Below are 57369 nucleotides of genomic sequence, written 5' to 3'. Positions count from 1 at the left end.
TCCGGAACCCTATTCAGGACCGGCAGGGCATAGCTCTTCAGGACTGCCAGTTCATAGGGAATCGACGAGTTGAACATCGCGTCCGCCCGCTTCTGGTAGGGAAAGATGTATTCCATCGCACCCCTGATGACCTTCGGCCAGAGCGCGAGCGTCGTTTCCGCCGAATGCCCCCGGCTTCTCGCATCCCGGACGAGACGCCGCAGAAGGCGGTTGTCGGTCGTGCTCGTTCGATTGTGCCAGTCGAGACAGATCCCGGTGAGCGGCGACACAAAGACGCCATAGCGCGCTTCGTCGGGAATCGGTGCGGTGATCGCATCGTTGAGTCCGTGGATTCCTTCGATGATCAGGATATCCCGCGCCCCCAGACGAAGTTTCGATCCAGTCTTCCTGCACCCCTCGCGGAAATCGAACACCGGAAGCGAGACCTCGTCGCCCGCGACGAGCTTTCTGAGCTGTTCGTCGAGAAGCGGCAGATCCAGCGCCTCGAGGATCTCGAAATCGAAGTTGCCGTCCGCGTCGCGGGGGGTCCGGTCCCTGTCGAGGAAATAATTGTCGAGCGAAACGACGACGGGATTCTTCCCGCACACCTGGAGCTGGATCTTCAGACGCTCCGCAAACGTCGTCTTGCCCGACCCCGACGGTCCCGCGATCGCAACGACCTTGACGCTCTCCCGTTTCGCGATATCCTCGGCGATGCCCGCAAGCTTCTGGGCATGAAGCGCCTCCGATATCAGGATGAGTTCGTTCCCCTTGCCGTCGGCGACCATTCTGTGAAGGCTGTCCATCGTCCCCACGCCGAGGACATTGAGCCATCGCGCGTAATCGAGGAAGACCTCCGAGAGCTTTCGGGACGCCTGGAAGGGAGGCAAGCCGTCCGGATACCCGACGGTAGGAAACCTGAGCACCATGCCCGGAGAAAACGGCGCGAGATCGTATGAACCGAGGTACCCCGTGGAAGGCGCTAACGGGGCGTAATAGAAACCATACCGGTCGCCGCACTTGTACAGTTCGACGGGATCCTCGCCCGCCCACGCGAAGAGTCTCGCACCTTCCGGACTCCCCTGACGTTCGAAGATGCGCTTCGCCTTGTCGAGCGGCACGACCCGGCGCGTTATCGGAAGGTCCTGACGGATCAGCTCGTCCATGGTGGCTTTGATCGCACGGATGTCTTCCTCCGAAATGGTCCCCCTCGGAAATTCCCAGTAGTATCCTTCGCTGATGGAGTGGCGGACGATCACATCCCTGCTGAGTGCGCGGCTGCACGCAATGACCAGCAGGAAACTCAGCGAGCGGCGATAGACCTCCATTCCTTCGAAGGAACTCGTGTCGACGAAGGTCACCTCCGCATCCTCGTCGAGAACCCAGTCGAGGGAACGAAGATACCCGTTCACGCGCCACGCGACGATCCCGGCTCCGGAGCGGGCGACGGTCCGGCACGGTTCGCATTCTGCCAGCACCGATTTCCCGGCCATCGGAACTTCGCTGCAGAGATATGGTCCATCGGTAACACGTATCGTGATCGACATCTTTCCCCGCCTCCTTTCGATATTCGTTCCACGCATTCACTTTACTACAGCCCGAAAGTTTTCGCATTGGGTTTTCTTGCCTGAAGAGCCCGGATGTTCTATGCTGCTCTGTGCCGAAACGCAGAAAGCCGGAAAGGAATGAACGCCGAATGGAATCGACACGCGGAACACCGCTGAAAGTCTACGAACGAGTCGCGGAAGACCTCAAGACCATGATCGCCTCCGGGGAGCTTTCTCCCGGAACGCCGCTCCCCGCGGAACGCCAGCTTATCGACCGTTTTTCGATCAGCAGGACGACTCTCCGCCAGGCATACAGAATTCTCGAAAACGTCGGTCTCATCGAGTGCCTTCCGGGAAAGGGGCGATTCGTGCGCAAGTCCAGAATCGACCGCACGTCGTCAGGCGGCGTCCCGCTTCAGGACGAGTCGATCCTCGAACTCGTCGAGGCGCGCATGATCTTCGAACCCGCCATCGCCGCCGAAGCCGCAAAGCATGCATCCCCGTCGGACCTGACGAAAATCCGCCGGATCCTCACGAAGACGAGCAAGGACGTCGAATCGCTCGCGCACCGCGCGGAATGCGACTACGACTTTCACCTTCTCATGGCCGAAGCCACCCATAACTTCATCTTCGTCAACATTATGAAGATGATGTTCAATCTCGTGATGGTGACGCACGAACGCATCTACGGCCTGCTCGCCGACAAGGAGATCTTCCTCCGGGAGCACGACGCCATCTATAACGCGGTTCTCGGGCGCGACATCAGGAAGGCGTCGAAACTCATGACCGATCACGTCTGGCGCGTTTACCGAACCCTGCAGGACGGAATCGCGCTCGAAGGAATCCGGTCGTCCGACATGACGGCGGAGGCACCGAGAGAGCAATGAGCGTGATGAGGACGGGCGGGCCGATCATGTGGGTCATCGCTGCGCTGTCGGTCGTCGGGCTCGCGGTGATTCTCGAACGTCTCCTGTTCTTCCGCCGGGCGTCGACGGATCCGGAATCCCTCGAAAAGGCCCTTGGAGAGGCGCTCTATTCCCTCGACAGGGATCGCGCGTCCAGCGTCGCCAGGTCGGGCGAGTCGTCGCTCCACCGTCTCTTCCGGGCAGGAGTCGGTCATTTCGGCATCGAAACGGAAGCGATGCGGATTCTCATGGAACAGCAGGTCCGCCGCGAAGTCTATCGCTGGGAACGCGGACTTTCGCTGCTTTCCACGATCGCGCGCGTCGCGCCGCTTCTGGGTCTTCTCGGAACCGTCGTCGGACTCGTGGACATCTTTCGCGAACTTCCGTCCGCCACGGACGCACCGATGGCATCGATTTCGGGAGGGCTCTGGAAGGCGCTCTTCACGACCGTCGCGGGGCTGACCGTGGCCATCCCGGCGATCCTGTGCCATTCGTTCCTCTCTTCGCGTATCGACAACGAGGAAGAGACGCTGAACCGGGGCGCGGACTACATCATCTGGGAGAACATCGCCTTCCTGCGCCGGACGACGCCGCGAAACGCCGCGGACACGGACGCTCCGCGAAAGGAATGACGGCATCATGCGATCGTCGAGGCGACGCGCCTCCCCCGACGTCGATCTCACCCCGCTCGTGGATATCCTCTTTTCATTTATCCTTTTTTTCGTGCTGACCACGTCGTTCACGCAGAGACATGTCCCCGTCGACCTCCCCTCCGGCCGGGGAGAAGCCGGCGCTTCGCAGGGAATCGTCATTACAGTCGACAGAAACGGGACGATCTTCGTCGATGGCGTACCGGTCACGGCCCAGGCCCTCGCGGATTCGTCCGACATCGCGCTGCCCCCCGGGAAGGTCGTCTTCGTCAAGGGCGATGCGAACGTTCCCTACGGTACCGTCGCAGGAGTTCTCGATCTCCTGCGGCAGAGGGGGATCTCGTCGGCAGGACTCGTGCTCGCACCCGGAGGCTCCCCCGGGCGGAACGCGCCGTGAAAACCCGTCTTTTCGTTCTCGCAGCGAGCCTTTTCATCCACGCATGTATCCTCACGGCCCTGCCCGGGTGGAATTCCACGGCATTCCGGCAATTGCCGGACGCGAAGAAAACTATCCGCGTCACGCTGTTCGCCCCGGAGACTCCGGCAACGTCGCAAACGACGGGCGGTCACCTCGCAGGAGCCGAGGAGAGGATTCCCACGACGACAATCCCAAAACCATCCGGGAGCACGACGACCGCCGAGGAGTCAGCCGAGGTTCTTCCGCCTCGAACGGAAGCCGGGAAAGTTGCGGCCACGCCTGTTCCGGCTCCGAAAAAACCGTCGCGTCCGAAGCCGGAACGGAGACACCCCGCATCCCGGATTCCCGCCCCGCGACCGGTCTCCGATCTCCCTGAAGTCGCGTCCGTCCTTCAGGATGCGGCTGGCGACGCGCGTCGGGGAGAAAGCGCGCCGAAGATGGGCGGAGCACATGCTTCACTCCCCGGGGAGAAAATCCGCGACGAAATACTTTCTGTCGCCGACGTCACCGTCACCCGGAAAGTCGCGCCGGTCTATCCGCTTTCGTCCCGCTCGAACGAAGAACAGGGGACCGTCGTCCTGATCGCGGATATCGGAGAGGGGCGTGTCGTCTCGGTCGAGATCGAAACATCGAGCGGATACAAACGTCTCGACGCGGCGGCCATCCATGCGATCCAACGCTGGGCTTTCGCGTCGGAGGGGCGCATTCGCGTCCGGATTCCCGTTTCGTTCAGACTCTCGGCCGCGGACTGAACGAACGGAGTCCCGTTTCAGGATCCGGGCGCGGAGAATCGCCTGCGAAGCTCCGTGGCAACTTCCTCCAGAGATCCGAAGCCGTTCGCCCCGCCCGGCCCCGTGATCGTCCACTTTCTTCCCGGTTCCGACGGGCACTCGAGCGATATTCCCGCGTCGCGCGAATCGGTCGGAATGCCCCCGGCACGCTTCACGACTCGGTCGGCGAGATGACGGAACATTCCGTCGCCGCCGAAAACGCGAACCGGTATGGAGACACCCTCCCGCAACCCGAAAGATCCCGCGAACGGGTCGTATCGTACCGTATCCGACGAGAAGACGCGCCCGACGCTTCCCGTCAGGAGAATATCTTCGGGCGCTCCGACAAGGATCCGCGGAGGCGCGTTGCGCGAGTCGAAGAGCCAGATGCGGTCCGCGAACGTCATCGCGAGATCGAGGTCGTGAAGCGCCGCTACGACCGCCCGGCCGTCTTTCCACGCCGTGTCGCGAAGAACCCCGAGAATCTCGGCGCGGTGCGTGAGATCGAGAAAGGTGGTCGGCTCGTCGAGGAGCAGGATGTCGGTCCGCTGCGCGAGAGCCCGCGCGATCGCCGCGCGCTGGCGTTCTCCGTCGCTGAGTTCGGAGAGCCGTCGGTCCTCCCACCCCTCGAGGTCCATGATGGCAAGAGCCGCTGCGACAATCGCCGCGTCCTCCCCCGAAAAGCGCCCGGTCCAGTCGGTGAACGGGTGCCGTCCGAGACGGACGAGCTCGCCGACCGTCATTCCCGGAATCGCGAGGGAATCCGTCAATACCACCGCGACGCGGCGCGAGATCTCGGACCGTGAAAGCCGCCGTAGATTCCGCCCGTCGAGAAGAACATCGCCCGAAAGAAGCCGCGAAAGTCCCGCGAATACCCTGAGAAGGGTCGACTTCCCGGCGCCGTTCGGTCCGAGCAGACAGATGAATTCTCCGGGATGGACGCGAAGATCCAGACCGGCGACAAGGGGAACTGATCCGTATCCGATCGCGCCGCAGCGGATTTCGAGGAGGGGATTCACCGGCGTCCGCGCCTCCCTCCGGCGAGGATGAGCCAGATGACGAACGGCGCGCCGATAAGCGACGTCACGACGTTCAGCGGGATCACCGTAACGCCCCCGAGACGGGTGCCGAGATCCGCGAGAAGCGCGACGACGCCTCCTGCGACGATCCCGAGCGGGAGGATGGTCCTGTGATCGGTCGACGCGGCGATCATCCGGCACATGTGCGGCGCCGCGACGCCTATGAACGCCACGGGGCCGCTCAGCGCCGTGGTCAGTCCCGCAAGAACCGACGCCACGCAGATGACCGCAAACCGGACGAAACGGACATTCACCCCGAGACTCGCGGCATACGTCTCGCCGAGGAGGAACGCGTTGCACGGCTTCATCAGGAGGATCGACGCGGCCAGCGCGACGAGCATGACCGCTCCGAGCCACCGGACGCGTTCCCAGCCCGACGAAGCGAAACTGCCGAACCCCCATGCGACGTACCGCTGCACCTGGTCCGGGAGAGCCCAGTTCAGGAGAACGCTCACGAAGGCGCTGACGGCAAACCCGAACATGACTCCGAACACGAGAAGTCCCGTGCCGTCATCGACGTGCCGCGACGCCGCAAGAACGATTCCCGTCGATACGAGCGCACCGAGAACGGCCGCCCCGCCGAGCCCGAGATGTTGAAACGACGATATCCCGAATCCCGCAAACGTCTTCGCGCCGAGAATCCAGAGGGCGACTCCGAGGCTCGCGCCCGAAGTGACCCCGAGGACATCCGGTCCAGCAAGCGGATTCCGGAAGAGTGTCTGCATCAGGATGCCGCTTACCGAAAGCGCCGCGCCGCAGAGTAACGCGGACACCGCGCGGGGCAGGCGCACGTCGAGAACGATCCGGGCCGTCCCGGACTCTGACGGGATGCCCCCCGTCAGGGCGGCGACGACATCCCCGAACGGAATGACCGACGTTCCCCAAGCGAGTTCGAGAATGAACAGACCGACCGCCGCAACGAGGAAGAAGAACGAGGGATTGCTCCTTGCGCGCATCACCGCGCTCCTGACTTCCATTCGAGCTTCCTGTAGTAATACAGGCGGTGAGCGGGGAGAAGGTTCGGGTGGAGGATCGCGATCAGGTCCGCGAGAATCAGATCCGGGCGGAGCGCCCCGCTCTCGTGGAAATCCGATCCTCCCGCCGGAGTCGTCCGCGCGTTGTTGTTGTAGACGTTTCCTTCCCGAAATGGACGAAACGAGCGATACCTCGGATCCTGAAGGACTCCGTCATCGAGGGTTTTCCACACGCCGGGATTCAGCCAGAAATCCGCCTTCGCTGCGATCGCGGCGATCGTTTCGAAGTCGACCGGAGCGCTCCAGGTCCGGTCGGTCGTATCGAGAAGATAATCGCCGCCCGCATCCCGGATCAGAATGGCGGGCCAGCTCATCCCCCCCGGGACGTACCAGACACCGTTGAAGGAATCGTTCACGAGGACGCCCGGTCTCGCGGACAGCGCGGCCGCGCGGGAGGCAAGCGACTCGTACGAGGTTCTGATACTCCGGTAGAGTTCTTCGGCCTCCCCGGTCCTGCCGAACAGGAGGCCGAAGACGCGGATCCATTCGGCGCGCCCAAGCGGATGTTCCTCCGCAAATTCCGTAACCGACATGACCGAGAGGCCCAACGACTCGAGCCTGCGTATTGTTTCGAGTTCGTCGGGAGTGCTCGCGTACGCGAATACGATTTCCGGGGCCAGGGATAGGATCCGTTCCGGGTCGGGCGCGTTTCCGGGGCCGAGATCCGCGACGACTGCCGCGTCGAGGGCTTTCGTGAAAACGTACGCGCGTCCCCCCTGCCCGCGAAGTCCGCGAAGGCCGTCCATCGCCTCGAGGAACGGAATGAGTGTCGTGGACATGTTGCAGTACGTTCTCACGGGAACGCGAATCACGCGCCCGGACGGGATATCGGGAGGAAGCGGAACATCCCGCGAAACGAGGATATAGACGTTCTCCTCGGAAGCGCCAGGAATCGGATTGCGGACCCGAAGCCGCGTCCACGAGCCGCCCTTTTCGATCCCGACGTTCCGGGCTTTCGCAAGCGGTACGGCACGACATTCTGTACGTGCCGCCTCCGGAAGACAGACAGTGAGAGAGAATACACACGCCAGCAAGAAGATGATCCTTTTCCGGTTCATGCGGTCTCCTTCGGTATGCATCCGTCGGATTGACGGGGCGTCGGTAAAACGGATAGAATACGAAAAGAATATCATACGCGTGTCCGGTGCTCGGGAATCCAGTGAAACGCTGGAGCGGCCCCGCCACTGTATCCGGGACGAATCCGCATAACGTCACCGACTTCGGTCGGGAAGGCGCGGAGGAGGCGGAACGGAAGCCAGGAGACCGGCCGGACATGGGAGTCTGTACTGCGCGCGAGGGCGCGACGGCAGCGTGGAACCCGTTGTATATGGGATGTCCATATAGAGGGGGGGAGCCTGTTGCATGCAGGCTTCCCCCCTGTCATTTTCCAGGGAGGGAGTTTCATATGAACCAGCGTCTGTCTTTTTTCACGTTCGCGGCGTTCCTGTCCGTATTCGCCGCATGTCCCGCACTTTCTGCGGCCCCGGGCGTCGTGTCGCTCCCCGAAGTCGTCGTCACGGGAAGCAGGATCGCGGGGTCGATCGACGAGATCGCGAGTCCGGTCTACGTCATCACGAGCGCCGATATCGCGGCTACGGGCGCGCGAACTGTCGCCGACATCCTCGTCTCGCGGGTTCCGGGAATCAACCAGTCGAACCGGATGGGGTGGGCGCAGGACGCAGAGGTGACGGTGCGGGGGCTCACGACCCAGATGCTCGTTCTCGTCGACGGTATTCCCTTCTACCGCTCTTCGCACATCGCGGGTGGAGCGGCGATCGACCTCCACTCAATATCCGCCGAAAGCGTCGAACGCATCGAAGTCGTCAAGGGGGCCTCCTCCGCGATGTACGGTTCCCTCGCGGCCGCAGGGGTCATCAACGTCATCACGCAAAAGGGAGACTCGCGCGGCGGCCGCGTCACCATCGAGGCGGGGCCCGACGGTCTCAGACGGTACGCGGCGACCGCCGCCGCATCGAACGACCTGTTCCGCCTCAACGCCTACGCGGAAAGGACCGAGGAGGGACGCCGCCGGATCTACAGGACAACCGACGAGGGCGGCAAACTCTACTATTCGGACAGTTACGAGGGCGACGCCGGCGGCATCACGATTTCGCGAGGAGCGTGGTCCTTCAGGGCCGAGGCCGGAAGCTACACGAACATCTTCGAGGACGCGTCTTCGCCGACCTACACCCCTCCCTACACCGCAGTCGTCAACAAAGAGGAAAAGACGTACTCGCGCTATGCCCTCTCCTACTCGGGCGAACGCATTCACGCGCTGCTCGGGTACGATACCCAGAAACGGGAATACCCTCATATCGCCGGATGCTCGTATGACGACCGGAGCCTGACGACCGACATCTACGCTCCGTTCATGATAGGCCGGGCCCGTGCCGTCGGAGGTCTTTTCTACAGAAAGGAGTGGACGACCTTCCGCGAAGAGCTCGCCGAGAACGAAAAGGACCATTCGCGCAGCAACGTCGCTCCCTACCTCGAGGTGTCGCTTCCCGCGGGGGACATCCTCGTCAACGCGGGAGTGCGATACGAATACTGGGACCAGGAGGATGCGGAAAACCACAGAGAGCTGATGCCGAAGCTCAGTGTCGAGTACCAGACACCTGGCGGACAGACGTGGTACCTGTCCGCGGGACGCTTCTTCGCGATGCCGAGCTTCTACGAGCTCTACACGACGAACACGATGTGGCTCGTGAAGGGCAACCCCAATCTGAAACCCGAAAAGGGCTGGAGTTACGACGCCGGCGTCCGGGGCAAGGACGGGCTCGGAAGCTGGCAGATCGGAGTCTTCGCGATGTTCATGGACGACAAGATCGTTTTCGTGTCGGACCCAGTGACATACGAAGGTACGTACGCCAACATCGCGGAATTCCGGTCCTTCGGAATCGAGACGGAACGTTCATGGACACTCGACGGCCCATTTTCGGCGCGCCTTTCCGGAACGTGGATGCGCGCCGAGGAACGGAGCAGTTCCGGCGCGGAGTGGCGTCGTTCGCTGCGTACGCCGGAGTGGACGATGCAGGGATCGCTGCGGTACGACCGGAATCCCTGGTCCGCGGAACTCGCCGTGCGCTACATCGACGACCGCCCGTACAGCACGACCGGCGACGACGGTTCATCCTTCCTCACCGATCTGTATGTCGAATGGACATCGCCGCGGAACAAAGCCGGAAACAACTACAGGGTCAGACTGTCATGTCTCAATCTTTTCGACGAACCGTACGAGTTCACTTCCCTCAACCGGGTCTATCTCTCCCCGGAGAGAAGCTTCGTCCTGTCGGTATCGATGGCGTTCTGAGGATCTCTAGAGGAGATTTTGAATCGTAAGGAGAGCGCGGAACTCCGGCGGAAAGGTCTTCTGAAGCAGCGCCTCCCAGTTCGAGACAACATGAAGCGGCGGAAGACTCCCGCCGCTTTCCCTTCTGATTGTATCCAGAAAGGCGCAGGGGGTCTTGTCGCGCAGGAGTTTTTCCATCCGCCCCCTGAGATTCGCGATCGACGTCACGCCGAAACAGATGACCTCCGGGGACTTCCTGAGATCGACGGCCCGACCGAGAAGTTCCTCCCCGCTTTCGACGAACGATGCCAGGATGAGGCAGACCGGCTTGTCTTTCATCGTACGGTCCTCCTCGATCACAGCGGCGAGAATCCCGCTCCCGAGGGCCAGAATGCTCCCCGACGGATAGGAGACGGCGACATCTCCCATCAGATTCGCAAGTCCGGGGTCGAACATGGTTCCGGCGCCATCCCTGACGATTCTCACCGCCTCCGCCGGGAGGTATGCTTCGCGGTACGGACGATTGCTCACCATTGCGTCGTAGCTGTCAGCGATCGACACGACCCTGACGAGTGCGGGGATGCGCTCCCCCATGATCCTCCTTCCCTCGTATCCGCCGTATCCTTTCCCGTCCCAGTGCTGATGGTGGTTCAGAACGATCGCCCGCGACATCGGACGGAACGTGTCGAACTGACGGACGATGCGGAGCCCTTCGAGAGGATGTCTGCGGATCAGTTCCCATTCCCTCGGGTCCAGCGGAGTTCGCTTGTTGAGGACTTCGAGCGAAAGCATCATCTTTCCGATGTCGTGAAAGAGTGCCCCAGCTCCGAGATTGCGGTAATCGATTTCGTCGAGAAGAAGAATCTCGCGTTCGACGGCGCGCTTCGCCAGCACGAGCGATGCCACCATGACGCCGACCGAATGCTCGAGCGTGTAGTGGTCGTGTTCCGCGATCGATCCGATACCACAGAGAACCGCGTTCGGATCGGAACAGACATCGTCGATGATTTCCTGGATCAATTCCTGAATCTCCTGGATCGCCGTTCTCCGGATCGCGCGATTCGAGGCGACGGCATCGAAGATGTTCCGCATCTTCTCCCGGATCTGTTCGAGGGATTCCGTAACGGGAAGAGAGACTTCCGGGAAAATCGGCTCTCCGTCGAGAGCGATGAAACAGGCTTCGATCCCCCTTCGGGCGAGCTTTCTGATCGTCTTGTCGTCGAGAACCGTTCCGGCGGAAAGCAATACCTGAACACCGCTCCCTATGAGAGGACGCGCAAGAACCATTCCGGGTTTGAGGTTATCGATAGTCACGATCATCGGCATTCGTCATCCATCTCCGGCACGATCTCTCCGTCGGTGTCGTATCGGATGCGTTTTGAAAGGTCCATGCACGTTCCCATTTGTATATTAAAACATATTTCCATCATTCCGACACCCGGAAGTCGCGGAAGCCTCCGTTCCGTAGTCCCGGAACGACTGTCCGGGAACTCCTTCTCAGGCCGAAATACCGAGCGTCAGTATCCAGAGCGGAATCGTGAACACGGAGCAGAGCGTGCTCATCGCGATGAGTCGTCCCGCGTATCCGTCATCCATTCCCATCCCCTGCGCGAGGATAAAGGTGTTGACGGCAATCGGCATCGCCGTCAGCAGGATAACCGTATCCATGACGATAGCAGTCGTCGGCCAGACACGGAAGCACAGCAGCATCAGCGCGGGACAGCCGACGAGTTTGTAGAACAGGTCCATCCGCATCTCAGCCATGGAACCGAAGAGTCTCCCGAACTGCAGCGACGCCCCGAGCGAGAGGAGCGCAAGTCCGGTGCCCATATCCGCGAGAATTCTGACGGGTTCGTCGAGCCAGCGCGGGAACGTGTGGACACCCGTGATCGAAAGCGCGATGCCCACGACGCAGGCCTGGATGAACGGACTCCTGAGAAGACGCTCCACCACGCGCGCGAGGGAACGAAACGACAGTCCCCCGGAGAGCGCGAGCTGTCCGTAGGAGATCGACAGAATCTGATACCCGATGAAGCTGAGCGCGAAAAAAACCGAAACGACCTCGACTCCGGGAGCTCCGAGAGCCAATGCAACGGCCGGAACTCCCATGAAGACGTTGTTCGAGCGGATTGATCCCAACGCCGAAACCGCGAGGCGCCGTCTGTCCGCCGTCAGCAGGCGGGCGAGGCCCCATCCGATGGGAGGAGCGATGAGGAAAAAGACATGGGTCGCGACGATCAGGTTCACGTCCGCGAACATCGAGGGTTCGGCCTTCATCGTCAGGCGCACGAGCAGCGCCGGGATCGCCACCCAGTAGACGAGTCGGTTGACCGCGATCACGGCACGGTCATCGAGAAAGCCGGCCCGCCTGAGTACGGCGCCGACGCCGATGACGAGCGCTATCGGGAGGATGATCAGAAACGAGTGCATGGACAGCACCTCCGAAACCCCTTAAGATACGTAATTGACGTATCATACCAGCCCGACAGGGGCGGGAACAGGGAGGAAGCCATGTCTTTACCCGACAACATCTTCAGGGAATACGACATCAGAGGCATCGCGGACACCGACCTCTCGGACGGGAACGTCGAACTGATCGGCGCCGCATTCGGCGCCCATCTCGCGAAAAACGGCGTCGGAAGCATATCGCTCGGCGGCGACGTACGCTTCTCGACGGAACGGATCAGGAAGTCCGTCACGCGAGGTCTCGTCAGATCGGGAATCTCCGTGATCGATCTCGGCGTCGTCACGACGCCGATCCTCTACTGGAGCCTCTTCGACCTGAACCTCGACGGCGCGGTCATGATCACCGGGAGCCATAACCCAAAGGATATGAACGGACTCAAGCTCGCGCTCGGCAAGACGACGATCTACGGCGACGAGATACAGGAAGTTCTGCGTCTCGCGCGCGGTCCCCTTCCCGCGTCACCGACCCCGGGCCGGGTATCGCGCAGATCGGTGGGAGACGCGTACGTATCCATGCTCCTGTCCCGCGTTTCGCTCGGGAGCCGGAAGCTCAGGGTCGTCGCGGACGCGGGAAACGGCACCGCAGGGCTGTTTGTCCGACAATACCTCGAAGGGCTCGGGTGCGAGGTCGTTCCGCTCTTCTGCGATCCCGACGGGGCCTTCCCGAACCATCACCCCGACCCTCAGAGGCGCGAAAATCTCTTGACGCTCTCGGAAACGGTGAGACGGGCGGGCGCGGATGTCGGACTCGCGTTCGACGGCGACGCGGATCGCCTCGGAGTCGTCGACGAACGCGGAGATATCGTCTGGGGAGACATCCTGATGGCTCTCTACTGGAGGGAAATCCTGCCGTCCCACCCCGGAACCACCGTTCTCATCGAAGTCAAGTGTTCCCAGGCGCTCGAAGAGGAAGCCCGAAAGCTCGGCGGGTCTCCTGAGTACTGCAGAGCGGGACATTCGCTTATCAAGGCCCGGATGAAAGAAGTGAACGCGCTCTTCGCCGGAGAACTGTCCGGACACATGTTCTTCGCCGATGAATACTTCGGGTTCGACGATTCGTTCTATGCCGCCGGACGACTCCTCAGGATTCTTTCGCACGGGAGGCAGACTCTTTCGGAGCTCCTCTCGGACATCCCGAAATACCCGAGCACCGACGAGGTCCGGATCGACTGTCCCGACGACAGGAAATTCGATGTCATCGGCAGAATCCGGGACGCCGCGCTCAGGGACCACGACGCGATCACCGTCGACGGTGTCCGCATTCTCTATTCCGAGGGATGGGCGCTCGCCCGAGCCTCGAACACGCAACCCGTCATCGTCGCCCGCTGCGAGGGAAAAACGCGAGAAGCCCTCTCCGCCATCGCCGCGGACATGAAACGCCGGATGCTCGAAGAGGGGCTTCCTTCGTTCGAGTGGGGTCACTGAGACCTTTCCCAGAGCAGCCTCCCTCCTTCGACGCGAGGCGCGATCCGTCCATGGGACGCGAGGTGCGCCAGATGCGCGGCGAGCGCCGCTCTCGACAGGACGAACTGCTGCGGCGTCATTTCGAGTCCCCACGACTCGAAAACGATGGCGAGAATCTCTTCTTCGCTCCTCGCCGCCTCAATGACATCGAAGATCCGTTCGGAAAGGCTCAGAATTCCCCTCCGCGTCGCGTCCGCGTGCGCGGAAATATCCGTCCCCGCCTCCGCGTGACAGGGGACGAAAAACGACGCACCGTCTCCCTCGAGCGCATCGAGCGTCGCAAGCGCGGCCGCGACGTCGAGCGTCACGATGAAACGGTATTTCTCAACGATCTCAGCGGAAAAGACGGCGTCCGCGGCGTAGAGTACCCCTTCCGGCGTGCGGACGCCCACCATGTCGAGGAAATGTCCGGGAAGCGGGACCGCCCTGAGCGGCGTCCCGGGGATCGTTCCGTCGTCTCCGATAATCCGGTCGACCTTCGACGGGCACGCCTCGAGGAACTTGTTCCTCAGCTCCGCAAACGGCGCCGCTCCCCACAGGAAGGTCGGCTCGAGATGCGGCCGTTCGATGAACACGCTTTCGATTCGCGTCGCCGCGATCCAGCATCCGGTTTTCTTCTGCAGAAACGCGTTCCCTCCGATATGATCGGCGTTCGAATGAGTATTCACGATTCCTTCGAGCGTCCACCCCTTCGCCGTGATCGCCCGGTAAAACTGGCGTCCCGCGTTTTCATCCCCCCCGCTGTCGATGAGGATCGCCCTGTCGCCATCGACCCATATCCCGACATTGACTCTGCCGGGAACGTAGTACGACGTTCCGGCGATCGGACGTATCTCAATATCCATGGAAACCCCTCCCAGAAACAGAGAAAATGTACTCAAGAACATTTATTCACTATTCGGCGTTTTCTTCTATAAGAATGCTATACTCTCCTCATCTATGGTACGTACCATAAATCAGAAATGATTTCATTGGTACGGATTTTCAGACCTTTTCAGGAGGTGTCGACGGCATGGACAAGGACAACCAAGCTCGCTGTGTCATATCCACTGAGGAGCGGCAGGGACTCGAGGATTTCAACGCCGTCATGGCGGATCTGAACCAGGAAATGGTCCGGGCTCCGTTCGACAACTGATACTTCTGCTCCGTCTGTCGCGTTGCGTGCCGGCCCGGGCCCCCGGTGCCGGCATTTTTATTGTACACCTTTTCTTCCTTTTCCCTCCCTTTGTGAATTCCTTTGTCAGTAACTTTCAGTTGAGCTATAATTCTTGTGCTAAACAGGAGGTGACTCTATTGCAGAAGGCGATCGAGGTTCGACACCTCTGCAAGTCCTTCGATCAGCTGGAGGTCCTCAGAGACGTCTCAATGTCGGTTGACGAAGGCGAGGTTGTATCCGTCATAGGCCCGAGCGGATCGGGCAAGAGTACGCTTGCGCGCTGCATTTGCAGACTCGAGCCGATCAACGGCGGCGAAATATATCTCTACGGCGACCGTGTCGATACGGGGAAACATCCGCATTGCGAACTCGCGCGGTATGTCGGCATGATCTTCCAGCAGTTCAACCTGTTCCCGCATCTCTCGGTGCTGGACAACATCACGCTGTCTCCGGTAAAGATCCTCGGCATGGGACGGGAAGAGGCGGAGAGCGTCGCCGTGAATCTCCTGAAGCGCGTCGGCCTCGAAGACAAGATGCGCTCGTGGCCGAACGAGCTTTCGGGCGGGCAGCGCCAGCGTGTGGCCATCGCCCGCGCGCTTGCGGTCAACCCGAAGATCATGCTTTTCGACGAGCCGACGAGCGCACTCGATCCGGAACTCGTCGGCGAAGTTCTCGACGTGATCGCGAGTCTCGCGGACAGCGGGATGACGATGCTGATCATCACTCACGAGATGTTCTTCGCCCGCGAAGTCTCGGACCGCGTGGTGTTCATGGCCGACGGGGGAATCGTCGAACAGGGAAACCCAGCGGACGTCCTCATGCATCCGCAGATGGCGCGAACGCAGATCTTTCTCCAGCGGATCCTCGCGCATTTCGGCGAAGGACTCTCCCACCCCGCCCGGATGGAGGCGACTCCCCATGGTGCTTGATTTTTCCGCGATCACGCCATACCTTCACATGCTTCTCGCGGGAGCGCTGATCACCCTCAAGGGTTCCGCTCTCGCGGTCGTCTTCGGGGCGCTGCTCGGGATTTTCGTCGGAGCGCTCCGCGTTTTGCCGTACGCCCCGATCAGGATGATCGCCGCCGTCTATATCTATATCATCCGCGGGACACCACTCCTGATACAGCTCTTCCTGATCTATTTCGGGCTCCCGTCGCTCGGCGTCAACCTTCCGGCGTTCACGTCGGGCGTGATCGGCTTGTCGATCAACTCGGCGGGATACGTCGGCGAGATCGTCCGGGGCGGCATCGAGGCCGTTCCGAAGGGACAGTGGGAAGCCGCCCAGGTACTCGGCCTGTCCTATTTCCGGACGATGCGGCACATCATCCTGCCCCAGGCCATCCGGAACATGCTTCCCGCCTTCGGCAACGAGTTCGTCACGCTGATCAAGGAATCCTCCCTGCTCTCGACGCTCGCGATCTCCGAACTCACGATGGTCGGACAACAGGTCCGGAGCGTGACCTACGCCTCGTTCGAGACGTTCATCGTCGTCGGCGTCATCTACCTGATTCTGACGAGCGGCACGAGTCTGATCCTGCAGTTCGTCGAAAGGAAGTGGCGGGTCGGATAGCGCGCGTGCGCTGTCGTCTCTCCGACGAATCGTCTTCCGCATTTCCCGCGACGAACTCCTGAAAGATGCCAGCGTAAGTTATCCGCATAATGAAAAAAGCAGAAGCCCGCTTTCACGTGGCTTCTGCTTTTTTTGTCGCGGCGTTACCCGTCTTCGTCTGATCTCGCTCCGCCGAACGAGACGGAGCGTCAGGAGCGCATGACCGCCCCTTCGGCGCCGGACGTGACGAATTCCCTGTAACGATCGAGAAACTCGCTCTTCGTGGACGATACGACCGGCTTCCATTCCTTTCGTCGCCGCTGGAGCTCCTCGTCGGAGACCTTCACGTCGAGTCTTCTCGCAGGGATGTCGATCTCGACGATGTCGCCCTCGCGAATGAGAGCGATCGCACCTCCGGCCGCCGCTTCCGGCGACACGTGCCCGATCGACGCGCCGCGCGACGCGCCCGAGAAACGTCCGTCGGTGATGAGCGCCACGGACGACGCAAGCCCCATGCCTGCGAGAGTCGCCGTGGGGCCGAGCATCTCGCGCATCCCGGGACCGCCCTTGGGCCCCTCGTACCGGATGACGACGACATCGCCGTCGACGATCTTCTTCGCGCGGATCGCCGCAATCGCGGCATCCTCGGAATCGAAGACGCGCGCCGGGCCGGAGTGACGCATCATCTCCGGAGCCACGGCGGCCTGCTTGACGACGGCCCCAGCCGGAGCGATATTCCCCTTGAGGATCGCGATGCCGCCTTCGGCGTGATATGGGGTATCGAGCGTCCTGATGACCGTCGCGTCGCGGACCGCGACCCCGCGGAGATTCTCGGCGACGGTGCTTCCCGTCGCGGTCAGTGCGGAACCTTTCAGGAGCCCGCTTTCGAGAAGCCTCGACATGACCGCCTGGACTCCTCCCGCCCGGTAGAGATCCTGGATATGGTGGTGTCCCGCAGGACTCATGCTGCAGATATGCGGGGTCTTTCTGCTGATCTCGTCCATCATCTCGAGCGTCAACGTCACTCCGGCCGCATGCGCTATGGCGGGCAGATGGAGCGCCGTGTTCGTCGATCCGCCGAGCGCCATATCGACGGCGACCGCGTTTTCGAAGGCCGTCTTCGTGAGAATCTTGTCGGGGGTGATGTTCTTCTCGACGAGCGTCATGATCATTCGCCCCGCTTCCTTCGCGAGACGTTCGCGCGCCGAAAGAACCGCCGGAATCGTTCCGTTGCCCGGCAACGCAAGCCCCAGGGCCTCAACCATGCAGTTCATCGTGTTGGCCGTGAACATCCCTGAACACGACCCGCACGTCGGACACGCGGCATCTTCGAGTTCCTCGAGTTCCGCCTCCGTCATGTCACCCGTCAGTCGTTTGCCCACGGCCTCGAAGACCGTGTTCAGATCGACGTCGCGTCCGCCGAGGTTCCCCGCGAGCATCGCTCCTCCGCTGACGACGATCGCCGGAATGTTCAGCGACGCCGCAGCCATCGCCATCCCCGGGATGATCTTGTCGCAGTTCGGAATCAGCACCAGCGCGTCGAGCGCATGCGATCGCACCATGACCTCGATCGAATCCATGATGAGTTCCCTGCTCGGCAACGAGAACTTCATCCCTTCGTGGTTCATCGCAATTCCGTCACAGACGCCGATGACGGGAAATTCGAGCGGCAGCCCTCCCCACGCATAGACCGCGGATTTGACGGCGTCCGCGATCCGCCGCAGATGCACGTGTCCCGGAATCAGCGCGTTGTACGAATTCACGACGCCAATCCACGGACGTTCGATCTCCCAGCGCGTATATCCGCTCGCGAACATCAGCGACCGGTGCGGCGCCCGTTCAGTTCCCTTCTTGGCACAATCGCTTCGCATTCAGTTTCCCCCTCCGTTTTTGTCGGTTCGGTTGCCGGAATCCTTCCGGACTACACTCCCGACGCGCCCCAGACGAGCTTCGGGAGCAAGAGCACGATTTCGGGAACATAGACGACGAGAAAAAATACGACGATGAGAACGATGACCATCGGAACGATCGGACGGCTGATCTCCTCGAGGGAGAGCCCCGTTATGGCGCTCGCGACGTAGATGTCGATCGCCACGGGGGGCGTCGCCATTCCGATCGCAAGTCCGACCGTGATCATGAGGCCGAAGTGCACGAGATTTCCTCCCGCCCGGATGATCGCCGGCAGAAAGAGCGGCGTCAGGATGATCAGGGCAGAGGCCGTCTCCATGAACATCCCTGAGATGAGGAGGATGATCGCGATCATGAGGTAGATGAGAAACGTGTTGCCGCCAGCGAGTCCGAGGAGAAAGCCCGCGACGGCCTCGGGAATCTGGTAGAACGCGAGCCCCCATCCGAACACCTTCGCGGTCGCGATGATGAACATGATGAGCGCCGACGTGACGCCCGCTCCGACGACCAGTTCATAGAGCTGCCGGAACGTGATGGTCCTGTAAATGAAGAAGGCGACGAAAAGCGAGTAGATCACGGCGACCGCAGCAGCCTCCGACGGCGTGAAAAACCCCGAGAAAATGCCTCCGAGAATGATGACCGGCGTCATAAGCCCCCAGAGCGCGTCGACAAAGAGATTCCACTTCTCGCGGCCACTCCGGACTCCGGCGGCAGGGTAGCCCCTCCTGTTGGCGATGACGATCGCGTAGACGATCAGCCCCGCTCCCATGAGAAATCCCGGGAGAAAGCCCGCCATGAACAGCTTCGCGACCGAGATCCCGGCGATGACGGCATAGAGAACCATCGGGACGCTCGGCGGAATGACGACGCCGATCGTCCCCGCGGCGGCGATCAGAGCCGCGGAAAAATCGATATCGTATCCCTTCTTCTTGAGCTGCGGCAGGAGGGCGGAGCCCACCGCCGCCGTCGTTGCGGCACCGGAACCCGAGATCGCGGCGATGAACATCGAAGCGATCGTCGAGACGATCGAAAGCCCGCCGCGGATACGACCAAGCATCGCTTCGGCGAAAGCGACGATGCGTTCCGATATTCCTCCCTTCGAGAGGATATCCCCGGCGAGAATGAAGAACGGGACGGCGACGAGCGCGAACGAATTGTTTCCGGAAAACATCGTCTGCGGGATCATCTCGAGCGGGAGGTCGCTCGCGACGATCACGAGCAGCGCCGCAACGCCGATGGAAAGACCTATGGGCATTCCGAGAAGCATGAGAAGAATGAAACCACCGGCGAGCAGAAGTCCCATTCCCGTCACCTCCTGAACGTCTCGTGCAGGTGTGCGGCGAGATGCACGAGCGTAATGGTTCCGATGACCGGATACATGAGGTAGATCCAGCTCATCGAGATCCCGAGGGCAGGGGTCGTCTGGAAGGATTCGCTCTTCGTGAGAACTCCGCCATACCATGCCACGACGACGAAAAAGCCGATACCGACAAGCTGGACGCAGACGGAAACGACCTTCTGCAATCCGACCGGAAGTTTCTCCACAAGCGAGGTCACCGCAATGTGCGTTCCCCGCTTGAAGGCCACCGCGGCGCCGAGAAGGGACGCCGCGACAAGCAGGAAGCAGACGATCTCTTCCGACCAGATCAGCGCGTCGAAGAAAAACCGGCAGACGATCTGGAGCGTCGTAATCACGATCATGGCCATCATCATGACGAAGAGGGCGAGTTCGCTCACCCTGTTCAGAAGATCGCTCAATCCGAGAAGAGGCGAGCGGATCCGCCCGCCTCCGTTTCGTGTCGTTTCCATGAAGCCCCTACTTCGTCTCCAGGATGGCCTTGATGAGATCCTTGCCGAACTGGGCTTCGTACTTCCGATATACGGGCTCGACCGCCTTGCGGAACGCGGCGATGTCCGGCTCGGTCACCTGCATGCCCTTGTCCTTCAGGAGCTGGAGCCACTGGGCGGCGTTGTCGTTGTCGAGCTTCCGGTTGTACTCGGCGGCCGCCTGCGCCGACTCCTGGAGAAGCTTTTGCTGCTCGGGCGTGAACTTGTTCCAGACCTTCATGCTCATCATAATGACGTTCGGCGCGTAGGCATGTCTCGTAATCGAGAGATACTTCTGGGATTCGAAAAGATTGAATGCCACGATGACGTTGAGCGGATTTTCCTGGCCGTCGATGGTCCCCTGCTGAAGCGCCGTCAGGGCTTCGGTCCACGCCATCGGTACCGCGTTCGCTCCGAGCGCCTTGAAGGAATCGACGTACACGGGGTTCTGCATGAGCCGGATCTTGAGCCCCTTCATGTCCTCGGGAGTCGCAACCGGTCTCTTGCTGTTCGTCAGGTTCCGGAATCCGCGTTCGCCGTACGCGAGGCCCTTGCAGCCGAACTTCTCCATTCCGGCAAGGAGCTTTCTGCCGATCTCGCCGTCGAGAACCTTGTACGCCTGTTCTGGGGATGAAAAGAGGAAGGGAAGATCGAAAACGCCGAATTCGGGCAGGAAGTTGATGATCGGGCCTCCCGTGAGAATGGCGGAGTCCACGACACCCATCCGCATGCTTTCGATGAGCTGCCGTTCGTCGCCGAGCGTCGCGTTCGGGAAGATCGCGATCTGCAGTTCGCCCTTGCTCCCGGCCTCGACGAGTTCCTTGAATTTGAGCGCGCAGGCGTGGAAGGCGTCCTTTTCGTTGACGACATGGGCTACCTTGATGGTCGTCGCTGCCGAGGCCGCGGCCGAAAACGATATAACAGCAAAAAGACACAGAACCAGAGCGCAGAACCGTTTACTCACTTTCCTTCCCCCTTCCGGATTTTTGGTAGTGCCAAGGTACTACCAATATGCGTTCAAGTATTGTATCATAACCGCCGCGCCTGAACGTTTTTTCGTCGCATTCATTGTGGAGAGGAAGTATCCGGCCGATGGAAGGATCGAAACGAAAGCGCCTCGTCAACGATATACTCGCGAGCGTCCGCGACGGCAGTCTGCGTGATCGTCTGCCCGCCGAACGCGACCTCGCGGCGCGTTTCGGCGTCAGCAGAAACATTCTTCGGGAAGCCCTCGTCGAACTCGAATGTACGGGGGTTCTGGAAAGTCGGGGACGGGAGGGGTTCTTCACGCGGACTCCGGATTTCGGCCTTCTCGCCCGAACCCTCGAAACTCTTCAGATCTGGCCGAAGGACACGATGCGGCAGATCATGGAAATGCGGACGCTCACCGAAGTGCCCGCAGCGGGACTCGCGGCGCGGCGTCGCACGGAAGAACACGTGGCCCTGCTGCGGGAATGCGCGGACAATCTCAGCCGGATCCATATCTCGGGAGAATCATGGGAAGGAGAAGGCGCGCACTGGGACTCGCTGCTCCACATGACAGTCGTGAGGGCCGCCGGAAACGAACTTCTCGTTCGCGTGTACGAAGGGCTCTCGGTGCTGATCGAGCGCTACATCGGGACGAGCCGCAAGAGTCTCTTCGCGCTCATGGAGTGGCCGGAACTCATTCTCGGCCAGCATCTCGGCATCGTACGCGCCGTCACTGACGGCGACGCCGCCGGAGCCGAACGGATCTCGCGCGAGCACATCGAGCGCGCGGTCGAGGAACACACGCGTCTCGGCGTCTATTCGCAACCGTCGTTTCCGACGATGCCCTAGAAGGAGACCTCCATGAGCTTCATGAGCCACGGATATACGGCCTTGATGTGGAAGGGGTTCATGCTGAAGATAACGACTGCTCCCATGGCCATGATCGTGTGGAAAACCGAGAGAAAACCGTCGTACTGTTCCGCCCGTCCCACGATGGCGAGCGCGAATTCCGCAAGGACCGCCCCTCCGACCATGTAGTGCCACCGCGTCACGTCGGACGCCGCCGCGTAGGAGACCGCGCGCAGGACGCAGTAGGCGGACCATGTCCCGAGGACGTACATCTGCGAGAGCGACAGCGCGACGCGGATGACGTACGCAGTGGCGACGGCGAAGAATCCGCCGCCGTACGCTCCCTGTCGGAGGCCGGTTACGGCCTTTCCGAGCGACGCGATCCGGGGAATGACGAAACGCGCATATATGCTCGACAACGCCCACCCCCAGAGAAAAATGGGCATCATGAATTCGAGATACCGCACCGATACACTCCCCTTCACCACGACTCGAAACGGGAACATTATACCAGCACTTCCGGTTCAATATGGGAAGGGATACGGCCGAAACAATAAGGAGTGGGATGCTCGCGGAGGTGATTCGATGGATGCCATGAACGCGGTCGATATGATGGGTCTCGCGGGAGCGCAGGCCGGGCAGGAAGTCCAGCTCGCGGTGCAGATGAACGTGGCGAAGAAAGCCATGGATGTCCAGACGGAAATGGTGGCGCAGCTCTTTCAAAGTATGGGCCTCGGCCAGAATCTCAACATACAGGCGTAACGAACCGGAAGAAATACCCGATGCACGACGCGCATCCCACGGGGGAGCGGAACGGAGCGACGCTCCGGGCCGCTCCCCCGCTTTTCGTCGCTCTACTTCCGCACGCTTTCGCCGAGAAACCGGACGAGATCGTCCCTGAGCTTCCGCTTCGCTTCGGGGTTGAGGTACATCATGTGCCCTCCCTCGTACCACTTCGTGACGATGTCCTTCTTCCGGACGCCCGGGATATCCATCTTTCCGAGGCTGTGGAGGACCGAATCGGGAGGGCAGACGAGGTCGTATCTTCCGAGCGCCGCGAAGACGCGCAATCCCGAGTCCCGGCGCATCGCGGTCGCGAGGTCTCCGACGACGTTCGTGGGCCCGTTCCCCTCCCACTCCGCCCCCGATTGGTAGTCCCACTGGCGGGACAACGATTTGTTGAGACTCCGGTACTCCCGGTCGGTGGAGAAATGGAGCGTCTCCGTCAGGTAGCGCAGAAAGGCCGAGACGAACGGACCTCCGCAGAGGACCATCGCAGGATCCTCGCCGAAGACGTATCCGTTTCCCGGAGCGACGAGACGGGCGTCGTAGAGGCTCGTGAACAGGCCGCGTTCCCTGAGAAGCTCTCCGGCGAATACCTCGGGATCGATCCGGAGCGACGCGGCGCGAACCGTCGTCTCTGAGAGTCCCGTCAGTTCGGAGAGACGCCGGACTCCCTCGGAGAAATCCCGGGACGTCACGCCAGTTCCCTTCCAGAGAAGCCTGAGATATCCGTCCGAGGCCCATTCGGTCGCCTCGCGCACGGCATCTTCCGGTTTCTCCCGAAGGCGGGGCGCGATCGTTCCGTGGTAGCACGCGGCGGCGGCCATCGTCGGCAGGGTCAGAACGTACGGCCGGTCGTTCGTGCTGTCCGGGACGATATCCCCGTAGCTCAGAACGGGCGAGACGAGAATCACTCCCGCGGGGACCATCCCTTTGTCCTGCAGCAGTTTTGCGAGCGCTCCCGCGCGGACGCCGCCGTAGCTCTCTCCGGCTATGAACAGAGGACTTCCCGAACGCCGGCGCCCCGCAAGCCAGAGACGGATGAATTCGGCGACAGATGCCGCGTCCTGCCTGACGCCGAGATAGGACTTGATGTCCTTCCGGTCGATAGCACGGCTGAAGCCGGTCTCCACCGGATCGATGAAGACGAGGTCCGTGACGTCGATGAGACTGGACGGATTGTCACGGAGGTCGAACGGGGGTCCGGGACGCCGGCTCCCTCCGTCGCCGAATTCGAGGGTCTTCGGACCGAACGCGCCGAGGTGGAGCAGGAGCGCCGCTGAGCCGGGGCCGCCGTTGAACGCGAACGTGACGGGGCGCGAGGCCGAAGATCCGGAGGAATCCTTTCTCTCGTACGACACGTAGAAGACGCTCGCATTTTCCTTTTCGTCGTCGCCGAAAAGGGGCATGAAGCCCACCGTCGCCTCGTACGTGACGATATTTTCTCCGATATCGGAACTCAGAAGGACGCGGGATTCCTGCTGGGGAACGGAAACGAGAGACGGTGCCCGGCGTGCCTGGGGCTTCGCATCTTCCGAAGCGACGCTCCCGTCGGCGCAGAACGACGGAAGCGCGGCAACAAGAAACGCGCAGACCAGCGCGGCTTGAAGGAGAATTTTTCTCGAACGCGAGACCGTCATCGTTTGATTTCCCTGATCGGTTCCGCGTAAGCCACTTCGGAGTCCCACGGGAAGAGGATCCACGTGTCCTGGCTCACTTCGGTGATGAACGTATCGACGAACGGACGCCCTTCGGGCTTCGCGTAGACGGTCGCGAAGTGCGCCTTCGGGAGCATCTGCCGGACGAAGCGCGCCGTCTTTCCGGTGTCGACGAGATCGTCGACGATAAGCCAGTCCTCGGTGGCGCCTTCGGCTTTCATCTCCTTCAGGAGGCAGAGTTCCCCCTGATTCCGGACGTTGTAGCTCGAGACGCACACGGTATCCACGAGACGGATCTCGAGTTCCCTCGCGATGATCGCGGCCGGGACGAGCCCTCCGCGCGTTACGGCAACGATCCGGCTCCACGGTCGCATTTCGACGAGCCTCCATGCGAGCGCCTTGCTGTCGCGGTGCACCTGATCCCAGGTCACCGGATACGTCCGGCGGAAACGTTCGTTCGTGTTTGCGGCAGCCATTGTACCTTCCTCCTCGAGAGCATCGATTGCGTTTCTTTTCCCCGGAATCCCACACATTTCGTCTGGGGTTATGTATAATTATAGCCAGACTTTACGGCGTTTTGCCGGGCGCATTTTTCATAATTCCTGAAGGGGGTCGGCAGAGTGAGGAAAAGAGCGGTGTTTCTCGCATTGGCGGCGGTTCTGGTAGTGTGCGGCGCAGGATTCGCGTTCGACGCGATCCCTGCGGACAAGATCAAACCAGGGTTCGTCTATATCGGACCCGTCGGAGACGGCGGATGGACCTTCATGCACGACAAGGGGCGCGTGGAAATGGAAAAGGCGTTCCCCGGCGTTGCGTCGAGCTTCGTCGAGTCGGTTCCGGAAGGTCCGGACTCGCTGCGCGTCATGGAGACATTCATCCGCAACGGTTCGAAGGTCATCTTCGCGACATCGTTCGGATACATGGATTTCGTCCAGGAAGCCGCGAAGAAGCATCCCGACGTCATATTCCTCCATTGCTCCGGCTACAAGCAGGCTGCAAACGTCGGCACCTATTTCGGACGCATGTATCAGGCCCGGTACCTTTCCGGCCTCGTGGCCGGCAGGATGACGAAGAAGAACGTCATCGGGTACGTGGCGGCTCACCCGATTCCCGAAGTCATCCGCATGATCAACGCGTTCACGCTCGGCGTGAAGAAGGTCAACCCGAAGGCCGAAGTGCGCGTGGTCTGGCTCTTCTCGTGGTTCGATCCGGGCAAGGAAAAGGAAGCGACGAAGGCGCTCATCGATTCCGGCGCCGACCTGATCGCGATGCACGCCGACACGGGCGCGGCGCCGCAGGCCGCCGAGGAGTCGGGCGTCTACGTCATCGGCTATAACAATGACATGAGCAAATTCGCCCCCACGAAGCACCTTACCGCCCCGGTCTGGGACTGGGGAATGTTCTACAAGCATTACATCGATCAGATCACCAAGGGAACGTGGAAAACCGGAGACATCTGGTGGGGCCTGAAGGAAGGCGTCGTCGGACTCGCCCCGTACGGCAAGGACGTCCCCGAAGACGTGAAGAAGCTCATCGAGACCGAAAAGACGAAAATCATCTCGGGCTCGTGGGATGTCTTCGCGGGGCCGGTCAAAGACCAGAAGGGCGTCGTGAAGATCCCGCAGGGAAAGACTGCGACGGATGCCGAAATGCTTTCCATGAACTGGTTCGTCGAAGGCGTCAAGGGGGATATTCCCAAATAAACAGTGAGTCTGTATCATAAGAGAACGGATTTCCTCGGACGGGCGGGGGGATATCCCCCCGCCCGTCCGTTTTTTCCTTTTCGGGAAGGGGCATGTCATGACGGACACGGAAACACCCCTGATTTCAATGAAAGGCATCACGAAACGTTTCACCGGGGTCGTCGCGAATCAGGACGTCGATTTCGACGTCCGCAGGGGTGAGGTGCACGCCCTGCTCGGCGAGAACGGGGCCGGAAAATCCACTCTCATGAACATCCTGTACGGCCTGTATCGTCCCGACTCCGGGGCGATCACCGTCGGCGGCGTCGGACGGACGTTCGCCTCGCCGAGGGATGCCATAGCCGCCGGGATCGGCATGGTCCACCAGCACTTCATGCTCATTCAGAGCCAGAAAGTCTGGGAGAACATGATTCTCGGCCTGGAGAGCCTTCCGGAGATTCTTCCGCGTCGCGATATCATCCGCCGCATCGCGGATCTTTCGGCGCAGTACGGTCTCGAGGTGGACCCGATGGCGAACGTCTGGCAACTCTCGGTCGGCGAGCAACAGCGCGTCGCGATCCTGCAGATGCTCTACAGAAAGGCGAACGTCCTCATCCTCGACGAGCCCACCGCCGTCCTCACGCCCCAGGAAGCGGAGCGTCTCTTCGAGACGATTCGCCAGATGACATCCGAAGGGCATGGGGTCGTCTTCATTTCGCACAAGCTCGACGAGGTCATGCGGATCACGAACCGCGTAACGATCCTCCGCAGGGGACGCGTCGCGGGAAGTGTCGATACTGCCGCGACATCAAAGGAACAGCTCGCCGAAATGATGATGGGCGAGAAGATTCCGTTTTCCGTATCCAAGCCGCCGATGCGGCCGGGAGAACGAATCCTCGAGGCCGAGGGGATCACCGTCCTCGGTGATCGGGGTTTTCCCTCCCTCAGCGATGTGACGCTCGAGGTCCGCGCGAACGAAATCCTCGGTGTCGCGGGCGTCGCGGGCAATGGACAGCAGGAACTCTGCGAGGCTCTCGCGGGTCTCAGGAAACTCGAATCCGGACGAATCCTCCTCTCGGGAACGAACATCTCCGGCATGTCTTCGCGGACATTCATCGACCTGGGAATTCGCTACATTCCGGCAGACCGAAAGGGGACCGGGCTCGTCCCGAACATGAACGTCGAGGAGAACTCGATCCTCAAGAAGTACTGGTCACGTCCCGTCGCACGCGGAATGATGATCGACTGGAAGCGCGTCTTCGAATTCGCACGATCCCTCGTCAGCCGGTACAGCGTGAGCACGCCTTCGCTCGCGACACCGGTCAGGAACCTCTCCGGAGGAAACCTCCAGAAACTCATGCTCGGCCGCGAGCTCAGCGATTCGCCTCAGGTCGTGATCGCCATGCACCCGACGTGGGGGCTCGACGTCTCCGCGACCCGTTTCGTCCGTGAACAGCTCCTCGAAGAACGAAAGAACGGCGCGGCGGTCCTCCTCGTCTCGGAGGATCTCGACGAATTGCAGGCGCTCAGCGACCGCCTCGCGGTTCTCTGCAAGGGCGAACTCATGGGGATTATCGACAATCCGGCGGACGTCTCCCGGGAATCGGTCGGACTGATGATGGCGGGAACCCCGCTCGAATCCGTCGCACTCTGCACCGGAGGGGCCTAACGATGCGAATAGGGTCAGGTTCCGGAAAAAAACTCACACTGACGATCGAAAAACGTCTCGAATCCCCAGGGGCGCTTCGATTCGTCATTCCGTCCGTATCGCTTCTCGCGGCGCTGGCGACCGGAGCTGTTTTCCTCTTCCTCATGGGCGTCTCCCCGTTTGAAGCGTATTCCGCGATGTTCCGCGCCGCGTTCGGAGACGGCTACGGCATCAGCGAAACGATCGTCAAGTCGATCCCGATTTCGATGGCGGCCGTCGCCGTCATGCTCACCTTCACGATGCTCATCTACAATATCGGCGCGGAGGGACAGATCTTCATGGGCGCAATCGCGAGCGCCGCCGTGGTCCGTTACTGCTTCGTCGACAGCGCCCCCGCGATGCTCCTCATGATGATCGCGGCCGCTGGAACGGCCGGAGGACTCTGGGCCGCGCTCGCAGGATATCTCAAGGCACGCTGGAACGTGAACGAGATCATCTCCACGCTCATGCTGAACTATGTCGCGATCCATCTGATGGACTACTTCGTCTACGGTCCGTGGCGGGATCCCGCAAGTCTCGGATTCCCGATGACTGCCCCGTTTCCCGGCGTCGCGAGACTCCCGCTCCTCTTCGGGACGCGGATCCACATGGGGCTGTTCGTCGCGGTTTTCCTCGCCCTGCTCTTCTTCGTGCTGATCCGGCATACACGATGGGGTTACGAGATTCGCGTGATCGGGGAAAACCCGCGCGCCGCGGGATTTGCGGGGATGAATTACGTCCGGAACGTCATCCTCGTGATGTTCATCTCGGGCGCCATCGCAGGTATCGCGGGAATGTGCGAGGTTTCCGGGCTTCAGGGTCGCCTGCAGCACGGTTTCTCGGCCGGGTACGGTTATACGGCGATTATCGTCGCATGGCTTTCGCAGCTCCATCCGATCGCCATTCTCTTCGTCTCGTTTCTCATCGGAGCGCTTCTCGTCGGCGGCGAGACGCTCCAGATCGTCATGCGTCTCCCTCTCTCGAGTACGCTGATCCTCCAGGGGCTGATCCTGTTCTTCGTCCTCGGAGGAGAAATCTTCAAGACATACCGCATCCGTTTCCAAAGGGAGGACGCGTAGCCATGGAAATGCTCATTCCGATCCTTGCCGCTGCCGTCAGGAGCGGGACGCCGATTCTCTATGCGACGCTCGGCGAGATTCTGACCGAGAAGTCAGGAATTTCCAACCTCGGACTCGAGGGGATCATGCTCGTCGGCGCATTCACAGGTTTCTCCGTGTCGCTCTCGACAGGCTGTCCCGCGTTCGGCCTCGCGGGAGCGTTCGTCGCAGGCGTTCTCATGTCGCTCATCCACGCGTTCGTCTGCGTCACGCTCAAGGGAAACCAGGTCGTCAGCGGACTCGCTCTCACCATGTTCGGTACCGGTGCGAGCTCCCTCCTCGGACGAAGCTATATCGGCGTGACGATCCCAGGGCTCGCGAAGTATCCGATTCCGGTCCTGAGCGAGATACCGTACGTCGGGCCGATCCTCTTCAACCACGATATCCTCATCTACGCGTCCTACGTTCTCGTCGCCTTTCTCTGCTGGTTCTTCGTCGCCACCCGGACGGGACTGAATCTTCGCGCTGCGGGAGACAATCCCCGGGCAGCCGATGCGATGGGTCTGGACGTATCGCGGATCCGCTACGCCGCGACGCTTATCGGAGGGGGCATCGTCGCGCTCGGCGGCGCCTATATGTCGATCGTCTACAACAAGATGTGGGCCGAGGCGATGAGCGCAGGCCGCGGATGGATCGCCGTCGCGCTCGTGATCTTCGCGATCTGGAACCCGGCCCGCGCGATGCTCGGCGCGTACCTCTTCGGCGGCGTCGAGGCATTCCAGCTCCGGCTTCAGGCAGCGGGCACGAGCATTCCGGCGCCTCTCCTGATGATGCTCCCGTACATCACGACGATTCTGGTTCTCTTCGTCATTTCCGTGAAGAAGGGACGCGGTCTGATATTCGGGGCTCCGGCGTCGCTCGGGGTCCCCTTCTTCCGCGAAGAACGCGACTGACGGGACGGCTGCCGGAAGTCAATCTTCAGGGATGGATATGACCGAGGGGCTCCCGAACGTGCCGGTGAGCCCCTCGGTCATATCCTACTCTCGTGCGGGAGTACCGGTTGTCGCGTCAGTCCTGAACGTCCGGATTCCTCCACGCGAATCTCGGGGTCACCGGACCGTAGAACGCGTTCGCCGCTCCCGAGAGCAACGCCCAGTTCTGGTTGCCGAAGTCGAAATGCCACCATTCGTCGGGATAGTTCGTGAACCCGGCCTGGCGCATGACGGCGTGGAGCAACCTCCGGTTGCGCATCATCGACCGCTCCCGCTCGGAAAGGGCTTTTCCCGCTTCGAGGCGATCCTCGAACCAGCGGGATGCAGACCGCTCGGACGTTTCGTCGAAATCCGATCCCATATCGAGCATGACGCCGTCAGGATCGGCGATGCTGCAATCGACCGCGCCGCCGGTCAGGTGCGGCGACGGACTTGCGGCATCGTTCGACGGAAGCGCGACGAACTTCGACGCCATCACGCGGAGCTCCTCTTCGTCTGCGTTCGGACATTTGTCCATGAGTCTCCCGAGATACGCGTTGAAGAGCCCTTGTTGAAGACGCACGGGGCGCCAGCCGTCGAGGAGGACCATTCTGTATCCCGTCGGCAGGCATCGGGCCGCCGAAACGAGCCTCCGGAAACTTCCCTCGCGAAGATATGCCTCGGGAAGGGCTCCGTCGATACCTTCGAGATAGTATTGCCGGAGGACCACGACGCATTCCGGGCAGAGGTGCGCAGGAACGACCGGTTCGCCGTTTTCGACGATCGGCACGGACTGCGAGCGTTTCCACGAGAAATCGTAACGCGCTACGGGTTCGTCGTACACCATCTTTCCCCTCCTACAGACCGAGAACTCTCGGAATGAAGGTCGAAAGGGGCGGAAAGAAGATGATGACGAGAAGCGCCAGCATAGCCACTCCGATGAACGGCCAGATATGGATGAAAACGTCCGACAGCTTGACTTTGCCGACAGCCGCGACGATGTAGTTGCAGGCCCCCATCGGAGGCGTGATCAGCGCGATCGTAACGTTGAGCGTCATCACGATTCCGAATTGCAGGGGATCGATTCCCGCCTTCACTGCGAGCGGAAAAAAGATCGGTGTCAGAAGCGTCAGCGTCGAAACCTCTTCCATAAACATCCCTATCGGGAAGATGATGGCCGAAAGCACAAGCATGAGCATGAGCGGACTCTGGACGACGCCGCTCTGCGTGAGCAGCATCGCGAAACGCTGCGGCACCTGATCCCACTTGAGAAGCCAGCCGATAACCGTCGCCGCGCCCATGATGAGGAATATCGAACTCGTGAGACGGATCGTTTCGTAGATCGACTCCCAGAGAGCCCTGACCGTCAGCTCCCGCGTGAAGAAAAGTCCGGCGGCGAGGCAATAGGCGCAGGCGAGCGCCCCCGACTCGGTCGGCGTCACGACGCCGGTGATGATGCCGCCGATGATGATGAGCGGAGCGAAGAGCGCGCTCGCCGACTTTTTGACGATCTCTCCGGCATGAGCGCGGACCATTTTCGAATCGAGGACGGGCATGTGATGCTTCAGGGAATAGAAGTAATTCATCACCATGAACGCGCCTCCGAGGACGAACCCGGGAATGATCCCTGCCGCGAAGAGGCCGCCTATTGACGTGTTCGTCATCGAGGCGTAGATGATCATGAAGATGCTCGGTGGGATGATCGGTCCGATCAGGGAGCTGCTCGCCGTCAGTCCGGCGGAATAGGACGGGGAAAAGCCGTCCTTGACCATGGCTGGAATGAGGATCGATCCGAGCGCCGACGCGTCGGCCGCCGCGGAACCGTTGACGCCGGCGAGGATGATTCCGGCGACGACGTTGACGTAGCCGAGGCCGCCACGGACCGATCCGACGAGGAGACGGCTGAAGTCCATGAGGCGGTCCGTGAGTCCGGCGCGGTTCATGAGGATTCCGGTGAGGATGAAAAACGGGATCGCCATCAGCGAGAAGACGTCCATCCCGCCGTAGAACTGCTGTGCGAGAACCCGGACCAGGGACCAGTCCCCGAGCGCCGCGATCCCGATGAGGGCAGTCGAGAGAAGAGACAGGTAGAGCGGAAGTCCGAGGAACATGAGGATGAAGAAAGAAATGAGCATTATTTGACCCATCTCAGGCTGAGGCCTCCTTCCGGTCGGCGGCGCGCGAAGACGCCGAGGGAAGATGCGTCAGGACGACGGCCGCGAACAAAAGAATCAGTCCGACGGGAACGGAAAGCAACGGGAACGTCTTCGGGATGTTGAGCGCCATCGTCTTCATGTGCCACATGCTCAGGGCGTTCGTGAGACCGAGGGAGATCATGAGTCCGAGCATTCCCGCCGATATGAGCAGGCGGACGAGCGAGGCAAGTTTTTGCAGCGGGACGGGCATCTTCTTGATGACGAAGTCGATTGCCATGTGGTCGCCCCGGAGAAAGGCCCCCGTCGCTCCGAGCATCACGAGCCAGAGAAGGGAGAAGCGCGCGACCTCTTCGGACCAGATCATCGAACTTCCGAGAAAATAACGCTGAAAGACTCCTAAAAGAATATCCGCGATCGTAAGAACGAGGAACGCCCCGGCGCTCCAGGCGCTGAGGCGTTCCAGTCTTGCGGTCCAGACGGATATCCGGGATTTTCCGGAGGGATCCGTCATGAGCGCTATTTTCCCTTCGCCTTTTCGTTCGCGGTCCTGGCGCTCTCGAGGGCGAGGTCGAGCCATTCCTTGGACATCTTGCTCTTGAGCCACTCGACGTACGCGGGCTGGCCGACCTTCCGGAAGGATTCCATCTCCTCGGGGTTCGGGGCGTAGGCCTTCATGCCCTTGTCGACGAGGTACTTCACGTCCGAGGCGTCCTGCTTCTCCATCGCTTCGCGGTTCAGGGCGTTCGCCTTCTTCGCGGCATCGGCGATGGTCTTTTTCATCTCCGGCGAGAAACCGTTCCACATGTCGCCGTTCGCGACGAGGAACTGGTCGGAGTACTGGATGTTCGCCAGGGTCAGGTAGTTCTGTACTTCGAAGAGGCTTCCCATCTTGATGTACATCGCGGGGTTCATCTGGCCGTTCACGACGCCGGTCTTGAGCGCCATATAGAGTTCGGTCCAGGGGATCGGCGTGCCGCTCGCGCCGAACGCCTTGTACAGGGTGACCTGTCCCTCGTCCATTCCGCGGAACTTCAAGCCCTTGAAGTCATCGGCTTTCCTGATTTCCCGCACGTTGTTCGTGAACGCCAGGAATCCACCCTCCTCGATCGCTTCGAGCAGGACGACGCTGCTCCTCTTCTGGAACTCTTCCTTCGCCTTCGCCCAGTAGGTCCCCTCATCGAAAAAGAAATGCGCGGCCTTGTAGCTGTCGAACATGAACGGAACCGCAGAGGCGTAGATTTCCGGGAAGACCGGCGCGACGCCCGCGAACGAAGCGAGGTTGAAAATCGGCTGGTTCATGCCCTTCTTCGACATGAGTTCCATGCGTTCCTCTTCGTTCCCGAGCTGGCTGTCGGGGAAGAGCTTGAGCGTGATTTCGCCCTTCGTCGCTTCCTCGACGAGCTTCTTGAAGTTCATGGCGTACAGGTGCAACGCGTTGTTTTCGGCATCCGCGGGGCCGGTATAGGCCATCTTGATCTCGGTCGCCGCGAAAGCCGCCCCACAGGTAACCATAACGACGCAAAGTACGAGCAGGAAAAGACGTTTCACACCCACCACTCCTTCACAAATAAAATTAAACCCGTTACGGAATCATAACATGAGGAAAGATTTTCCCTCAAGGTTAGCCTCTTCGGATCTGTCCGTTTCCGTAAATGACGTACTTGTTCGACGTGAGCTGCCGAACGCCCATCGGACCGCGGGTATGAAGCTTTTGCGTGCTGATGCCGATCTCGGCCCCGAAGCCGAAGACTCCGCCGTCCGTGAAGCGCGTCGACGCGTTGACGTACACGGCCGCCGCGTCGACCCCCGTCAGGAAGATCTGCGCGTTCTCGTAGCTCTCGGTCAGGATCGCCTCGCTGTGCCCGCTCCCGTGCGCCGCGATATGATCCATCGCCTCGCGTATCCCGGGAACGACGCGAACGCCGAGGATGAGGTCGAGATATTCGGTGTCCCAATCCTCGGAAGTTGCCGGAACCATGTCGGGAACGATCCGCCGGGCAGCCTCGTCGCCGCGGAGTTCGACGCCCTTTTCGCGGAGCGCCGCCGTCACCGCCGGAAGAAATCGCTCCGCGACCACCTCGTGAACGAGGATTTTTTCGATCGCGTTGCAGACCGAGGGGCGCTGGACCTTCGCGTTCAGGACGATCTGCACGGCCCTGCCAAGATCCGCGGACGCGTCGACGAAGATATGGCAGTTCCCCATGCCCGTCATGATGTACGGCACCTTCGCGTTTTCCTGGACAGCCTTCTTGAGCCCCTTGCCGCCGCGCGGAATCAGCACGTCGAGGTACTCCGTCATCCGCATCAATATCCGCGTCGCCTCGCGGTCAGAGCTGTCGAGGAGCTGTATCGTCCCCTCCGGAAGTCCCGCCGAAACAGCCGCCCCGGAGATCCTCCGGGCGATCTCGCGGTTGCTGTGCAGCGCCTCGCTCCCACCTCGGAGGATCACCGCGTTTCCGGCCTTGAGACAGAGTCCGGCCGAGTCAGCCGTCACATTCGGACGCGACTCGTAGATGACGCCGATGACACCGAGCGGGACGCGGACACACCCGATGCGAAGCCCCTGCTCGACCGTCCACATTCCCGTCATCTCGCCGACCGGATCGACGAACGACGCGACGTCCTCGAGTCCCCGCGCCATCCCCTCGATTCGGACGTCGTTCAGCATCAGCCGCTCGAGAAGCGCGGGCTTCAATCCCGCGCGCTCCCCGGCCCCGATGTCCTCCGCATTCGCCGCGAGAATTGCCCCTCTTCCGTTCCGCAGCGCTTCCGCCATCGCGAGAAGCGCCGCGTTCTTCGTCTCGGCCGTCGCCGTCGCGAGAACCCGGGCCGCTTCCTTCGCCCGCCGTCCCAGTCCGCGGACATATTCCTCGAGCATGAGTCCCGACCTCCTAAAGCACCGCCATATTGTTCCTGTGGATGACGACGTCGTAGTCCTTGCTCCCCAGGATCCTGCCGATTTCGTCCGTGTGACGCCCCGCGATCCGGGACACGTCTTCGGACGAATAACACGCGATTCCGCGCGCGATCTCGCGGCCGTCCTCCGTCACAACCGACACGACCGCCCCGCGGTCGAAGAGTCCCTCCGCGCGGACGACCCCCGAAGGGAGCAGGCTCTTGCCGCGGATACGGAGCGCTTCCGCGGCGCCTTCATCCACGATCAGCCTTCCGGTCGGGTTGCTCTCGAACGCGATCCAGTGCTTCCGGGCGTTCCTGAGCCCCTGACACCGCCCGTCTCCCGAGTCCCGGGCCGGCAGAAATAACGTTCCGAGAGGTTCGCCGCACGCGATCCGGCGGATGACGTCCCGTTCGTCGTTCTTCGCGATCACCATCGGAATTCCGGCGGCCATACAGATCTTCGCGGCCAAAAGTTTCGTGTACATTCCACCGCTCGCGTTGCGGCTGCCCCGTCCGTGCGAGCAATCGAACATCGCGTCCGTGATCTCCGCGACCTCGGGGATGATCGTCGCGTCCGGGTTCGTACGCGGATTGTCGTCGTAAAGTCCGTCGATATCGGAGAGAATCAGAGTGAGGTCCGCGTCCGTGAGGGATGCGACCATCGCGGAAAGCGTGTCGTTGTCGCCGAACCTGAGCTCTTCGACGGCGACCGTGTCGTTCTCGTTGATGACCGGGATGACGCCCCATTCGAGGAGCGTGAGGATCGTATTGCGTGCGTTCAGGAACCTGAGGCGGTCGGAGAAGACATCGCGCGTCAGGAGCACCTGCGCGACGGTGTTCCCATACTCGGAAAAAAATTTTTCGTACATGTGCATGAGGCGTCCCTGGCCGATCGACGCCATCGCCTGCTTTTCCGGCAGAGTGCGGGGGCGTTCCGCGCGGTTCAGCTTTCCGAGTCCGGCGCCGACGGCGCCGGACGAGATCAGGACGATCTCGCGCCCCATGCTTGCGAGATCCGAGATTTCCCGGGCGAGACGTTCCATGCGATGGAGGTTGATCTTGCCCGTCGCGTGCGTGACGGTGCTCGTCCCGACCTTGACGACGATTCGCTTGCATTTCGAAATGGCACTGCGTTCCACGAGAGAACTCCTCCGTATTCGTGCGGGAATCCCGGCAGTCATTCGATCCGGATGTCGAGAAGTCCGGCGAGGTCTTCAGTTTCCTTCGTCTTCGGGTGGCGGCCGATGAACCGGAAGAAAGCGTTCTGAACGTTCCAGAGATTCACGGGCCAACCGGCGGAACGAACGAAAGCCGCCATACGCCCGATCATCTCGACGGCATCCTCCTCCCGTCCCGGCTGGTCGAACATCGCCGCGAACTCGTCCATCCTCCCGACGAGGATATGGGTCAGTCCGGGGACATCGATTTCGACACGCCACTTTCTTGCGTTCCGGCACAGGCGAAGCAGCCGCTCCGTATTCGGCACGGGACGCTCGATCTCGAGGCGGATATCGGCGTTGCATATCACCTCCGCGGCGCTCCGGACGGCTTCGGGAACCGGCACGGATACCACGGAAAGAAACTCGAGGAGTCCTTCGTAGTTCCGGACGACATCCCTGAGGATCCGTTCGATGTCATGCGCGTCGTCCGCGATGATCCGCCGCGTTATCCTGCGCAACTCGTCGCGGAAGAGATGACGCAGCGAGAACGTGTCGTGTCCGAACATCCTCACGATGCCGCGCTCGTCGCCCGAAAGGAGAGAGGGCAACAGCTTCGAACGATTTCGTTCGTATTCTTCGTCCGTTCCGCAGTACCCCGCGCCGCAGACGAGATCCTTCCCTCCGCGCGAAAGAATGGCGTAGCACACATCGTAACGCGCCTGCAGACGGATGTCGAGTATGGAGATCAGGCCGATGCCGTACGTCTTTCCTTCCGTCCCTCCGGTTTCACGCTTCCTGATCTCCGGGCGGAACGCCGGTATGTCCGGGGGACGGTCGTTCCCGGGCAACGTTCCGTTTCGGACCGGGAAAAACGACGAAACGGCGATATTCGCCCCCACGCGAAGAGGTTCCGCCCGCTCGGGCTCGACGAAGACGTTGAAAATCCGCGCCCCGTCGAGAAGCTCCGGGATATTGCTCGGGGCCTTCTCGAGCTCGCGAAGAAATCCTCCGGCGATGTCGCGGAGCCGGAATTCCGGGGACAAGGTCTCCGCGAGATCCATCGCTCGCGCGGCATACCGTAGGATCTGGATGCTTTCGATGCCCGAGATGTCGTCGAAGAACCACCCGCAGCTCGTGAACATGAGAAGGCGGCAGCGCTGCATCTCGAGCAGCGTGAGCGCGCGAGTCCGTTCTTCCGGCGTCGGCTTCCTTCCGATGTGCTTTTCGAGGAAACGGTCGACGGAATCGGCACGAACGTCGTCCCTGTACTGTTGAATGTCGGCGATATCGACGTATGCGTTCCGGACTGTCCACGGATCCGCGAAAAGTTCCCGTCCTCCGGTTTCGAACAGTCCGTCGAGCGATTCCCCGAGAAAGTCGAGTCCCTGCCTGAGCGGTCCCCTCCATGTCTGTCGCCATCCCGGATGCATTCCGGTGCAGCAGCCGCAATCGGCCCTCCATCGCTCGACTCCGTGTGCGCAGCTCCACGAGGAATTCTCGACGATCCGGACTTCCCTCTTCGGGGGAAAGCGGTCGAGATACTCTCCGAAGACGGTGAGCGTCGCGTCCCGTCCCGTTTCGACGAGATCGAGGCAGTACGCGAGCGCCATGTCTCCGTACGTGTGGTGATGCCCGAACGTCTCTCCGTCCAGTGCGACGATCTCCAGAGCCGCTTCCGCAGCTCCGTCCGTCCGCAGCGAACGCCCCGCCTCGATCAGTCGCTGCGCGAGCTCGCCTCCGTTGCGAAGCAGCGGGCCGAAGGCGATATCCCGGGAAAGGGGTCCGTCGTAGAAGAAAAGGACCAGGGATTTGCCGGACGGCAGAGAGCAGATATACGGCACCCCCCTTTCGATCCGCTCTCCCCCGACATCCGTCCACCGCTCGCTCCCGTCGGAGGACGCGAGCCGAACTTCCGACGCCTGCCGCGGGGCCAGAATCGTGAACCTGATTCCCTCGGCCGCGAGCGCCTCGAGCGTCGGCGTGTCGGCCGCGGTCTCCGGAAGCCACATTCCTTCCGGGAAACGACCGAAACGCCGCTCGAAGTCGCGGATGCCCCAGACGATCTGCGTCCTCCGGTCCCGTTCCGGAGCAAGCGGCAGGATCGCGTGGCCGTATGCCTGGGCGATCGCGGGGCCGTGGCCGGAAAACCGTTCCGCGCCTTCCGCGTCGGCGTCGATGATCGCCCCGTAGACATCCGGTTTGGCGCGTTCCATCCACGTCAGAAGCGTCGGCCCCATGTTGAAGCTCATCCGCGCGTAGTTCTTCCGGATCGCGATTATTTTGCCGTCCTCTCCGAGAATCCGGGCCGCGGCGTTCGGCGCATAGCATTCGGCCGTGATGCGTTCGTTCCAGTCGTGCCACGGCGAGGCGGAATCCTGCGATTCGACAGCATCGAGCCATGGGTTTTCCCTGGGAGGCTGATAGAAATGCCCGTGAATGCAGATGCAGGGTTTCATGAGTGTTTCTCCTCCCCGCCGTCTCCCCCGACGGGAAGAAACACGACAGCTGCGAGCGGAGGAAGCGTCAGCGACACGGAATGTCCCCGGCCGTGAAAGGGGATCTCTTCCGCCACGACTCCGCCCATGTTTCCCATACCGCTCCCGCCGTAGGCCCCCGCGTCGGTGTTCAGGACCTCACGCCAGAATCCCCCCGACGGAACACCGACACGATATCCGATTCTCGGTTCGGGCGTGAAGTTGAGCACCGCGAGCGCGACCTCCCGGTCGTCTTCCGTCTTCCTGAGGTACGACAGAACGCTCTGGTCCGTGTCCGAGCAGTCGATCCACTCGAACCCCCAGGGGTGGCAGTCGCCGCGGTGCAACGCCGGAAGGGACGCGTAGAGTCTGTTGAGATCCGAGACGAGCGTCCGCACGCCTTCGTGCGGGGCGTATTTCAGAAGATCCCACTGGAGCTGTGCGTCGTGGTTCCACTCTGCGCGCTGCGCGAACTCTCCTCCCATGAACAGGAGCTTTTTACCGGGCTGCGTATACTGGTACGCCAGGAGAAGCCGCAGGTTGGCGAACTTCCGCCATTCGTCGCCGGGCATCTTCCCGAGAAGCGATCCCTTGCAGTGGACGACCTCGTCGTGCGACAACGGCAGACAGAAATTCTCCGCGAACGCGTACCAGATGCCGAAGGTCAGCTCGTTGTGGTGAAAGCGGCGATGTACCGGATCCCGGGCCATATAGGCCAGCGTATCGTGCATCCACCCCATGTTCCACTTGTACCGGAATCCGAGTCCGCCGACCGAGGCCGGACGAGTCACCATCGGCCATGCGGTCGATTCCTCGGCGAAGAGGGCGACATCCGGAAACCGGATGGCGATCGTATTGGAAAGCGTCCGCAGAAACGAAATCGCTTCGAGATTCTCGCGGCCTCCATACCGGTTCGGGATCCACGCGTCCGGGCGCCTCGAAAAGTCACGGTACAGCATCGACGCGACGGCGTCGACACGGATCCCATCGACGTGGAAACGGTCGCACCAGAAGCACGCGCTGCTGACGAGGAACTCCCGGACTTCGTTGCGCCCGTAGTTGAAGATTGAGCTCTTCCAGTCCGGATGAAACCCTTCCCTCGGATCTCCGTACTCGTAGAGACACGTTCCGTCGAACTGCGAGAGCCCGTGGGGATCGACCGGAAAGTGCGACGGGACCCAGTCGAGGATGACCGCGATCCCCGCACAGTGGAGCGCATCGACGAGGTACATGAAGTCCTCCGGTGTTCCGTAGCGACCCGATGGGGCGAAATATCCGAGCGTCTGATATCCCCAGGAACCGTAGAAGGGGTGTTCCATGACGGGCAGGAATTCCACTGCCGTGAAGCCGTTCGCAACGACATATTCCGTCAGCCGGGGGGCCATCTCGCGATAGGAAAGCGATCGGTTCCCTTCGTCAGAAACGCGCCGCCAGGATCCGATATGCACCTCATATACGGAGAGGGGAGCCTCCAGCGAGGTCCTCGACGCGCGCGACGTCATCCATCCGTCGTCGCGCCATTCGTGGACGTGTTCGTGAACCACGCTTGCGGTCCTTGGCGGAACCTCGCACCTGAACGCGAACGGATCGGCCTTGTCACGCGCGGATCCATGCTTCGCGACGACCCGGTACTTGTAGAGCGCACCGGGGCGGACTCCTCCGACGGCTCCCTCCCAGACACCGCTCTGATCCCACCGGGGAGCGAGGGGCATCGCGCGGGGATCCCAGCCGTTGAAATCGCCGACGACCGAGACCGACTGCGCGTTCGGGGCCCAGACGGCGAAACGGACTCCGCTGAACGAATCGTCGCGGATAACGTGCGATCCGAGTTTGTCGTACAGAGTGAAATGGTTCCCGGCCCTGAAAAGGAAAATATCGTACTGGCTGAAGGCCGGGATATCGTGACGGACGGAAGGATGCATGATCGCGTTCCCCCCTTCTGGTTTCTCTGCCTATTTCGAAAGATTATACCAATTGGTCCGTTCGGACGTGTATAATTCATCTGTTTCCGCGGGATCTCCTTTCCGGAATTTTCCGGACGCGCAGGGTATCCGTCCGTACGGAACCCGACAACGTTCTGAAGCCCGACTCTTCGAGGAGGAGCCTTCCATGAGCCGTTCGAGCGGCATTCTCCTTCCCGTTTTTTCGCTCCCTTCCCCGTGGGGAATCGGCGACATGGGGGAAGGCGCCGACCGTTTCCTGTCATTCCTCGTAAGAACCCGCCAGCGTACGTGGCAGGTTCTTCCGGTCACGGCGACGGACGGAGGTCTCGGACATTCCCCGTACAGCGCTCCGTCGGCGTTCGCGGGAAATCCGCTCCTGATATGTCCCGAACTGCTGCCGGACGCACCTCTTTGCGATCGCGCGCACGCCGCCGGCATGGCCTCGCTCTCTCAGGACTCCGTTTCGTACGAGGCCGCTTTCGTCCTGAAGGACGCCCTTCTCCGGGAGGCCTTTTCGCGGAACGCTCAACGCCTCGGAAACGAACTGGAGTCTTTCAGGAAAACGCATGCGGCGTGGATCGAGGACTACGCGCTCTTCCGCGCGATCCGGCACACCTCGGGCGGCCTGCCGTGGTGGAAATGGCCCGAACCGCTCCGGACGCGCGACAGCCAGGCGCTCGAGAACTTCCGGGACGCCCGCGCGGACGAGATCGAATTCGTCGTCTTCGAGCAGTGGTGCTTCGACGAGCAGTGGCGACATCTGAAAGAGCGGTGCCGCAACGCGGGAGTCTCGATCCTCGGCGACCTGCCGATCTACGTGATGGGCGACAGCGCCGACGTCTGGAGCCACCCGGAGCTGTTCGACCTCGACGCATCGCTCCGCCCCGTCCGCGTCGCGGGCGTCCCCCCCGACTACTTCAGCAGGGACGGGCAGCGATGGGGCAACCCCGTCTACGCCTGGGAACGCCACGAGGCGACCGGCTTCGACTGGTGGATCTCGCGTCTTTCCCGTGCCCTGTCGCTGTACGACAGGGTGCGGATCGACCACTTCCGCGGACTCGTCGCGTTCTGGGGCGTCCCGAGAGACGAAAAGACCGCCCGGAACGGTTCGTGGTTCCCCGTCCCGACAGAGGTGTTCTTCCGCCGCGTCAGGGAGGTTTTTCCGACCATGCCCTTTCTCGCCGAAAACCTCGGCGTCATAACATCCGATGTCACGAAGACGATGAACGAGAACGCGCTCCCCGGGATGCTCGTCCTCCATTTCGCCTTCGGCGATGGAATCGCGGCAAATCCCTACGCGCCCCACAATCACACGAAGGCGAATATCGTCTATACGGGAACGCACGACAACAACACGACGCTCGGCTGGTTTCTCTCCGACTCCACGCCGGAGGAACGCCGGAACCTTTCGGAATATGTCGGGCGCGACGTCACGCACCGGACCGTCTGCGCCGACATGGTCCGCCTCGCCATGTCGTCCGTCGCCGACGAATGCGTCATTCCCCTCCAGGACATCCTCTGTCTCGGCGCCGACGCCCGGATGAACACGCCGTCGACAAGATCTGGGAACTGGACGTGGCGTTTCCGTTCCGAAACACTCGATGCCGCTGATTCGGCCGCCCTCGCCCGGATGACGTCGCTTTTCGGGAGGGAATGATGCCAGATCGTCCGGATGTGGGATAATGATCCTGAAGACGAGAGAACGGGAGGGACAAGGCCGATGACCCAGATTCACGCGCGGATGACTGCTGGAGGCAACATGCGGAGCATTATGGAGTACGATCCATCGTTCCGGACTGTCGCCTACTTTTCCATGGAAGTCGGCATCAAGAAGTCGATCCCCACGTATTCCGGAGGCCTGGGGCTCCTCGCGGGAGACATCCTGAAGAGCGCGGCCGATCTCGGGATACCGATGGTTTGCATCACGCTCCTCTACAGGAAGGGATACTTCGAGCAGACCTTCAATTCGGAACACTGGCAAATCGAAAAACCCGTTCTTTGGCATCCGGAGCAGGAACTGACCCAGCTTCCGAACGAAGTGTCGGTGATGATCCAGGGACGCGAGGTGCGCGTCCGGAGCTGGGTGTACGAGATCATCGGGCATACGGGATACTCGATCCCGGTCTACTTCCTCGACACGGACGTCGACGGCAACAGCCCCGACGACCGCAAGCTCTGCTGGAGCCTCTACGGAGGCGACCAGCTCACGCGGATCTGTCAGGAGATCATCCTCGGCGTCGGAGGACTCAGGATGCTCCGCGACCTCGGCTATACGAACACCAGTACGTTTCACCTCAACGAGGGACACGCCGGATTCCTCACGCTCGAACTCATGCGGGAACTCGGGTATTACGACGAGCAGAAGATCCGCGATCAGGTCGTCTTCACGACCCACACGCCGGTGCCGGCGGGGCATGATTTCTTCAGGTTCGATCTCGTCGAGCGCGTGATGGCGCCGGAACCGCTCTCGACGTTGAAGCGGATGCTGCCGAACGCCGAAGGGGTCTCGATGACGGAACTCGGGCTCAGATTCAGCCGGTACACGAACGCGGTCTCCAAGCGCCACGCGGATGTGAGCCGCAGGATGTTCAACGACGAGACGGTCGACAGCATCACGAACGGGGTTCACCCGTCGACGTGGGTCAGCCCGGGGATGGGGAAACTCTTCACGCGGCATATTCCCGGATGGGAAAACGATCCCGGGCGCCTCGTCCAGGCGCTTCAGCTTCCGGACGACGACCTCTGGGCCGCGCATCAGGCCGCGAAGATGCGCCTGTTCGCGCGGATTCTCGAGACGACCGGACGACAGCTCGACCCGGACATCCTCACGATCGGCTTCGCACGGCGGGCCGCGCAGTACAAGCGCGCCGAGCTGCTCCTCTCAAACGTCAAGAAACTGACGGAAGTCGGCGCCAGGAAAATCCAGTGCATCTTCGCCGGCAAGGCCCATCCCCGCGACGACGGAGGCAAGGCGCTGATTCAGAGACTGTTCAACTCGGCACAGAAGATCGAGGAAATGATCCCCATCATCTTTCTCGAGAACTACGACATGGAACTCGGCGCGCTCCTGACGCAGGGGGTCGATCTGTGGCTCAACACGCCGCAGCGGCCGATGGAGGCTTCGGGGACGAGCGGCATGAAGTGCACGCTGAACGGGATCATGAACTTTTCGGTGCTCGACGGCTGGTGGATCGAAGGGTGGATCGAGGGAGTGACCGGGTGGTCCATCGGGCCGGAACCGAGCGAATCCGATCTCATCCACTACGACGAATCGCTCGACGCGATCGATCTGTACGCGAAGCTCGAAACGGCGATCATCCCGAGATACTACGAGGATCGTCCCGGATGGATCCGGATGATGAAACACGCGATCGCGCTCAACGCCAGCTTCTTCAACACGCACAGAGTCGTCCGGGAGTATTGCGAAAAGGCGTACCACATCGGTCTCCGGGGGGTGTAATCAATGTCACGGAGGAGCCGGAACGTCCGAACGAAGGAGGGGCCGGTACAGCCGAAAGTCCTGCACGTCACTTCGGAGATGGCGCCGCTCGTCAAGGTCGGCGGGCTCGGCGACGTCGTCGGCTCCCTGCCCGCGAGCCTGAACGCGATGGATACGGACGCCCGCGTCCTGATTCCCGCATACGCAGGCGTTCTCGACCGGGTTTCAGACGAGGGGTTCCGCCTCACGAGGCTGACACGCACGGTGGAAACCGCGCTCCGCTGGAGCGTGATCCGCTCGCGCATCTGGCGCGCGCTCGTGAACGGCGTTCCCGTATACCTTCTCGAGAACGACGCGCTCTACGGTTCTCCCGCTCCATATCCCGACGTCCTGACCCCCGACAGCGTCGTTCCCTTCGCGTTCCTCTCGCTGGCCGCGCTCGACCTTCACGCGGCCGTGAGATGGAAACCGGACATCATCCACTGTCACGACTGGCCGACATCGCTCGCATCGATCGCGCTCAGATGGCACCGGCACTACAGGACCATCCCTCGGAAGCCGTTCTCGGTCCTCACGATTCACAATCTCGCCCATCAGGGGATTCTTCCCAGGAAGGTCCTCGACGAGTGGGGCATCGCGGAAGACGCTTTCGCGATGGACGGGATCGAATTCTACGGGGACGTCAATCTTCTGAAGGGAGCCATCGTCGCGAGCGATCGCGTCACGACCGTGAGCCCGCGATACGCCGCCGAGATCCTCACGGAAGAGGGCGGGCGCGGACTCTCGGGAGTTCTCGGCGAACATTCCGGGAAGCTCTCCGGAATCCTGAACGGACTCGACACGACCCTCTGGAACCCCGAGAGGGATTCCGCGATCTCCTGCCGTTTCGGAGCGTCACGCCCCGAAGGGCGCCTCGAATGCCGGAAGGCGTTTCTCGAGGATATCGGATGGGACGACGACGGCTCCCCGCTGTGCATCGTGGTTTCCCGCCTCGTCCGGCAGAAGGGGCTCGATATCCTCATCCCGGCGATTCCGCGCATTCTTTCGCTCGGCGCGAAAGTCGTCATCATCGGGAAGGGGGAATCCGCATTCGAGGAACGCCTCGCCGCGATGGATCCGACGTTTCCCGGCAGGGTCCGGACGATCCTGACATACGACGAACGTCTCGCGCACGCGGCCTACGCAGGGGGAGACATCTTCCTGATGCCGTCGAACTTCGAGCCGTGCGGCCTCTCGCAGCTCATCTCCCTGCGATACGGCGCCGTTCCGGTGGTCCGCGCCGTCGGCGGTCTGGCGGATACGATCAGCGACGCCGACGCATCCCCGAACGGATACGGGTTCACGTTCGACGCCTATGACGCGGACGCCCTCGTCGGGGCGGTCTCCCGCGCGCTCGACGCCTACCGCGACACGAAACGATGGAACGAGATCCGAAGACGCGGCATGAAGACCGACTTCGGATGGAAACGGTCCGCTTCCGCATACAAGGCGCTCTATCTGTCGCTCCTCTCGCAGAAGCCGTAATCACCCGGGCGGACCCTCGCTCCGGGATCTTTCGATGAAGGGGGATGGTTCCATGGTGTCGGGCCAGTTCGGACGCGTTCTGGGCATGGTCCTGGCCGGAGGGAAAGGGGAACGTCTCATGCCCCTGACCCGGTATCGGGCAAAACCTGCCGTGCATTTCGCCGCAAAGTACAGGATCGTCGATTTCGCACTCTCGAATCTGGTCAACAGCGGCATCTTTTCGGTATACGTTCTCGTCCAATTCAAGAGCCAATCCCTGAACGAACATATCGAACGAGGCTGGCACTTCGGCGGCGCACTGCGCGGCCGCGACTATTTCATCACGCTCGCTCCGGCGCAGATGTGGAGCGGAGAACACTGGTTCCAGGGGACGGCCGACGCCGTCTACCAGAACCTCCACCTGATCACGCTCTACGACGCCGACCGGATCTGCATCTTCGCCGCCGATCACATCTACAAGATGGACGTCACCCAGATGCTGGAATACCACATGGACCGGAAGGCCGACATCACCGTCGCCGCCAATGTCGTCCCGAGCAGCGAGGCGCATCAGTTCGGCTGCATCCGGGTCGATCCGCGCGGGATGATCACCGGATTCGTCGAAAAGCCTCCCACCCCGCCCGAGATCCCGGGACACCCCGGCTTCAGTTTCGTGTCCATGGGGAACTACATCTTCGAGCGCGAGGTCCTCGAAGAATGTCTGATCGAAGACGCGAAGGACGAATCCTCGTCGCACGATTTCGGGAAAAACATCCTCCCGAAACTCGTCTCCCGGTGCTGCGTGTTCGCATATGACTTTTCGACCAACCATCTCCCGGGAACAGGACATCCGTACTGGCGCCTCGACAAACCGTACTGGCGTGATGTCGGCACGATAAAGGCGTACTGGGAAGCACACATGGACCTTCTGGACATCGACTCCGAAATGACATTCTATAATCCCCAGTGGCCCGTACGGACGGTTTCCTATGCAGACCCGCCCTCCTACTCCTACCCGGCGGGAGGATTCCCCTGCCGCGTCGACAGCGTCCTCGCCGCGGAAGGCAGCCGCATCCTCGGGGCAAGCGTCAAAAGGTCGGTTCTTTCCCGGAACTGTCTGGTCCTTCCCGGAGCCGAAATCGACGAGTGCATCATCGGGCAGGGGGTCGTCGTCGGAGAAAACTGCCGTCTCAAGCGCGTCATCGTCGACGCGCACAATCAGATTCAGCCCGGTTCGGCCATCGGATTCGACCCCGAACGGGACGCCTCGGCCTACACCGTCGACCCCGCCGGCGGCATCGTCGTGGTCGGAATGCCTCGGATACAGCTCAGGAAAAACATCGAGGCTCCCACAAGCCGGTTCGAGTGGGACACATCCTTCAGCTGAAGCATCCGTTCAGAAAAACAGCCCCCGGTTCGCTCCCGGGGGCTGTTTTATCGTCCGCTACTTCTTTTTCGGCGCGACGACGTCGAGAAGCGTATTCAGGAGCTTCTCCTCCGGCGACTTCGCCGGGGGCGGAGTCGGCGTCGCCTTCGCAGCCTGCGGCGCGGCACCGGGAGTCGGACTCTGAATTTCCTGTTTCGCGCCGGCGACGCTGAAGTCCGAAGCGGTGGGGGCATCGACCTTTCCGCCGACTCTGAAAGAGACGTCCCGGTAGTCGCGTTCTCCGAGGCCGCTTTTCACGCTCCCGAGCACCCCGGAAATCATCTCCGACACGTTCCCGGCCGTCCCGGCGGCGACACCGCCTCCGATGACCGCCGAAAGCAGCGCCACATTCGCCGAGGCGACGCATTTGAGATCGAGTTTGCCGGCAAACGTCACCGCTCCCTCGGCATCGAGTTTCCTGTAGATCGGATCGTTCTCCGGGGCGACGACCCGGCTTCCCTGAAGCAGCCGGATGCGGTCGCTTTCGACGACGAATGGCGCCTTTACCGAGGCGAACCTGATTCCCGGCTGCCCGGTCAGGGGGGAGAGAAGTCCGGCGAGCGGGATTCCCTCGACGAGCCCCTCTCCGGCCGCCAGTTCTCCCCTTCCCGAAAGCGACATCTTCCTGCCGTCGACGATTCCGGTCAGTGCCAGATCGAGATTGCCGCGCCCGGAAAGCATCCGCTTCTTCTCTCCGGAACCGCGGAACGCCTGAACGACCTCGCCGAGATCCACCCCGGACGCGAAGAGTTTTTTGGAGAACCGCAGCGTCCTGAGATCGAACGTCCCGTCGGCGGCGACTTTTCCTCCCGCGATCTCCGCGCGTGCCCCCTTCGTCTCGAGGATCGCCCCCGAAAGCCTCAGCGGAATGGAGACGCCCGAAACAGGAATTCCGTACAGAGTCACGGATTGCGACGAAATGGTTCCATCGCCGTTCCCTTCGATCCCCCTGAAACGCCCCGTAAAGGAGACGTCGAGCGTTCCGGACGGCTTCAGCTCCTTCGAAAGCGCGGCAAGCAGAACCGCCGCGTCGAGCTTCTTTCCCGATAGTGAAATCGTCCCGGAAGGCACCGCTCCAGGAACGAACGTCCCTTTCCCCTCGAGCCTGCCTCCTCCGGCCTCCGCCGCGAATTTCTCGATCGTCACGAGCGACGGGTTTCCGGAGACGGATACATCGGCGTTTTCCGCCGCGAATCCCGCCGCGGCGATCTTCTGCGACTTCAGCGCCGCCGTGACCTCGGGTTTCGAAAGCTTTCCGGAGACGGACACGGCGCCGTCGACCCGTCCGGAGACGGGAAGGGCGATGCCGCCGCTCTGCGCCAGAGGATGCAGGTCGGCGCCCGCCAGCCTGAACGAAAGCTTCATCTCGGGTTCCCCGCCCGCGACGCCGGGGAGTGTAACCGTCCCCCCCCCTTCGATGAGTCCCTCTCCGCTCCTCGCGTGAAGCGTCGAGATCGTCACGGTCTCCTTTTCCTTTTTGACGGACAGCGAAAGATTTTTCAGCTGAGCGGCCGACTCCGCCGAAAGCTCGATCGCAAGCGGGACGTCCCTTCCCGGAATTCCGATTCCCTTCGATGTCACAGGAAGTTCGAATCCCGTCGACGCGGAAACGCCTCCGAACGCGATTCCCTTCGCCGAAAGCGACTTCGAGCGCGCCGTCACTGACAGTCTGGGTTTCTGCGTCGTTCCGGCGATCTTCACGGTCACGTTCGCCGTTCCCTGCCCCCCCCAGGACGGGAAGTCGGGAAAGAACGACGTCACGAATCCCGCACCGACCGACGCGGAAATATTCAGGTCGAGTGTCGGCGTTCCTTTCAGATTTCCAACCGTCCCGGAACCCCCGATATCGGCCCCGCGCCAGCGTCCCTTTACGGTCCCGAGCGACAGCGCGTTTCCGTCCCAAGCAAATGAGACGCCGGGAGTCTCCACCGCCTCGCCTTCCGTCGCGAGGCGGTCGGACCAGATGGCCCCCGAGATCTTCGGAGCGTCGAGCCCTCCGGAGAAACGGAGATCCCCGTTGAGAACCCCCGCGAGTGTGCCCCATCCTGCGGGCAGAAACGAGCGGATGACCTCCGCGTTGAGGGAACGGCACGTCAGCGCCAGGTCGATCTTCGGTTTCGGCGCGTTGACCCGGAGCGTTCCTTTCGCCGTCACCGGCGCTCCTTCGAATTCGGCCTTTCCCGATATCGCGGCGGAACCGTCCTTCGCGAACTTCACGTCGACCGCGACGTCGCGCATCTTTCTTCCGAACGCCCCGAGTTCGGACGCGCGGAGGCCGACCGTCCCGCCGGGAGCAGCCGTCGTCCCCTGAACGGACACCGACACGCGTTCCATGGTTCCCGTCATGGCGGGAATCTTCGGGAAGGCCTTCGCGATCTCGGCGGCCGGGACCGGACCTCCCGTCAGATCCAGGGCGAGAGACGGAACGCCTTTGCCGAACGACATTCTGCCGCTTCCCCGCATCGGAATTCCCAGAGCCCTGACCTTCATCCCGTCAATCGAAAGAGACATTTTCGAAAACGCCCAGTGTCCCTCGGCCGACTGCACGGGGTATCCGGAAAGGAGGGACCCCGCGTACGCGAGCGTTCCCGAGAACACGGGATCGTTCCACACGCCGCGGGCCTCGACGCTCCCCGAAAGTCTGCCGTCGAACCCGTCCGGCTTCATGTCGGGCCACAGGCGGGCCAGCGAGGCGATGTCGAGATCCGAAAGCGTCCCCTTCAGACCGAGAGACGGAAGGACCGCCCCGGATGCGTCGAGCGATCCCCCGCCAATCTTCGCGGACAGCGACTCGATCGAAACGGCGCCGTCCTTCGACGGCATCGTGATACGCGACCTGAGCGACACGGAGACGCCGCGAACCGTCGCGGCCCCGTCAACTCCGACGTCGTTCTCCCCGAGCGAGACGGTTACGTCGGAAAGATCGGTGGCGAACCGGCTCGACGCGATTCTGACGTCCCGGAGACGAACCGATCGCACCGGCAGGGGACCGCTCCCGCCCGCTCCGCCGAGTCCGGCGAAAATCGGAAAAGCCCGGTCTCCGTCGATACGCCCTCTTTCGAGAATCACGGAATCGACGACGACCCGGCCGGAAAGGATCGGCGCCAGAGCGGGGCGAACGGTCAGCGCGGCCGCCGATGCGAACGTCGTTCCCTTCATTTTCAGGTCGACCGTTTCGAGAACGTATCCCCTGAACGGATTCCCCCGGATCTTTCCGATCGCGAGGTCCGCCCCGAGCGACGTCCTGACGGCGGCGGCGGCACCTCTGCGGACCGCGTCCCCGCCGAAATCGAGGCTTCCCGCAATAAGTGCCGCCCCCGCAATTCCGAGGCACGCAAAGAGCGCGTAGAGTCTTCCTTTCGAAATATTCACGATTCATTCCTCCCCATCGACCGCCGGATCGCGTCCCGCGACAGAAGCACCCCTCGCGCGACGACGACCGTCCTGCCCGTCAGCGTGGCTCGGCAGCGCTCGTTGTCGTCCGAAAACACGAGCCCGACCTCGTTCGTTCCACCGGGATTGTGTACGAATATCGGACTCTCCATTCCCTGCGTCACGGCGCACGCGATCGCTCCCGCGACACATCCGGTCCCGCACGACTCGGTAAGGTCCTCGACGCCGCGTTCGTACGTCACGGCGCGGACATCCGAAGGGGGTTCAGGGACGATGAAGTTCACGTTCGTCCCCTCCGGAAAGCGCGCCGCGTCGTTGCGGATTTCGCGCCCGATTTCCCTGAGATCGTCCCGCGAGTACCCGGCAAAGTCGTCGAGAAACACGACGCAGTGCGGGACCCCGACCTTCAGGTAGACGGACGCGCAGGGAGCGCCCCGAACCATCAGTCGGTCCCCGAACCATCCGTCCTTCAGGCAAATCTCCCCGAGATCGAGACTCACCCGTTCTCCGTTAACTCCGGCCCGGATGAGCCCGGCAAGCGTCTCGAATACCATCGATTCGGGGGCCATGCCGTTTTCGAACGCATATCGCGCGATGCAGCGCGCCCCGTTCCCGCACATTTCCCCCTCGCTCCCGTCCGCGTTGAAAATCCGCATTCGGAAATTCGCGCGCTCCGACGGCTCGATCACGAGGATTCCGTCCGCTCCGACCGACTCCTTGCGGCGGCACGCGTCGAGCGCGAGCGCCGAGAGATCCCCGGTCGAAAACGCGAGATCAGTGTTGCAGATCACGAGAAAGTCGTTTCCGTTTCCGTGCATCTTCGTAAAAGGGATCATGGCGATCCTCCCTTCGATGAATCGTCTCCCGATCCTCCGGTCATCCGAAAGATCCTCCCGCTCCCTCAATATCCGGGAAGGGGCTCCGGAATGCATCATACGCATGGGGCTTCGACGGCGTCAAGGGACGGACCCTCCGGCTTCCCTTGTTGCTTCCGGACTATTCCTGTATAATCGCCGCCAATATCCGAAATTTCTCCGTCGCCCGCATGGCCGGAACGAGGTGGTTTCCCGTGAATCGCGCTGAGCTCGCCGATTGGATCCGAAGTCGCGGAACGGCCCGCATTCTCGACGGCAGTATGGGGGTCCTGCTCTCGGAGCGGGGCTGGCGTCCCCCGATGCTGCCGGAAGAAATGAACACGGAACGTCCCGACGTCGTCCGGGGCGTCTATCGGGACTACGTCGCCGCCGGAGCCGAGATCATCGAAACGAATACGTTCGGTGCCTCTCCGCGCAAGCTGGGACACCGGCGTCTCGAGTCGCTGGCACGGGAGATCAATGCCGTATCCGCGCGGATGGCCCGCGAGGAAGCGGACGGTCGCGCGCTCGTCGCGGGATCGGTCGGACCGCTCGGAGAACTTCTCGCGCCGTTCGGTCCCCTCTCGTTCGACGAGGCCCGGGATGCGTTCGCCGTTCAGATCGGGGGGCTTCTCGACGGCGGGGCGGATTTCATCCTGATCGAGACGATGATCGACCTCCGGGAAGCCCAGGCGGCGGTCCAGGCTCTGAAAGCCGTCGATCCGGACGATTCGGTCGCGTTCGTCGTCAGCCTGACGTTCGAGCACAGGGGACGCACCGTCACGGGAACGCCGCCCGAGGTCGCGGCCCATTGGGCGAGGCGGGTCGGAGCGGCCGGGATCGGCGCGAACTGCGGCGTCGGCCCGGACGCCTATATCCCCGTCGTCGAAACGCTCGCGGCGCATTCGGGGATCCCGGTGTTCGTCTACGCGAACGGCGGGCTCCCGGGAGAGGGGACGTGGACGCCCGAACGCTTCGCCGAATCGTGCGTCCGCCTCGCGCGTTCGGGCGCGTCGGTGATCGGCGGATGTTGCCGGACGACCCCCGAACACATCCACGTTCTGAAGGAACGGCTCTCCCGGGAACGACTTTCCGTTCCTGTCACCCCGAACCTGACGCCGCTCGCGAGCCGGAGCAGACTCGTCGGAGCGGGGCCCGGGCATCCGTTTCTCGTCGTGGGCGAACGGATCAACGTCTCGCGGAAATCTCCCATCCGGGACGACGCCGCGCGATTCAGCTGGTCATCCGCGCGCGAGGAGGCACGGCTTCAGGCAGAAGCCGGCGCCGGGGCCATCGACGTCAACGTCGGACTTCCCCAGATCGACCGCGTGCGCGCGATGCGGGAATGCGCGGAAGCGGTCTCGCAGGCGACGGACCTGCCTCTTTCGCTCGACAGCGATAATATGGACGTCATTCTCGCGGGGCTCCGCGAAGCGGTCGGAATCCCCATCCTGAACTCCGTCACGGCGAAGCGCGATTCGCTCGAACGTGCTCTCCGCCTCGTCCGGCAATGGGGAGCGAATCTCGTGGTTCTCACGATCGACGAGAACGGAGTCCCATCCACGACCGAAGAGCGCGTCTCGATCGCACGACGGATCGTCGCCGAAGCGGACCGTCTCGGAGTCCCGAGAAGCGCGCTTTTCGTCGACTGCCTCTGCATGGCGGCCGGCGCCGACCAGAAGGCTCCGCGCGATACCCTCGACGCGATCCGTTCCGTGTCCGCCCTCGGAGTCCGGACGATTCTCGGCGTAAGCAACATTTCGCACGGAATGCCCGTCCGAGCCCTCCTGAACCGGACGTTCCTCGCAATGGCCATGGCGTCGGGACTCGACGCCGCCATCGTGAACCCTCTCGACGCTCCGCTCCGCGCGACGATCCGTGCGGCCGAACTTCTCTCGGGACGCGACCCCGGCGCGCAGCGCTACCTTTCGGACGCCGCGACGCTGACCGATATCGAGTCGTCGGCGACCCAGGCGCCACGACCGTCCGCCGCTTCCGGCGCGGGAGGGAAGACTGCCTGCGGCGCGGTTCCGGAGTTCTCCCCTCTCGCCGACGCGATTATCCGGGGTGACTGCGAGGCCGCCCTGAGCGCCGCCGAGAGTCTTCTCTCGTCGGGGACCGAACCGCTCGGAACCGTCAACGGCGGCGTCATCCCCGCGCTCGACGCGGTCGGCAGACTCTACGACGACGGACGCTATTTCCTTCCGCAGCTCATCGCATCCGCCCATGCGGCGCAACGCGTCTGCGACGCGGCGCTCGCCCGTCTCGAATCCGCCGGGACGGTCGTCTGCCGGGGCAGGATTCTCCTCGCGACCGTCGAGGGAGACCTTCACGACCTCGGCAAGAACGTCGTCGGAACGATTCTCAGAAGCCACGGCTACGCCGTCACGGACCTCGGAAAGGACGTCCCGACTGAGAGGCTCCTTTCGGCCGTGGAACGCGAACGACCGGACGTCGTCGGCCTCTCGGCGCTCATGACGTCGACAATGGAGGAGATGGAACGGGCCACATCCCTGCTGAAGAGACGGTTTCCCGGCATCCGCGTGATGGTCGGAGGGGCCTCCGTGAACGCGACGTTCGCGGATCGCATCGGCGCCGACGGCTACGCCCCCGACGCCGTCGCCTCGGTTCGTCTCGTCACGCGACTCCTGCATGGATCGGAGGCCCCGCGATGACGCTCATCCGGGACATCCTCAATGCGAAGCGCCCGACATTTTCGTTCGAGATCTTTCCCCCGAAGCCGGAATCACCGCTCGAGACAGTATACGAGACCGTCGCCGCCCTCAGGATCCTCAGGCCGGATTTCATCAGCGTCACGTACGGAGCGGCGGGGAGCAGCAGGAACAAAACCGTCGATATCGCCTCGCTCGTCCGGAACCGCTGGGGGCAGGTCGCGCTCGCGCACCTCACCTGCATCGGCTCGACGCGGTCGGAGGTGATGGAAGTCCTCGAGGAACTCGATCAGGAGAACGTCTCGAACGTTCTCGCTCTCAGGGGCGATCCGCGCGACGCAGAGGAACGCTCCGACTTCCGCCATGCGCTCGACCTCATCCGCCAGATCCGGGCGGGGCAGTTCGGCGATTTCTGCGTCGGCGCAGCGGCTTACCCGGAAGGGCATGTCGAGTGCGATTCCCTCGACGAGGACATACGACACCTCAGGATGAAGGTTGACGCCGGAGTCGATTTTCTCGTCACGCAGCTCTTTTTCGACAACGAGATCTTCTATCGGTTCATGGATCTCGCGGGACGCGCGGGCATCGACGTCCCGGTCGTCGCCGGAATCATGCCGGTCCTGAACGCGCGCCAGATCGGACGGGTCGTGTCGCTGTGCGGCGCGTCGATCCCCCCGAAATTCGCGCGCATCATGCGGCGCTACGAACACGCCCCCGACGCGCTGCGCGAGGCCGGAATCGCCTACGCGACCGAGCAGATCGTCGATCTCGTCTCCTGGGGCGCCGCCGGAATCCACCTGTACACGATGAACCGGCCCGATATCGCCGAACGCATCATGAAAAACATCGGGGCCGTCCGGGCCAGCGTCGTAACCAGGGAATGAACGTCCTTCTCGTCGAGCCCGGATATCCGACGCACTATCCGCCTCTCGGACTCCTGAAGATCGGAAGGTTCCACCGCGATCGCGGGCACCGAGTCCGGTTCGTGAGAGGCCGCTCCGAAGAGGCGGCTTCCTTCGGGTGGGACCGGATCTACGTCGCCTGCGTCTTTACGTATCACTGGAACGAGGTCGTCCGGACGCTCAGATTTTACGCACCACACACGGTCAAGCAGCCGGAGGAGGCGCTTTTCGTCGGAGGCGTCCTCGCGACGCTCATGGCGGACGACCTCCGGAAAGCCGTTCCGTGCCGCCCTGTTTCCGGAACGATCCGGAGCGCGAGACTTCTCGGGCTCGACGACGACACGGACGTCGACTCGCTCCTTCCCGACTACGACCTCATCCGGGAATACGCGCCGTCGTACGTCGTCGCCCGCGCAGCGCTCGCGACGGCGACGCGCGGGTGCTCAAACCGCTGTCCGTTCTGCACCGTGTCGCGGATCGAACCGGACTGTCGGGAACACATCCCGATCGGTGAGCAGGTCCACGATCTCGAGCGATCGCTCGGCCCCAGACGCGACCTCCTCATGCTCGACAACAACGTCCTCGCCTCGCGCTTCCTGCCGCGGATCGTCATGGACATCGCGGAGCTCGGATTCTTCGCGGGAGCGACATGGCCGCAGGGAAGGCGACGCGTCCCGAGACGGGTCGATTTCACGCAGGGGTTCGAGACGACATTCGCCGCCGCGCCGGAAAACCGACACCTGATCGATCTCTTCGCGCTTCTTCCCGTTCACCCCGTCAGGATCGCCTTCGACGCGTGGAACGAACGCGACGACTATCGGAAGGCCCTCGAAGCTTTCGCGGAGAGGGGCTTCCGGACATTCGAGACCTTCCTCCTCTACGATTTTCGGGACACTCCCGCAGAGCTCTACCGCAGGATCTCCTTCGCGTCCCGAATCGCGGAGCGCCTCGGCGCGACGCTCTCGCTGCACCCGATCCGCTATATCGCGCCGGGTCAGAAGAGCCGCCGCGCGCGCCGAGGAAACGCGTGGAACGGCAAAACGCTCGCGATGGTCCGCCGGATGGCGTCGGGCGCGATCCGGACACGAAGCGCCATCGAAGAACGATTCGGAGCGACCGAAGAGGCGTTTCTCCACTCGCTCGAAACCCGACCGGAAAAATAAAAAGGGGACCCGCAACGCCTCGCGGGTCCCCTTCAGTTCCATGCGCCGGCAAACGAACCGAACGGATCAACCGCCCAGATAGACCTTGCGGATCTCGGGATCGTCCGCGAGCTCCCGTCCGCTTCCGCTCTTCACGATCCGACCCGTCTCGAGGATATACCCGCGGTCGCTGATCTCGAGCGCCTGAGCGGCGTTCTGTTCGACGAGAAGGACCGTCATCCCCTCGAGGCGGATCTTCAGGATCGTCTCCATCAATGTATCCACAAGCATCGGCGCCAGTCCGAGCGACGGCTCGTCGAGCAGAAGCACGCGCGGGCTGCTCATGAGCGCCCGCGAGATCGCAAGCATCTGCTGTTCGCCTCCCGAAAGCGTTCCCGCGCGCTGCGAAAGTCGCTGTTTGAGCACGGGAAAGAGCGAAAAGCAGCGCTCCGTGTCGCGTTCGATTCCGTCCGTGTCCCGACGGTTGTAGGCTCCCATCGTGAGATTCTCCTTCACGGAGAGCGCCGCGAAGAGACGCCGCCGTTCGGGGACGAGCGCCACGCCGCGCTCGACGACAACGTGCGGCTGGTCGGGAAGCGGCGCGCCGTCGAGAAGGATCGCTCCCTCGGACGGAGGAACGACGCGCGCGAGCGTCCACATGATCGTGGATTTTCCGGCGCCGTTCGACCCGACGATCGACACGATCTCGCCGGAGTCGACTCCGAACGAGACCCCCTGAACGGCATGAATCGTGCCGTAATGGACGTGCAGGTTCTCAACGACAAGCGCCGGCATGGCTCTCCTCCCCTTCCGCGGCGGTTCGTTCCCGCTTCTTCTTCCCGAGATACGCCCGGATCACGCGTTCGTCCGTCCGGATCTCGTCCGGACGCCCCTGCGCGAGCAACGCGCCGAAATTCATGACGACGACGGAGGAGCAGATGTTCATGACGAGGTCCATATGATGTTCGATGAGAAGGATCGACACGCCGAATTCGTCGTGAACCCTGACGATCAGGTCGGCGAGCGAACGCGTCTCCTCCGGGTTCATGCCCGCCGCGGGTTCGTCGAGAAGCAGCAGCTTCGGTTCCGCCGCCAGCGCCCGCGCGATCTCGAGCTTCCGCTGGAGGCCATACGGCAGCGTCGAAGCCCTCGCATCCGCGTACGCCTCGATGCCCATCGCGGCGAGGAGGCGCATGGCTTTTTCTCGCGTCTCGCGCTCGACGCTGCGCGCACGAGGCATCCGCAAGAGCGCGGAGAAAAGAGGGCACTCCGCGCGCTGCAGAAGAGGCGTCATGACGTTCTCGATGCAGGTCTGCCGGTTGAAAAGACGGATGTTCTGGAAGGTCCGCGCAATCCCGAGAGCGACGATCCTGTCGGGGCGTTTTCCCACGGCCGACACGCCTTCGAGCCGGATGTCGCCGGTTGTCGGGCGATAGACGCCCGTGATCAGATTGAAGACCGTCGTCTTCCCGGCTCCGTTCGGACCGATGATCCCCGTGATGCCGCCTTCGCGCACCCGAAACGTGAGTGAGTCCACCGCGCGGATGCCACCAAAGTCCTTCGTGAGGGACTCGATTTCAAGGAGTCCGGTCATCGTCCCATCCCTCATTTCGCCGAAACCTTCCGGCGGAACAGATCCGGCAATTCCTGATATCCCATGATCCCCTGCGGACGGTAGATCATTATCAGGACCAGCATGAGGCCGTA

The 57369-nt window shown here is 62.1% G+C and carries 49 protein-coding genes and 1 riboswitch (2 of these 50 running past the window's edge); of the genes, 22 read left to right on the top strand and 27 right to left on the bottom strand.

Annotated elements, in window-relative coordinates; all coding sequences use genetic code 11:
• On the bottom strand, positions 1–1526 hold the 5' portion of the coding sequence (locus tag ACZ5IU_RS12605) for a uridine kinase family protein (protein WP_464417855.1). Its footprint begins 133 nt before the window's first position; the window shows 1526 of its 1659 coding nt (coding positions 1–1526); its start codon is at positions 1524–1526; its stop codon lies beyond the left edge, outside the window.
• Positions 1527–1675: 149 nt separating this feature from the next.
• Between ACZ5IU_RS12605 and ACZ5IU_RS12600 the strand changes: the two genes are divergently transcribed.
• The 4 genes from ACZ5IU_RS12600 to ACZ5IU_RS12585 are packed head-to-tail and all read left to right on the top strand — an operon-like array spanning position 1676 to position 4251.
• Positions 1676–2413, top strand: a complete 738-nt coding sequence (locus tag ACZ5IU_RS12600; RefSeq protein WP_464417853.1) for a FadR/GntR family transcriptional regulator — start codon at positions 1676–1678, stop codon at positions 2411–2413.
• Positions 2410–3063 (top strand): MotA/TolQ/ExbB proton channel family protein, encoded by a 654-nt coding sequence (locus tag ACZ5IU_RS12595; RefSeq protein ID WP_464417851.1) that lies wholly within the window; start codon positions 2410–2412, stop codon positions 3061–3063. The genes ACZ5IU_RS12600 and ACZ5IU_RS12595 overlap by 4 nt, the downstream gene beginning before the upstream one ends.
• A 7-nt stretch (positions 3064–3070) precedes the next feature.
• Positions 3071–3478, top strand: a complete 408-nt coding sequence (locus tag ACZ5IU_RS12590; protein WP_464417849.1) for an ExbD/TolR family protein — start codon at positions 3071–3073, stop codon at positions 3476–3478.
• Positions 3475–4251 (top strand): energy transducer TonB, encoded by a 777-nt coding sequence (locus ACZ5IU_RS12585; protein WP_464417847.1) that lies wholly within the window; start codon positions 3475–3477, stop codon positions 4249–4251. Before ACZ5IU_RS12590 ends, ACZ5IU_RS12585 begins: the two co-directional genes overlap by 4 nt.
• A gap of 17 nt (positions 4252–4268) precedes the next feature.
• Here the strand turns inward: ACZ5IU_RS12585 and ACZ5IU_RS12580 are convergent, their stop codons facing one another.
• From ACZ5IU_RS12580 to ACZ5IU_RS12570, 3 genes are read right to left on the bottom strand one after another with little or no spacing between them, the layout of a single operon-like run.
• Positions 4269–5288 carry an ABC transporter ATP-binding protein gene (locus tag ACZ5IU_RS12580; RefSeq protein ID WP_464417845.1) on the bottom strand — a complete coding sequence of 340 codons (1020 nt, stop codon included), beginning with the start codon at positions 5286–5288 and terminating at the stop codon, positions 4269–4271.
• Positions 5285–6325, bottom strand: a complete 1041-nt coding sequence (locus ACZ5IU_RS12575) for a FecCD family ABC transporter permease (protein ID WP_464417843.1) — start codon at positions 6323–6325, stop codon at positions 5285–5287. The genes ACZ5IU_RS12580 and ACZ5IU_RS12575 overlap by 4 nt, the downstream gene beginning before the upstream one ends.
• Positions 6304–7440 carry an ABC transporter substrate-binding protein gene (locus ACZ5IU_RS12570; RefSeq protein WP_464417841.1) on the bottom strand — a complete coding sequence of 379 codons (1137 nt, stop codon included), beginning with the start codon at positions 7438–7440 and terminating at the stop codon, positions 6304–6306. The genes ACZ5IU_RS12575 and ACZ5IU_RS12570 overlap by 22 nt, the downstream gene beginning before the upstream one ends.
• 67 nt (positions 7441–7507) lie before the next feature.
• A riboswitch (cobalamin riboswitch) is annotated at positions 7508–7668 on the top strand.
• Between the two features lie 119 nt (positions 7669–7787).
• On the opposite strand from ACZ5IU_RS12570, the gene ACZ5IU_RS12565 reads away from it, so the two are divergent.
• Complete coding sequence (locus ACZ5IU_RS12565; protein ID WP_464417839.1) at positions 7788–9692, top strand: TonB-dependent receptor plug domain-containing protein; 1905 nt, start codon at positions 7788–7790, stop codon at positions 9690–9692.
• A gap of 6 nt (positions 9693–9698) precedes the next feature.
• On the opposite strand, the gene ACZ5IU_RS12560 is transcribed toward ACZ5IU_RS12565, so the two are convergent.
• Both ACZ5IU_RS12560 and ACZ5IU_RS12555 read right to left on the bottom strand, forming a co-directional pair.
• A complete protein-coding gene (locus ACZ5IU_RS12560) occupies positions 9699–10997 on the bottom strand; it encodes an HD-GYP domain-containing protein (RefSeq protein ID WP_464417837.1) in 1299 nt (432 codons plus the stop codon).
• Between the two features lie 171 nt (positions 10998–11168).
• A complete protein-coding gene (locus tag ACZ5IU_RS12555; RefSeq protein ID WP_464417835.1) occupies positions 11169–12101 on the bottom strand; it encodes an AEC family transporter in 933 nt (310 codons plus the stop codon).
• A gap of 81 nt (positions 12102–12182) precedes the next feature.
• On the opposite strand from ACZ5IU_RS12555, the gene ACZ5IU_RS12550 reads away from it, so the two are divergent.
• The gene (locus ACZ5IU_RS12550; RefSeq protein ID WP_464417833.1) at positions 12183–13562 is read left to right on the top strand and encodes a phosphomannomutase/phosphoglucomutase; all 1380 of its coding nucleotides are present in this window, start codon (positions 12183–12185) and stop codon (positions 13560–13562) included.
• Here ACZ5IU_RS12550 and ACZ5IU_RS12545 read toward each other — a convergent pair.
• Complete coding sequence (locus tag ACZ5IU_RS12545; protein WP_464417831.1) at positions 13556–14446, bottom strand: MBL fold metallo-hydrolase; 891 nt, start codon at positions 14444–14446, stop codon at positions 13556–13558. The genes ACZ5IU_RS12550 and ACZ5IU_RS12545 overlap by 7 nt on opposite strands.
• A 167-nt stretch (positions 14447–14613) precedes the next feature.
• On the opposite strand from ACZ5IU_RS12545, the gene ACZ5IU_RS12540 reads away from it, so the two are divergent.
• The 3 genes from ACZ5IU_RS12540 to ACZ5IU_RS12530 all read left to right on the top strand — a co-directional run bounded on the left by ACZ5IU_RS12540 (position 14614) and on the right by ACZ5IU_RS12530 (position 16329).
• The gene (locus ACZ5IU_RS12540) at positions 14614–14736 is read left to right on the top strand and encodes a hypothetical protein (RefSeq protein WP_464417829.1); all 123 of its coding nucleotides are present in this window, start codon (positions 14614–14616) and stop codon (positions 14734–14736) included.
• A 158-nt stretch (positions 14737–14894) separates the two neighbouring features.
• Positions 14895–15686: an amino acid ABC transporter ATP-binding protein gene (locus ACZ5IU_RS12535; protein WP_464417827.1), complete on the top strand. Its 792-nt coding sequence runs from the start codon at positions 14895–14897 to the stop codon at positions 15684–15686.
• A complete protein-coding gene (locus ACZ5IU_RS12530) occupies positions 15676–16329 on the top strand; it encodes an amino acid ABC transporter permease (protein WP_464417825.1) in 654 nt (217 codons plus the stop codon). Before ACZ5IU_RS12535 ends, ACZ5IU_RS12530 begins: the two co-directional genes overlap by 11 nt.
• Positions 16330–16517: 188 nt before the next feature.
• On the opposite strand, the gene ilvD is transcribed toward ACZ5IU_RS12530, so the two are convergent.
• Genes ilvD through ACZ5IU_RS12510 form a run of 4 tightly spaced genes read right to left on the bottom strand, consistent with a single transcriptional unit; the run spans position 16518 to position 21007 of the window.
• Entirely contained in the window at positions 16518–18179 is a 1662-nt protein-coding gene (ilvD, locus tag ACZ5IU_RS12525) for a dihydroxy-acid dehydratase (RefSeq protein WP_464417823.1), read from the bottom strand.
• Positions 18180–18229: 50 nt separating this feature from the next.
• Positions 18230–19519 carry a TRAP transporter large permease gene (locus ACZ5IU_RS12520; protein WP_464417821.1) on the bottom strand — a complete coding sequence of 430 codons (1290 nt, stop codon included), beginning with the start codon at positions 19517–19519 and terminating at the stop codon, positions 18230–18232.
• Between the two features lie 5 nt (positions 19520–19524).
• The gene (locus ACZ5IU_RS12515) at positions 19525–20025 is read right to left on the bottom strand and encodes a TRAP transporter small permease (protein WP_464417819.1); all 501 of its coding nucleotides are present in this window, start codon (positions 20023–20025) and stop codon (positions 19525–19527) included.
• A gap of 7 nt (positions 20026–20032) precedes the next feature.
• Positions 20033–21007, bottom strand: coding sequence for a TRAP transporter substrate-binding protein (locus ACZ5IU_RS12510; protein WP_464417817.1), 975 nt, complete (start codon positions 21005–21007; stop codon positions 20033–20035).
• Positions 21008–21135: 128 nt separating this feature from the next.
• Here ACZ5IU_RS12510 and ACZ5IU_RS12505 point away from each other — a divergent pair, with 128 nt between their 5' ends.
• Positions 21136–21861: a FadR/GntR family transcriptional regulator gene (locus tag ACZ5IU_RS12505; RefSeq protein WP_464417815.1), complete on the top strand. Its 726-nt coding sequence runs from the start codon at positions 21136–21138 to the stop codon at positions 21859–21861.
• Here the strand turns inward: ACZ5IU_RS12505 and ACZ5IU_RS12500 are convergent.
• Positions 21858–22367 carry a hypothetical protein gene (locus ACZ5IU_RS12500; protein WP_464417813.1) on the bottom strand — a complete coding sequence of 170 codons (510 nt, stop codon included), beginning with the start codon at positions 22365–22367 and terminating at the stop codon, positions 21858–21860. The genes ACZ5IU_RS12505 and ACZ5IU_RS12500 overlap by 4 nt on opposite strands.
• A gap of 79 nt (positions 22368–22446) precedes the next feature.
• On the opposite strand from ACZ5IU_RS12500, the gene ACZ5IU_RS12495 reads away from it, so the two are divergent.
• Positions 22447–22623, top strand: coding sequence for a hypothetical protein (locus tag ACZ5IU_RS12495; protein ID WP_464417811.1), 177 nt, complete (start codon positions 22447–22449; stop codon positions 22621–22623).
• 92 nt (positions 22624–22715) lie between these two features.
• Here ACZ5IU_RS12495 and ACZ5IU_RS12490 read toward each other — a convergent pair whose 3' ends face one another.
• Positions 22716–24284 (bottom strand): S10 family peptidase, encoded by a 1569-nt coding sequence (locus ACZ5IU_RS12490; RefSeq protein ID WP_464417809.1) that lies wholly within the window; start codon positions 24282–24284, stop codon positions 22716–22718.
• Positions 24281–24778, bottom strand: coding sequence for a xanthine phosphoribosyltransferase (gene gpt, locus ACZ5IU_RS12485; protein WP_464417807.1), 498 nt, complete (start codon positions 24776–24778; stop codon positions 24281–24283). Before gpt ends, ACZ5IU_RS12490 begins: the two co-directional genes overlap by 4 nt.
• Positions 24779–24922: 144 nt before the next feature.
• On the opposite strand from gpt, the gene ACZ5IU_RS12480 reads away from it, so the two are divergent.
• The 4 genes from ACZ5IU_RS12480 (at position 24923) to ACZ5IU_RS12465 (ending at position 29682) form a co-directional block, all read left to right on the top strand.
• Positions 24923–26005 carry a BMP family ABC transporter substrate-binding protein gene (locus ACZ5IU_RS12480; RefSeq protein WP_464417805.1) on the top strand — a complete coding sequence of 361 codons (1083 nt, stop codon included), beginning with the start codon at positions 24923–24925 and terminating at the stop codon, positions 26003–26005.
• 97 nt (positions 26006–26102) lie between these two features.
• The gene (locus ACZ5IU_RS12475; protein ID WP_464417803.1) at positions 26103–27653 is read left to right on the top strand and encodes an ABC transporter ATP-binding protein; all 1551 of its coding nucleotides are present in this window, start codon (positions 26103–26105) and stop codon (positions 27651–27653) included.
• A 2-nt stretch (positions 27654–27655) separates the two neighbouring features.
• Positions 27656–28750, top strand: a complete 1095-nt coding sequence (locus tag ACZ5IU_RS12470) for an ABC transporter permease (RefSeq protein WP_464417801.1) — start codon at positions 27656–27658, stop codon at positions 28748–28750.
• Positions 28751–28752: 2 nt separating this feature from the next.
• Positions 28753–29682: an ABC transporter permease gene (locus ACZ5IU_RS12465; RefSeq protein ID WP_464417798.1), complete on the top strand. Its 930-nt coding sequence runs from the start codon at positions 28753–28755 to the stop codon at positions 29680–29682.
• Between the two features lie 115 nt (positions 29683–29797).
• Here the strand turns inward: ACZ5IU_RS12465 and ACZ5IU_RS12460 are convergent, their stop codons facing one another.
• The 8 genes from ACZ5IU_RS12460 to glgB all read right to left on the bottom strand — a co-directional run bounded on the left by ACZ5IU_RS12460 (position 29798) and on the right by glgB (position 40310).
• On the bottom strand, positions 29798–30547 hold the full coding sequence (locus tag ACZ5IU_RS12460; protein ID WP_464417796.1) for a M15 family metallopeptidase: 750 nt from the start codon (positions 30545–30547) through the stop codon (positions 29798–29800).
• A gap of 10 nt (positions 30548–30557) precedes the next feature.
• On the bottom strand, positions 30558–31847 hold the full coding sequence (locus ACZ5IU_RS12455) for a TRAP transporter large permease (protein ID WP_464417794.1): 1290 nt from the start codon (positions 31845–31847) through the stop codon (positions 30558–30560).
• Position 31848: 1 nt separating this feature from the next.
• The gene (locus ACZ5IU_RS12450) at positions 31849–32367 is read right to left on the bottom strand and encodes a TRAP transporter small permease (protein ID WP_464417792.1); all 519 of its coding nucleotides are present in this window, start codon (positions 32365–32367) and stop codon (positions 31849–31851) included.
• Between the two features lie 5 nt (positions 32368–32372).
• Entirely contained in the window at positions 32373–33404 is a 1032-nt protein-coding gene (locus ACZ5IU_RS12445; RefSeq protein ID WP_464417790.1) for a TRAP transporter substrate-binding protein, read from the bottom strand.
• A 73-nt stretch (positions 33405–33477) separates the two neighbouring features.
• Positions 33478–34734: a glutamate-5-semialdehyde dehydrogenase gene (locus ACZ5IU_RS12440; RefSeq protein ID WP_464417788.1), complete on the bottom strand. Its 1257-nt coding sequence runs from the start codon at positions 34732–34734 to the stop codon at positions 33478–33480.
• A gap of 13 nt (positions 34735–34747) precedes the next feature.
• Positions 34748–35893 (bottom strand): glutamate 5-kinase, encoded by a 1146-nt coding sequence (proB, locus tag ACZ5IU_RS12435; RefSeq protein WP_464417786.1) that lies wholly within the window; start codon positions 35891–35893, stop codon positions 34748–34750.
• A 38-nt stretch (positions 35894–35931) separates the two neighbouring features.
• Positions 35932–38370, bottom strand: a complete 2439-nt coding sequence (locus ACZ5IU_RS12430) for a DUF3536 domain-containing protein (RefSeq protein ID WP_464417784.1) — start codon at positions 38368–38370, stop codon at positions 35932–35934.
• Positions 38367–40310: a 1,4-alpha-glucan branching protein GlgB gene (glgB, locus tag ACZ5IU_RS12425; protein WP_464417782.1), complete on the bottom strand. Its 1944-nt coding sequence runs from the start codon at positions 40308–40310 to the stop codon at positions 38367–38369. Before glgB ends, ACZ5IU_RS12430 begins: the two co-directional genes overlap by 4 nt.
• A 187-nt stretch (positions 40311–40497) precedes the next feature.
• Between glgB and malQ the strand changes: the two genes are divergently transcribed.
• The 4 genes from malQ (at position 40498) to glgC (ending at position 46660) form a co-directional block, all read left to right on the top strand.
• Positions 40498–41988 (top strand): 4-alpha-glucanotransferase, encoded by a 1491-nt coding sequence (malQ, locus tag ACZ5IU_RS12420; RefSeq protein ID WP_464417780.1) that lies wholly within the window; start codon positions 40498–40500, stop codon positions 41986–41988.
• A gap of 63 nt (positions 41989–42051) precedes the next feature.
• On the top strand, positions 42052–43791 hold the full coding sequence (glgP, locus tag ACZ5IU_RS12415; RefSeq protein ID WP_464417778.1) for an alpha-glucan family phosphorylase: 1740 nt from the start codon (positions 42052–42054) through the stop codon (positions 43789–43791).
• 3 nt (positions 43792–43794) lie between these two features.
• Positions 43795–45294 (top strand): glycogen synthase GlgA, encoded by a 1500-nt coding sequence (gene glgA / locus ACZ5IU_RS12410; protein WP_464417776.1) that lies wholly within the window; start codon positions 43795–43797, stop codon positions 45292–45294.
• Between the two features lie 52 nt (positions 45295–45346).
• On the top strand, positions 45347–46660 hold the full coding sequence (gene glgC, locus ACZ5IU_RS12405; RefSeq protein ID WP_464417774.1) for a glucose-1-phosphate adenylyltransferase: 1314 nt from the start codon (positions 45347–45349) through the stop codon (positions 46658–46660).
• Positions 46661–46717: 57 nt separating this feature from the next.
• Here the strand turns inward: glgC and ACZ5IU_RS12400 are convergent, their stop codons facing one another.
• Both ACZ5IU_RS12400 and dapF read right to left on the bottom strand, forming a co-directional pair.
• Positions 46718–50071, bottom strand: coding sequence for a hypothetical protein (locus tag ACZ5IU_RS12400; protein WP_464417772.1), 3354 nt, complete (start codon positions 50069–50071; stop codon positions 46718–46720).
• The gene (gene dapF / locus ACZ5IU_RS12395) at positions 50068–50928 is read right to left on the bottom strand and encodes a diaminopimelate epimerase (protein WP_464417770.1); all 861 of its coding nucleotides are present in this window, start codon (positions 50926–50928) and stop codon (positions 50068–50070) included. Before dapF ends, ACZ5IU_RS12400 begins: the two co-directional genes overlap by 4 nt.
• 233 nt (positions 50929–51161) lie before the next feature.
• Between dapF and ACZ5IU_RS12390 the strand changes: the two genes are divergently transcribed.
• Genes ACZ5IU_RS12390 through ACZ5IU_RS12380 form a run of 3 tightly spaced genes read left to right on the top strand, consistent with a single transcriptional unit; the run spans position 51162 to position 55683 of the window.
• Positions 51162–53621, top strand: a complete 2460-nt coding sequence (locus tag ACZ5IU_RS12390; RefSeq protein WP_464417768.1) for a homocysteine S-methyltransferase family protein — start codon at positions 51162–51164, stop codon at positions 53619–53621.
• A complete protein-coding gene (gene metF, locus ACZ5IU_RS12385; RefSeq protein ID WP_464417766.1) occupies positions 53618–54502 on the top strand; it encodes a methylenetetrahydrofolate reductase [NAD(P)H] in 885 nt (294 codons plus the stop codon). The genes ACZ5IU_RS12390 and metF overlap by 4 nt, the downstream gene beginning before the upstream one ends.
• Positions 54499–55683, top strand: coding sequence for a hypothetical protein (locus ACZ5IU_RS12380; RefSeq protein WP_464417764.1), 1185 nt, complete (start codon positions 54499–54501; stop codon positions 55681–55683). The genes metF and ACZ5IU_RS12380 overlap by 4 nt, the downstream gene beginning before the upstream one ends.
• Positions 55684–55749: 66 nt before the next feature.
• Here ACZ5IU_RS12380 and ACZ5IU_RS12375 read toward each other — a convergent pair whose 3' ends face one another.
• The 3 genes in view from ACZ5IU_RS12375 to ACZ5IU_RS12365 are tightly spaced (at most 11 nt apart) and all read right to left on the bottom strand, a layout consistent with a single transcriptional unit that may run on beyond the window.
• Entirely contained in the window at positions 55750–56457 is a 708-nt protein-coding gene (locus ACZ5IU_RS12375) for an ABC transporter ATP-binding protein (protein WP_464417762.1), read from the bottom strand.
• Positions 56438–57256, bottom strand: coding sequence for an ABC transporter ATP-binding protein (locus ACZ5IU_RS12370; RefSeq protein ID WP_464417760.1), 819 nt, complete (start codon positions 57254–57256; stop codon positions 56438–56440). The genes ACZ5IU_RS12375 and ACZ5IU_RS12370 overlap by 20 nt, the downstream gene beginning before the upstream one ends.
• A gap of 11 nt (positions 57257–57267) precedes the next feature.
• On the bottom strand, positions 57268–57369 hold the 3' portion of the coding sequence (locus ACZ5IU_RS12365; protein ID WP_464417758.1) for a branched-chain amino acid ABC transporter permease. Its footprint extends 747 nt past the window's final position; only the last 102 of its 849 coding nucleotides appear in the window; its start codon lies beyond the right edge, outside the window; the stop codon is at positions 57268–57270.

This window comes from Lactivibrio alcoholicus, assembly GCF_055390895.1.
This window is presented reverse-complemented; position numbering and strand designations above follow the sequence as displayed.

Bases quoted from the DNA above. Each gene is read 5' to 3' on its own strand.
- ACZ5IU_RS12590 (WP_464417849.1), top strand. From the start codon at position 3,071: ATGCGATCGTCGAGGCGACGCGCCTCCCCCGACGTCGATCTCACCCCG.
- dapF (WP_464417770.1), bottom strand. From the start codon at position 50,928: ATGATCCCTTTTACGAAGATGCACGGAAACGGAAACGACTTTCTCGTG.
- ACZ5IU_RS12500 (WP_464417813.1), bottom strand. From the start codon at position 22,367: ATGTTCCCGTTTCGAGTCGTGGTGAAGGGGAGTGTATCGGTGCGGTAT.
- ACZ5IU_RS12565 (WP_464417839.1), top strand. From the start codon at position 7,788: ATGAACCAGCGTCTGTCTTTTTTCACGTTCGCGGCGTTCCTGTCCGTA.
- ACZ5IU_RS12520 (WP_464417821.1), bottom strand. From the start codon at position 19,519: ATGGGACTTCTGCTCGCCGGTGGTTTCATTCTTCTCATGCTTCTCGGA.
- ACZ5IU_RS12595 (WP_464417851.1), top strand. From the start codon at position 2,410: ATGAGCGTGATGAGGACGGGCGGGCCGATCATGTGGGTCATCGCTGCG.
- ilvD (WP_464417823.1), bottom strand. From the start codon at position 18,179: ATGCGAAGCGATTGTGCCAAGAAGGGAACTGAACGGGCGCCGCACCGG.
- ACZ5IU_RS12560 (WP_464417837.1), bottom strand. From the start codon at position 10,997: ATGCCGATGATCGTGACTATCGATAACCTCAAACCCGGAATGGTTCTT.
- ACZ5IU_RS12375 (WP_464417762.1), bottom strand. From the start codon at position 56,457: ATGCCGGCGCTTGTCGTTGAGAACCTGCACGTCCATTACGGCACGATT.
- ACZ5IU_RS12555 (WP_464417835.1), bottom strand. From the start codon at position 12,101: ATGCACTCGTTTCTGATCATCCTCCCGATAGCGCTCGTCATCGGCGTC.
- ACZ5IU_RS12505 (WP_464417815.1), top strand. From the start codon at position 21,136: ATGGAAGGATCGAAACGAAAGCGCCTCGTCAACGATATACTCGCGAGC.
- glgA (WP_464417776.1), top strand. From the start codon at position 43,795: ATGTCACGGAGGAGCCGGAACGTCCGAACGAAGGAGGGGCCGGTACAG.
- ACZ5IU_RS12460 (WP_464417796.1), bottom strand. From the start codon at position 30,547: ATGGTGTACGACGAACCCGTAGCGCGTTACGATTTCTCGTGGAAACGC.
- ACZ5IU_RS12470 (WP_464417801.1), top strand. From the start codon at position 27,656: ATGCGAATAGGGTCAGGTTCCGGAAAAAAACTCACACTGACGATCGAA.
- ACZ5IU_RS12370 (WP_464417760.1), bottom strand. From the start codon at position 57,256: ATGACCGGACTCCTTGAAATCGAGTCCCTCACGAAGGACTTTGGTGGC.
- ACZ5IU_RS12540 (WP_464417829.1), top strand. From the start codon at position 14,614: ATGGACAAGGACAACCAAGCTCGCTGTGTCATATCCACTGAGGAGCGG.
- ACZ5IU_RS12550 (WP_464417833.1), top strand. From the start codon at position 12,183: ATGTCTTTACCCGACAACATCTTCAGGGAATACGACATCAGAGGCATC.
- ACZ5IU_RS12495 (WP_464417811.1), top strand. From the start codon at position 22,447: ATGGATGCCATGAACGCGGTCGATATGATGGGTCTCGCGGGAGCGCAG.
- glgB (WP_464417782.1), bottom strand. From the start codon at position 40,310: ATGCATCCTTCCGTCCGTCACGATATCCCGGCCTTCAGCCAGTACGAT.
- ACZ5IU_RS12465 (WP_464417798.1), top strand. From the start codon at position 28,753: ATGGAAATGCTCATTCCGATCCTTGCCGCTGCCGTCAGGAGCGGGACG.
- ACZ5IU_RS12455 (WP_464417794.1), bottom strand. From the start codon at position 31,847: ATGGGTCAAATAATGCTCATTTCTTTCTTCATCCTCATGTTCCTCGGA.
- metF (WP_464417766.1), top strand. From the start codon at position 53,618: ATGACGCTCATCCGGGACATCCTCAATGCGAAGCGCCCGACATTTTCG.
- ACZ5IU_RS12475 (WP_464417803.1), top strand. From the start codon at position 26,103: ATGACGGACACGGAAACACCCCTGATTTCAATGAAAGGCATCACGAAA.
- malQ (WP_464417780.1), top strand. From the start codon at position 40,498: ATGAGCCGTTCGAGCGGCATTCTCCTTCCCGTTTTTTCGCTCCCTTCC.
- ACZ5IU_RS12440 (WP_464417788.1), bottom strand. From the start codon at position 34,734: ATGCTCGAGGAATATGTCCGCGGACTGGGACGGCGGGCGAAGGAAGCG.
- ACZ5IU_RS12545 (WP_464417831.1), bottom strand. From the start codon at position 14,446: ATGGATATTGAGATACGTCCGATCGCCGGAACGTCGTACTACGTTCCC.
- ACZ5IU_RS12490 (WP_464417809.1), bottom strand. From the start codon at position 24,284: ATGACGGTCTCGCGTTCGAGAAAAATTCTCCTTCAAGCCGCGCTGGTC.
- ACZ5IU_RS12570 (WP_464417841.1), bottom strand. From the start codon at position 7,440: ATGAACCGGAAAAGGATCATCTTCTTGCTGGCGTGTGTATTCTCTCTC.
- ACZ5IU_RS12600 (WP_464417853.1), top strand. From the start codon at position 1,676: ATGGAATCGACACGCGGAACACCGCTGAAAGTCTACGAACGAGTCGCG.
- glgP (WP_464417778.1), top strand. From the start codon at position 42,052: ATGACCCAGATTCACGCGCGGATGACTGCTGGAGGCAACATGCGGAGC.
- ACZ5IU_RS12430 (WP_464417784.1), bottom strand. From the start codon at position 38,370: ATGAAACCCTGCATCTGCATTCACGGGCATTTCTATCAGCCTCCCAGG.
- glgC (WP_464417774.1), top strand. From the start codon at position 45,347: ATGGTGTCGGGCCAGTTCGGACGCGTTCTGGGCATGGTCCTGGCCGGA.
- ACZ5IU_RS12530 (WP_464417825.1), top strand. From the start codon at position 15,676: ATGGTGCTTGATTTTTCCGCGATCACGCCATACCTTCACATGCTTCTC.
- ACZ5IU_RS12515 (WP_464417819.1), bottom strand. From the start codon at position 20,025: ATGGAAACGACACGAAACGGAGGCGGGCGGATCCGCTCGCCTCTTCTC.
- gpt (WP_464417807.1), bottom strand. From the start codon at position 24,778: ATGGCTGCCGCAAACACGAACGAACGTTTCCGCCGGACGTATCCGGTG.
- ACZ5IU_RS12450 (WP_464417792.1), bottom strand. From the start codon at position 32,367: ATGACGGATCCCTCCGGAAAATCCCGGATATCCGTCTGGACCGCAAGA.
- ACZ5IU_RS12575 (WP_464417843.1), bottom strand. From the start codon at position 6,325: ATGGAAGTCAGGAGCGCGGTGATGCGCGCAAGGAGCAATCCCTCGTTC.
- ACZ5IU_RS12380 (WP_464417764.1), top strand. From the start codon at position 54,499: ATGAACGTCCTTCTCGTCGAGCCCGGATATCCGACGCACTATCCGCCT.